Genomic DNA, 57,671 nt, shown 5'->3' with positions numbered 1-57,671 from the left:
CCGGTCCTCCTTCAGCGCGTTGGCCGTAACCGCCACGATCATCGGACAGCTATCCTTCGGCAGGGTCGCCCGAAGCTTGCGGGTCGTCTCCAGACCGTTCATGCCAGGCATCTGGACGTCCATGAAGATAATGTCATATTTCGTATTCTCGGCTTTCCGCAGCACATCGTGGCCGTTGGTGACGACGGTCACCGCATGACCCTGCTTCTCCAGCATTTTGCGGAGCACGATCTGGTTGATCTCATTGTCCTCCGCAATCAGGATGTTGAGCGGATCGGTGTCGGATGTTTCCTTTTGTTCGCAGCGCTTGGCATGCTCAGGCTCCTGCCGGTTCTTGAGAAGGACCGTAAACACAAAGGTCGTTCCGGGCCCTTCCTTTTTCTCTACCCATATATGACCGCCCATAACGTTCACGAGCTTCTTGCTGATGGCCAGCCCCAGCCCGGTGCCTTCATAATTGCGGGTCATGAAATTGTCCACCTGTGAGAACGGTTCGAAGATCGCTTCCAGCTTGTTATCCGGAATGCCGATGCCCGTATCTGATACCTTGAATTCCAGATCAATCAGCTCGTCCTCCTCGAACACCTTCCGGACGCTGACCGTAATCCCTCCATGAAGCGTAAACTTCACCGCGTTGCCCACGAGGTTCATCAGAACCTGCTTGATCCGCTTGGGATCCCCGAAGAGCAACTCCGGAATATCGTCCTCAACGGTAAAGGACATCTCCAGCTGTTTGGCGCTCGCCTTGGCGGACACCATATCGAACGTTTCCTGGATGCACTGTTTCAGATCGAACATATCCTCCTGCAGTTCCGTCATACCGGCTTCCACCTTGGAAAAATCCAGAATATCGTTGATGATGGCCAGCAGCGTTTCACCGCTCTTGCGGATAATTTCGATATATTCCTTCTGCTCATCGTCGAGGTCCGTCGTCGTCTCCAGCAAATCCGTCATTCCGATGACACCATTCATCGGCGTCCGGATCTCATGGCTCATCATCGCCAAAAACTCGCTTTTCGCTTTATTCGTACTTTCCGCCAGCTCCTTGGCCATAATGAGCTGCCGCTGCTCGGTGAAATCCTTGGCAATGATATAGAAGCCCACATTTTTGTTGTTGATGATGATGGGTGCCAGCGTCGTGATGACCTCCACCATGTGGCCGTCCTTATGCCGTAGCGTCTTGATATCCTGCTCTACGGTCGGGTTGTTCAGCGCTTCCTTCAACACCCGCTGCAGGTTCCGCTCCCCGATAAAGCGCGCAATGCTCCTGCCCGCCATCTCGCTGACTTTGCAGCCGGTCATCTGCTCGGCTCGGGTATTGGCGTTCAAAATATTTCCATTTAAATCGAGTGAAATGATCGCGTCGTGGTTATATCTTTTTAGGGAGGTATACCGCTCAACGGTTTCCTGCAGCTTCTGCTCGGCAGCCTTGGTATGGGAAATATCGTTCAAAACGACTATGTAATATTCGGGATTTCCCTCCGCGTCCGGCATAATGGAAATATGCACGGCCGCCCACACGGTTCTCTCATCCTTCCGGATGTAGCGGCCTTCGATTTCGACGGAAGTCTGCTCGGGATAATTTTGAATAAGCGACTTCACCTGGCTCAAATTGGTTTCCAGATCCTCGCGGTAAATCAATCTCTCAAAACGCTGTGTCTGAAGTTCCTCCCAGGAATATCCCAGAATGCGGGTGAGCGCCGGGTTTGCTTGAACCCATTCTCCCCGGACAGTAATCACGGCAACACCAAAAGGAGCATTTTGGTACACATGCTGTAAATAAGAATACTCCTCATCATTCTGTACTCTGTTCATTTTGCGCCTCCTGCCATGGTAGTACAGCCTGGTTTTTATATCTTCTCTCCATCATGTAATATTTTAAAGGATCTGTAGTCCGACTCCTGGCATACCAAAATAAGCATAAGCATGCTTATAAAGAGATATAAACAAAAATGACGATTTTGAAACCTCTTTGACGATCATTATGACAAAATGATGGCGAAATTTATAGACCAACTTTTTTCCTTTTCCAGGTTTTCTTGATATTATTAAGATTCTGTCAATCATAAAGCAAAGAAACCGCTCTTTCTTCAAAGGGCGGTTTCTTTGTTCGCCTAGTTCACGTTTGAATTCGAAATCGGAGAGTCGTGAGGAAAGAATGCAGCCTCTCCTAACCTCCGCGCTCTCATAACCACTTTATGTTCAATTTGCGCCCAGCAGCGCGGTCAGCTCGTCAAGGGTCCGGACGACATGCTCCAGCAGTCCTGGCAGATCCTCCATCTGTTCCTCGTCGATTTTCCGGCCAAACCGGATTTCCGCCGTATTCGACAAGCGTTTCGTCTCATCGCCATAGCGCCAGCTGAGCGTCTGCGACACCGACTGCTCCGGCCACCGCTGTTCCAGCAGGCTCTGGATGACAGCACATTCCTCGCCCTTCGGACCGACTTCCATATAAAAGCGGATTCGGATCGTGCACCCTGGCCGTGCCTCCTTCTGCTCCAGCAGCTCCGCGGCCAAATCGGCCAGCGAGGCGGCAAGACCGATCTCAGCGGTCACCGCTTCGTTCCCGCTTCGCACGAACCGAATGGCAAATTCCCTCGACATGACCGACATTTCCATCCGGTCGTCGCGGCCAGTGACACGAACCGCACCGTCCAGGTTGTCCAGGTCGTAGACCAGGTTCTCCACCGCCACCTTCAGGTTGTCGAAAATGCTCGGATCAAACATCACCATACGTCTGCCGCATACTTGAGACCGATCTGGCGTCTCGCATCCTCCATAATTTCCGCCACGATGAGGGAGCTCTCTAAAGAATTGATCTTGCTGTCGCGTTTGCCGCGTTCGATCAGCCGGATAAACTCGTCCAGCTCGTAGTACATCGATTCATGGGTCTGCAGCTGCGTGAGGTCCTCGACCGTGCCGTCCCTGTATTGGATTTTCACTTCATAAGGCTGGTTGATCCGGTCGATGACCATCGTTCCGTTCTCACCCTGAATCTCAGCGGGCAGGAAGGAGTCGGATATTTTCGAATACATGATAACCGCGTCCATTTCCGGATAGCGCAGCACCATACTGCCTTCCCCATCCACGCCTGATGACAGCATGATACCTGTCGCCTTCACGTATTCAGGCCGGCCAAAGAGCGAAACCATCGGATAGATGCAGTATATGCCCAAATCCATGAGTGAACCGTTGGAAAACTCGGGTTTGAAGGCGTTGAGCACCGTCCCCTCCTTAAAGGCGTCATAGCGCGAGGAATATTGACAGTAGCTGGCAAAATACCGCCGGATCTGGCCGATTTTGTACAGGTTGTCCTTCATGATTCTGAAATTCGGCATCAGCGTGGACTTCATCGCTTCCATGAGCAGCACGTCATTGCTGCGGGCCGCCCCGATCATCCGCTTCAGTTCCAAGCTGTTTGAAGCCATCGGCTTCTCGCACAGCACATGCTTGCCGTGGTTCATGCACCGGATCGCCTGGTCCGCGTGAAAAGAGTTCGGGCTGGCGATGTAGACCGCGTCTACAACCTCGTCCGATAGCATTGCCTCGAGATCCGTGAACACCCGAGGAGATCCGTGCTCCGCGGCAAAAGCCTCTCCCTTTTCCAGGGTCCGTGAATATACTGCGGCAAGCTGAAACTGGTCATTCTCCGCGGCAGCCTGCAGAAACCGCTCCGTAATCCAGTTGGTTCCGATTACCCCGAATCGTATCATCTTCTCGCTTCCTCTCCTAACTTGTCAGTTCTGTCTTTGTGAATACTCACGATACCTATATTGTCTCATTCCCCAAAGAAGCTGTCCACTTCGGAATCCATGTCATGAGCGGCCTCGCCCACCATGGACTGGATATCTTCAGAGCTGATGTTAATATACTCATAGCCCTCTTCCTGCTGCTTCTTCAAGGCTCTCTCCTTATAAAACTTGCCGGTGCCCTCGCCCGCATCCTCGTCATATACGAGCACGATGCCATCCGTCTTCCGGAACAGCAGATCATCCCTGGCCGCAAACTGCCACGGGCCGCTGTAGGGCTGGTTGCTGACGACACCGTAATAGTCGATCTCTCTGAGGATTTGCCGGTAATACTCCTGCTTATCTTCCTTCCACTTCTCTTCCGGGCTGGCAAAGGCCGATATGATCGAGCATTTGAGCTCCGGATACTGCTCTTTCAGCGCAATAGCCGCCTCGATGCCCCACAGGTCCACGCCGTACTGCCCCGGAGTGATGACCCACTCCAGTCCCTCTTCAAGGAGCGGAATCAGCTTGGCCGTGATCGCCTGCTTAATATACGGAATGCCCGGATGCTTCTGGCCGAAGATGTTCAGCTCATGTGCCCGGTATCCGGTGACCAGACAATTTTTCATACCATCAACACCTTAACTTAGTTGGAATGCCTCTTCCTCAACAGATAATCCGCGAGTAATTCATTCCTTCTATCATACCTTGTTTTGCCTTGCGGCTTCCACCGCAAATTCAGATTGTGCTCGGTGCCGCTCTTTCCAGCATGGAGATGATAACCGCGAAATCAAGGCAACAGGGAGTGATCCAGAACGCCGGAAGACGCCAAAAGGGCACCAGCCGCCAATCCATCGTGGCGGGGAGGTACCCCTTTATTGAAATATATTTGGCTTTCGGATTTCAACTTACGTAGGTTCAATAAAATCAAGAAATCCGAAACAAGAGCGATCGTAGGACATTTTACGTAATTGCCCCATCATCCATTTCAATTTTTCAACTTACAAAGAAATTTTCACTTCGGCGTTCATGCCAGGAAGCACTTTATCCGAAGGCTGGTTGATCGAAATTTTGACAGGAACCTTCTGGGTGACCTTGGTGTAGCTGCCGGTTGAGCTTTGCTGCGGAAGCACCGAGAACACCGAGGTCGTTGCATAGCCGATTTCGTCGACCGTTCCGCTGAACGTTTTGCCCGAATCTCCGTCCACGTTAATATCGACGCTTTGGCCAACCTTCAGGTCCTTCAGGTCCTTCTCCTTAATATTGGCGATGATGTACATGTGATCCAAGTCAGCTTCCTGGGCGAGCACCTGTCCCGCCTGAACCAGCTCGTTCTTCCGCGCGTCGCTCTTGATGATTTTACCGTTCATCCGGGTGCTGACCGGTACGGCCTTCGTTCCGTCGGATACGGTGCCGACGACGTCCTTGTCAGTCACGTTTGATCCGGTTTTGACATGCCAGTCGGTCAGTACGCCGCTGTATGTGGATACGACGGGCATCATGTCCGCGGACACGACCGCGTCGCTTGTTTTGATGTAGTTTTCATTTTGGTAATAAACATAGGCGCCGGCTGCGATCAGTATAAACACGACCAGCACGCCCACAACATTTCCGATGATTAAACGAATGTTCATCTTGCCTGTTCTCCTCCATATCGTTCTTTTTCTGAATTTATCTTAAGAATGGGATTCCGCTGTTACTCTTTCCTTGGGACCCGGCAGGGCAAGCGGCTTTTTCGGCTTTTGCACAAGCGAAATGCCTTTGCCTGTCACGATTTTTCCGATCGATGCCAGCAATATAATGACTGCAAGAACCAGCATCATCGTAAACAAGTGATGGTACGCTCCCAGGATGGCCGCCCGCTTCGTATTAGCAATCAGCTCATAGGAAGCTGTGCTCTGCGCCTGGGCTGCCGTCATTCCCGATCCCATCAGCTTCCGGGTCATCTGTGCCAGCTCCAGCTTCGTTTCGGCATCAAACTCGCCCAGATGGGAACGGATCTGCTCGTAATTCATGGTGTTCTGCCGGCTCAAATACCAGCCCAGCAGCGGAGACAGCACCGCGCCGACGATATTCCGCATCGTATGCAGAGTCGTTGAGCGCATCGAGGCTTTGTGAATATCCCCCGCGAGAGCCGTGCCGAGCGCTCCGCTGACCAGAGCCATACTGACGCCGCCGCCAAGGCAGGCGGCCTGGAAGTAAAGCTTAGGCAGCGTTACGGTTGGCACCAGGTTTCGCCAGCTAAGGCAGACATAAATGATGGCCAGCGATCCGATAAAACCTAGGACGCCGGCGCCGAGCCGGTCGTACAGCAGGGTTTTCAAAATAGCCGTGATCAGAATGCCGACGAAGAACCACATGAAAAAATGGGCCAAATAACTTGGCGACAAGCTGACGTTATTTTTCAAAAAGCCGGTGATTCCCGCAATCGCAAAGATGAGCACCGCATGGGACGCGATCGCCATGATCGTGCCCGAAATCGGCTTAGGCGCCTTCAGCGTACGGAAAGGAACGAGCGGCGTCTTGGCCCTGAGGTCGACGATGACGAACAGAACCGCCAATATGACGGCGACGGCCAAAAACGGCCACACCTCATACGATGAAAACCCCTTTTGCATCAAATTACACAGTGGAATCACCAGCGAAATCATGGTCAATATAAACAAAAACACTCCCGTTTTATCCAATGGCTCGTGCTCGCCGTGATGCTCCTCCGATCTCGGCAGGCCGTAATAGCCGACGGCCAGACAGAGGACGGCGGAGGCGACGTTCAGCACGTACAGCCAGCGCCAGGCATCAAGGCTGAGGGAGACGGCTCCGAAATAGGCTCCGACGGCACTTGCCCCAAACAGGCCCGTGATGACCATAAACAGAAATGTATTGCGGATCTTGTTCGGAAATGAACGGAGGCTCACCGGCAAAATCGCCAGAAACAGCGTACCGGCACTGAGGCCCTGAATCACCTTTCCGATCGTCAAAGCGGCCACATCGGTGGACACGGCGTTGATCAACGAGCCGCACAAAAAAATAAACACCATCGTCAGATAGTGCGCCTTGAGGCCGAATCTGCGGGCAAGCACCGGTCCAAACGGTACTCCGAGCGCGAAAGCCAGGTTCGACAGCGTGGACGGCAGCTGCAGATCATTCGAGCTCATATCCAGCCCGTTCTGAATGATCACCTGGTTGATGGTATACGCCAGATTGCTGAAGTATTGGGGCCCGATCGCAAAAATCGTCAGCAGCGATATGATCAAATACTGCGGAACGGCCACCCTTTCTTTCTCCGACATCGAAGTGCTAATGAGTTGACTCATCCGGATTCCTCCTTTCGTCTTGTATATGATTACGTCCGTATGCAGAATAACTCGTAAATAGCAAGTTGTATTATACAACATATACGGATCAGCTGGCAACGGGATTTTCGCAGGCAGCGAGAAAAAGCTATTGGATAAATCCACAGCTTTTTCCTGATCTACTTATGCCGTTGTTTCAAATCCCGGTTAAGCCGGGTCAGGCTGTCTTCCAAGTGCTGCAGCCCATCACCGTTCCATTCCTTGAGGATGTCAGCGTACGCATCATGTCTGGCTTTCTGGACTTTGTGGAGAATATCCAGCCCGCCGGGCGTAATTTCAATGAGGCTGATTCGGCCATTGTTCGTGTCCGGATACCGCTTGACGTAATCTTTGGATTCCAGCACCGCGATTTGCCTGCTGGCCGTGGACAGGTTCAGCAGCAGATGCTCTGCCAGCACATTGATCGCCAGCGGGCCCGCGTGCTCCAGCTCGCTGAGCAGAAGATACTCCGACCGGTCCAGGTTCCCGAATCTGGGGCTGAGCGCCGTCGTCAGCCGGACCAGCAGGGCGATCTGGTACTCGATCATATCCAGTCGATCTTTGTTCAACTTCCTCCCCCTCTTCTCTCGCTAAACCGCTCTCATAAATATATCATACCACTGCGCGAAGGGACTTTGCATCCGGGGGGCCAGGTAAATAGAAAGAACGTCAATCGAGTACATTCATTATGAGTACCGGCAGCGGTTGTATAAGCTGAAAAATGGAAATGGATGATGGGGCAAGTACGTAAAATGTCCCTACGATCACTCTTGTTTTCAGATTTCTTGATTGGATTGAACCATTGCAAGGCAGAAATCCGAAAGCCAAAGCATATGCTTCCGATGTTAGCTTTCCTTTGGAAAGCTTTTAGGACCGCTTCGCTTCTTCGGAATCATTTTACTCCCTTGCAAGCATCGTTTTCGTTAGTTCAACTTAAAAACTTAAAGGAGCCTGCAGCCAAGCTGCAGACTCCTCAAGATCTTGTTTGACGTACAATTACAAACTACCGTTCTCCATCCTTCACCGGGACCCCGAAATTCGGCGTCCCGTCCTCATTCCAGCCGAAGATCTGCATCCGCGTATGCCGGTTCGGATCGTACAGCGGATCGCCGATAATTTCTTTATAATTCCGGGCATGATAAACGATGACGTCCTTCCCGTCCTCGGATACCGTAAAGCTGTTATGCCCCGGCCCATACTGCCCGTTCTCCTCGTTGGTGGCGAATACCGGTTCCGGCGACTTCACCCAGGAGGCCGGATCCAGCAGATCCGCCGATTCGTCGGCATACAGCAGTCCCATGCAGTAATTGTGGTCGGTGGCGCTGGCCGAATAGCTGATGAAGATGCGTCCGTTCCGCTTCAGTACGGCTGCCCCTTCGTTGACTTTAAAGCCGATTACTTCCCACGGATACTCCGGGGTCGAGATCATAGCCTGCTTGCCCTGCAGCGTCCAAGGATTGCTCATTTCCGAAATGTACAGATTTGAATTGCCCTCGATGTCCGGGTCTTTCTGAGCCCATACATAATACAGCACGCCGTTATGCTCAAAGGTGGTCGCGTCCAGCGAAAAAGACTCCCACTGGGTGCGGATCTTCCCCTTCTCCGTCCAGGTTCCTTCCAGCGGATTGGCCGCGTCATTCTCCAGGACATACATCCGGTGGTCGAACAATCCGTCATTGGTCTCGGTTGTCCGCGCCGCCGCAAAGTAGATGTACCATTTTCCCTGAATAAAATGAATCTCCGGCGCCCAGATGTTCGCGCTGAGCGGTCCGGTCTCGTATTTGCGCCATGCCACAACCGGTTCGGCTTCACCCAAACCCTGCAAGGTCTTGGAACGGCGGATTTCGATCCGGTCGTACTCCGGCACAGAAGCCGTGAAATAATAATAACCATCCGTATGCTTGTAAACCCATGGATCGGCGCGCTGCTCCACGACCGGGTTGTTGTAAGTATCGTTTCTCTCCATGTCAGGCTCTCTCCTTTATGTCTATGTCTTCTCCTGTTATACCGCCCCATAAGGCGGCCTATAACATTCATTTCTTTAGTTCATTCTAACTAGCTCCATTTCGGGGCAAAAGGATAAGGACAAGCGGATTCCAGCAGCCGGGTCTTCACCTCAACGAGACAGCCGCAGTATTGGCAGGTCGTTCCGTATTGAAGCCCCGGACACTGTTCGCACTGCCCGATCCGCCGGCGGTATACCTCTTCGGATGCCGTCTCCCTGCCGCGGGTCGCGATCTCTACGAGCCGCTGCAGTTTTTCCGGCGAAACCTGGACGCTCTCGCTGCACCCTTTGCAGCCTTCCTGACGATCCATGACAACTCACCCTCCCTATTTGCTGTTACTGTAATGGCGCTGCACGCAGTCAACCTTCGATTAATAAATGGCCAGCGTAACGACGGACATCGGCGGCAGCTTCACGCTCAAACGACCGCCTTCAACATTGGCGCCGTCAAACGCTTTTGGTGCCACGGCATCCGGCTGCTCGAACGTATTGTGCGCGTTCATCCGGTCGGCCGTCAGAATCGTGCCGGAAGCCTGCACGCTTTCGGCAGCAAGGCCGCGAAGGTCCAGGCTGATTTCGGCTTCGCCGGCATGGTCGATGTTGACCAGGCTGACATGCACCTTGCCTTCGGCATCCCTGGAAGCCGATACGGTTACCTGCGGCAGTGCTTCGCCGCCCATTTCATAGCTTCCGACCGCAGACTCGACCGCCAGCACCTCAGCATCCTGATGGACCTTGAACATATCAAACACATGATACGTCGGCGTCAGGATCATCTTCTCGCCTTCGGTCAAAATCATCGCCTGCAGGACGTTCACCGTCTGCGCGATGTTCGTCATCTGGACACGGTCCGCATGGTTGTGGAAAATGTTGAAATGCACGCCGGCCACCAGCGCGTCGCGGATCGAGTTCTGCTGGTACAAAAATCCCGGATTTGTGCCCGGCTCCACGTCAAACCAGGTGCCCCACTCGTCGATGATCATGCCGACGCGCTTCTCCGGATCGTATTTGTCCATGATCGTGCTGTGCTTCGAAATCAGTTCGTCCATATGCAGCGCCTTCTTCATGGTTATAAACCATTCGCCTTCTTCAAAATCGAGCGCTGAGCCTTTGCCCAGCCAGAAGTCGCCCGGAATCGTATAGTAGTGCAGGCTCAGACCGTCCATCAGCCAGCCGGCGTTTTTCATCAGCACTTCCGTCCAGTTATAATCGTCCACATTGGCGCCGCCGGCGATTTTGTAAATTTTGTTGTCGCCGTAATTGCGGACGTAAGTTTGGTAACGGCGGTACAGATCAGCGTAATACTCGGGACGCATGTTGCCTCCGCAGCCCCAGTTTTCGTTCCCGACGCCAAAATACTTCAGCTTCCACGGCTGCTCTCTGCCGTTCTCTTTACGCCAGTTGGCCATCGGCGATTCGCCGTCAAAGGTCATGTACTCGACCCACTCGGACATCTCCTGAACCGTTCCGCTGCCGACGTTGCCGCAAATGTACGGCTCGCATTCCAGCAGCTCGCAGAGCAGCATAAATTCGTGGGTGCCAAAATGGTTATTTTCGACGACTCCGCCCCAGTGCGTATTGACCATCCGTTTACGGCCTACCCTTGGACCGACGCCGTCCTTCCAGTGGTACTCGTCGGCAAAGCAGCCGCCCGGCCAGCGCAGAACCGGCACCTTGATATTCTTAAGGGCCGCCAGCACGTCGTTACGGATTCCCTTCGTATTCGGAATCGGCGAATCCTCGCCGACCCAAATCCCTTCATAAATGCAGCGGCCCAGATGCTCCGCAAAATGGCCGTATATATTTTTATTGATTTTCCCTTTGGAAATATCCGTATTGACGATCACGTTATGCATAGCTGAATCCTCCCATAAGATGCTAGATAGGTTGAACTAAAGAATACGATGCAAGCAAGGGAGAGTAACATGATTCCGAAGAAGCGAAGCGTTCCTAAAAGCTTTCCAAAGGAAAGCTAACATCGGAAGCATATGCTTTGGCTTTCGGATTTCTGCCTTACGTGGGTTCATATCCAATCAAGAAATCCGAAAACAAGCGATGATCGTAGGAACATTTTACGTACTTGCCCTAAGCATCCATTTTCATATTCAACTTATATAGATCTTCTTTATTTTGATAAAAACTTCCTATTATCCTTTAATGCCAGAGTTCAAATTGATCGACTGAATAAAATATTTCTGGGCGAACGCGAACAGGAGCAGCGTCGGAATGATCGCCAGCATCGCCGAGCCCATCAGCTGCCCGATCATGCGGTAGTTGCCGTAAATATCCTGAAGCAGCAGCAAGCCCGCTGTAATCGGCATTTTATCCACGTCCGTATATACGATAACCGGCCACAGGAAGTCGTTCCACGATCCGACGAAGGAAAACAGGCCGCACACGATCAGCACCGGCTTGATGAGCGGCAGGATGATCGAAAAATAAATCCGGAAATCCCCTGCGCCGTCCACGCGCGCCGATTCGTCCAGCTCGCCCGGAATGCCTTTCATAAACTGCCGGACCAGAAAAATGTTGCCCATACCTGCGAGACCGGGGATGATCATGGCCCAAGAGGTGTTCACCCAGCCGAAGGCGTCGATGATTTTATAGGAAGGGATGATGTTGACGACGCCCGGAAAAAACGAAATGCCCAGCAGCGTGAAGAACAGCGTGTCTCTCCCTTTGAAATTCATGCGGGAATACCCGTAACCCGTAATCGAAATAATGACGATGACGAGCAGGGTGTGCGATACCGCGATAAAGACGGAATTGAACAGCCAGCGCAAAATCGGCGCTGTGGACGTATTTTCCAGAATGGCGACATAGTTCTCAAATATCCATTCCTTCGGAAACAACCGAAAGCCCGAGGAGACGACCTCGGTCTGCGAACGGAAGGAAGTCGTAATTCCGAACACGACCGGAATCACCCAAATGACGCAAAGCACGATCAAGAACAGGTAAGCGATATATTTGGAGATACTTACTTTTTTGGACATTTTGATTAACCCTACCTCTCGTATCCTAAATCCAGCCTCTGCCTAAGCGGCCTACCTCGTATTTCGATTCATGACATAATACTGCAGCGCCGAAATGACCAGAATGACCAAACCGAGCAGTACGGCCATCGCCGATGCCATGCCGGCAATCGATTCCCCTTGGCCGAAGGCCAGCTGGCGGATGTACATCATCAGGACGTGCGTGCTCTGTCTCGGTCCCCCATCGGTCATCATTAACGGCTGGCCGAACACGTTGAACGCGCCTGCCGTCGTCATGACGAACGTATAGATCAGCGGGAAATTGATGGATGGCAGGGTAATGCTGAAAAATCTGCGCACGGATCCGGCTCCGTCGATCTCCGCCGCCTCGTATAATTCCTTGGAGACGCCGGCAATGGACGCGCGGTAAATGATCATGTTGCCTCCGACGCCGCCCCATACCGTGATGACGAAAATAATGATCCACGCATAAGGCTGCGTCGCCGCCCAGGCCACCTGCGAATGGAAGACGTTGCCGGTAATGCCCAGCTGTTTATTGAAAATAAGCAGCCAGATCAGAGCAGCCGCGGAAATGGAGATCAAGCCGGGAATATAGATGATCGACTGAATGACGCCTTTCAGCTTGACCTGCTTGTGCTCGAGCGCGACGGCGACCAGCAAAGGAATAACGATGAGCAGCGGTACGCTGATCACGACGAACAGCAGTGTATTTTTCAGGCCGTTGAAAAATTGGGTGTGGAAGGTCGAGCTGCTGTCGAACAAAATCGTTTTATAGTTGGCCAGGCCGATCCATACCGGATCGTTCATCAGGTTCCACTGCGTAAACGAAGCATAGATCCCGTAAATCGTTGGAATCAGAATGAAGATAAGAAACAGAATCAGATGAGGGCCGACAAAGAAAAACGGTGCAAATGATTTCTTATTCATAGCCTTGTAATTTCTCCTTTTGGAGAAATAATGCGCCAGACGCTTTGGGTCCGGCACACTATTTCCTTCGTTCTGTATAGATTGAACTAAAGTTTTTGCATGGAACCTCCTGTTAAAACGGCCCTCATACGGCCTATAACATTCATTTCTTTAGCTCATTCTATCTGCTTAGCAAAAGGCCTACTTGGTCGCCTGTTTACTGCTGCTCTCTGCGATCTTATCCTCAACGAACTTCTGCATCGTCTGCAGCGTTTCGTCCAAGTCCACATTGCCCCGGACGATATCGGCACAGTACGTATCCACGGCTTCGGCTACGTACGGATAGTATTCGTAAGTGTAGATGTACAGCGATTTGGTCTCCTGCTCATTCGAGGTGAAGAAGGACTGCATGAACTGCTTGTACTCCGGACTTTCGTTCACCTGCTTACTTGCGACGATTTGTCCGGCTTTCGCCCATTCCAGGGAGTGCTCGCGCACGAATTCCAGGAAGGCGCCAATGCCCGCTTCTTTCTCGTCCGAACGCTTGTCGTTCTTGAACATCGTGAACAAGTGGGAGGAAGCGCGGTTCGTAAACTTGTCCGCCGTCGGCGAGTACACGTTGGTTACGCCGAAATTCAGGCCGTCGACCTTGGCGTGGGCCGTCGAGCTCCAGGTTCCGTCCGTCGAGAACAGCACTTTGCCGGACTGGAACATCAAGTAGCCGTCTTCGCCGAACGGTGTCATGAGGCCGGCGTCGGCGATCTTTTTCACATTTTCAAAAGCCTGCTTCATCACCGGCGTATTGACGGCTGGCTTGCCGTTTTCCTGGATGTCTCCGCCCAGGTCCTGAACCTGTGCCAGAATGACCCAGCCCAGCAGCGCATCGTTGACGACATATTCGTCCGAAGCCAGTTTGCCTTTCAGGGACAGCATTTCGTCGATGGTCACGACATTGTCGTCGAGAATGGATTCCGCGTTATACTTCTTCAGCAAATCTTTGTTGTAGTACATGACGTTGCTGTGAATGTCGAGCGGAACCGTATATTGGGTGCCGTCGATGTTGCCTGTGGACCAGGCTTGCGGCAGGTAATTCGCTTCCTTGATTTCCGGCTGTCCCTTGATCGCGCTTTCGATCGGTTCCAGCACGCCCTGCTTCGCGAAGCCGGGAACGCGGTCGGCATGGATAATCGCCAGATCCGGAACGCCCTTGCCCGAGTTCAGCACGGTCGAAAGCTTGGTGTACATATCGGAAGTGATGACGTGCTTCACTTTGATGTCGGGATTCGTCGCGTTGTATTCTTTGACGATCTCATCCATATATGCTCCGTCGTCGCCCGTCAGCGGCGTCCAGAACGTAATCGTCTTCTCGCTGCTGCTTCCGCATGCCGACAACAGCATGCTTGCTGCAAATATCATCAATAATGAAATAACAAAGCTCTTCTTCAAAACTTCCGCCCCCTAAATGGAATACTATATCTCGTATTTTTTATTGTTCAGCGTACTTCTTTTGATTTGAAAAACTGGAAAGCTTGCAATTTCACACGAACCCCTTTCACTTGTACGTACATGTTGATGTACATCAAGGCCATGTTGGATAGATGCCGCCATCTCTCCTGCGGATCGTTTCGTCCCACAAAAAACATCTGCCGTTCCTCTTGGCACGATCTTTCCATTGCCAAACGTCAAAGAGGAATCGGCAGATGCAGTCATGCGAGTCTATGATGTTATGGGTTACGTCCATGCCAATGGGTTATGAAGGCTGGTATGCCGGAACTCGCCTGCCAGCCGGGCAGCAAGGACCTGCCCTAATTAAGCTTTTTTCAGCCGGATCACGTTCCAGGATGCCTTGGACAGGCGGGTGCTCACAAACCCGTCCTTCAATGCCGCACTGCCGCGCGAATGCGGTTTAACGTTCTCTTCGGCCGCGGTATTGACCGCTTTCAAATCGTCGTTCTCCAGAACAATATGCTCAGCAATCTGGTAGCCTTCAAAGCCTCTGACGTCGCATTCCACGTCGAGCGCCTCCTCCAAATGGCGATTCAGCGCAAAAATGGTCAGCTCTTCTTCCTCTTCGTTATATACGACCGCCGTCTCCAAATAAGGCACATCGGTATAATCCTGGGCGTCGTATTTCGGCGAATCCACGATCGGTTGCAGGGATACCCCGCGTCCGTAACGTGAAGCGTGCAGGTATGGATAGAAAATCGTCTGCTTCCAGGAGCGCCCTCCGGTCTCGGTCATGATCGGTGCGATCACGTTGACCAGCTGCGCAAGGCAGGCCATCTTCACCCGGTCGGCATGCTTCAGGAAGGTGATGAGCATCCCGCCGACCAGCAGCGCGTCTTCAAAGTTGTAGACATCCTCCAGCTGCGGCGGACCGACGGTCCAGGGATCGATCTTCGTATCCGCATCGTTTGAATGGTACCAGACGTTCCACTCGTCGAAGCTCAGGTACATCGTCTTCTTGCTCCGCTTCTTCGCCTTCACGTAGTCGCAGGTTGAAATGACGGTGCGGATAAAATGGTCCATGTCCATCGTACGCGCCAGGAAGTTCGCCGAATCGCCGTCCCGGTTGCCGTAGTACTGGTGCAGGGATACGAAGTCGGCTACGTCATATGTATGATCCAGTGTAATGGCTTCCCATTCCGGGAAGGTCGGCATGCCCGTACTGGAGCTGCCGCATGATACCAGCTCGATATCGGGATCCACCAGCTTCATGGCCTTGCCGGTCTCATAAGCCAGGCGTCCGTACTCCTGCGGCGTCTTCTGGCCGATCTGCCAAGGTCCGTCCATTTCGTTGCCCAGGCACCAGGTTTTGACCTTATGGGGCTGATCATAGCCGTGGCTGCGCCGCAGATCGCTCCAGTAGCTTCCGCTTGGATGGTTGCAGTACTCGAGCAGGTTCCTTGCCGCATCCACGCCCCGCGTTCCCAGGTTGACCGCCATCATGACTTCGGAGCCGATCTCCTTGGCCCATGCCATGAACTCGTTCGTCCCGACTTCGTTCGGTTCGACGGTGCGCCAGGCCAGTTCCAGCCTTCTTGGACGCGACTCGCGCGGACCGACGCCATCTTCCCAATTGTAGCCGGACACAAAATTACCCCCGGGATAACGGATAATGGGCACGCCCAGCTCCTGGACCAGCTGCTTTACGTCCTCCCGGAAACCGAGGCTGTCCGTCTCGGGATGGGACGGGTCATATATGCCGCCGTATACGGCGCGGCCTAAATGCTCAATAAACGAGCCGTAGATGCGCTTATCCACTTCGGCGATCCGAAACGCCTTGTCCACGACCACCCTGGCCTTATTTGCTGCTGATGCCACTGATATCACCTTCCATTTTAGAAAATAATAAAATAATTTGAGATAAATTGAATGAATCCGTTTACAAGTATAAAATAACATAGATGAAGTATGCTGTAAATAAATAAATGTAAATCTATTTATATTTTTTTAAACCAAAATGAAATTTCTATGTCCGGCGCGATGTATAAACTCTAAAAAACCTTATAAAATCAAGGAAAATGCCAGTTTGTTTTACTTTAAAAATACCTAAAGATCCCTCTGTGATTTGTAGAATATGCTATGACTATTTCGTATATATCTACAAAAAAGGAATGCATGCTTTCATTAACGATTTAGTTAGTTTATAATTATTTAAAATAAAAGAACACCACCTCTACAATCGGAAGAAGGTATTCAATTCCATGATCTATATTAAAAATCTGATGAGCGGGATCGACATTTTCAAGGCCCTGAGCTCGGAAATCCGGATCCAAATTCTCGAACTGCTCGCGAAAAACCAGGCGCTGAACCTGAACGACCTGGCCACCCGGCTGAACCTCAGCAACGGTGCGATTACGATGCACATCAAAAAGCTGGAGGAAAGCGGTCTGATTGAGATCAATACCAGCGTCGGCAAACACGGCATTCAGAAGATTTGTTACTTGAATAAGGACAAACTGATGGTTGACCTGCGCAGCAGGGATGTCGAAAACCTGTATGAAGTTGAAATTCAAGTCGGCCACTACAGCAACTATCAGGCGGTTCCCACCTGCGGTTTGGCCACCAAGGACAGCATCGTCGGCGACTTTGACGACCCGCGCTATTTTGCGGATCCGCAGCGGATCGACGCCGAGATCATTTGGCTGGCGGAGGGGTTTCTGGAATACCGGATTCCGAATTATTTGAAGCCGAACCAGACGTTCCGCGAAATCCAGTTTTCCATGGAGCTCAGCTCGGAAGCACCGGGATATAACGATAACTACCCGTCAGACATATATTTTCACTTAAACGGGATCGAAATCGGTTCCTGGACCAGCCCGGGGGACTTCGGGGATGCCCGCGGCACGTTTAACCCGGATTGGTGGCCGCCGCATTTGAACCAATACGGCATGCTGAAGCTGATCCGCATCAACAACGATGGCAGTTTCATCGACGGCTGCCGGATTTCCGACGTGACGCTGGACCAAATTCAGCTGGATTACAAGAGCGAGCTTACCTTCCGCCTCTCGGTCACCGAGCAGTCGGTCAACAAGCGCGGCCTGACCATCTATGGCAAAAATTTCGGCAACTACAGCCAGGATCTGCTCGCCCGCGTATTGTATGATGTTAAGGAAGACTAATACTCGACTGAGCTTGCCGTCTCTTCAATTTACGCGCTAACGCCGAATGTTTCGCATGAAATATGGATATCGTGTAAAATGTAATGAAGAGGAGTTGTGAACTATGTCCAATGACGAAATTATTTTGACCCCCGAAGGCCTTGCCCAACTGGAGGCCGAGCTTGAGGAATTGAAGACCGTCAAGCGCAAAGAGCTGGCCGCACGCATCAAGCTGGCGATCAGCTACGGCGACTTGAAGGAGAACAGCGAATATCACTCCGCCAAAGATGACCAAGCTTTTATGGAGACCCGCATTTTGCAGCTGGAGAAAATGCTGACCAAAGCCCGCATTGCCGATAAGGCAGACTCATCTGCTGTCAGTGTCGGCTCGTTCGTAAAGCTGCACGATATCGAGTTTAAGGAAGATCTCGAGTACCGCGTGGTTGGTCCGGCGGAAGCGGACGTCTACCAGAACAAAATCTCGTATGAAAGCCCGCTGGGCAAAGAGCTGATCGGTAAAACGGTCGGGGACGTCGTGACTGTCGATGCACCGATGGGGCTGATCAAATACGAGGTGCTGGAAATCCGTTCTTCCTAAAAGACGGCTGCAGTTACCTAATAGGCCATACGTCTAAACAAGGACCGTTCCTGAAAACAGGACGGTCCTTTGTTAAGAGATCAGAAAGTATAGGTTTCGGAGCCTCCGCTTCCGGATCTCGCAAGAAAAACTTCCGCTAAATGCGGTCTGCCTTCTGTGAAGATACGTCGATAGGCGTTTTTGTTATGAGAGCAGATAGTATAAGTTTCGAGCCTCCGCTTCCGGATTTCGCAAGAAAAACTTGCGCTAAATTATTACCGGACGGGCTTCAGCTCCGCTTCCGTGGACAGCTTGATCTTCTTCAGCCGCTTCATCACATCGTTCTCGCCGCGGCCAAAGTAATCGTGCAGCAGGTTATATTCCTGATACAGCTTCTCGTATACTTCAACGTTCTCCGGAATCGGCTTGAACGTCTCCTCCTTAACGCGCGCCATTTGCTGCGCCGCCGTCACGACATCGTCGTAGCCGCCGGCTTCCTTGCCTGCAGCCACCGCGGCGAAAATCGCCGCCCCGAGCGCCGGCGTCTGCTTGGAATCTGCCACGAAAATCTCGCGTTTGGTCACGTCGGCGTAAATCTGCATCAGCAGGCGATTTTTCTGCGGCAGGCCGCCGCAGGCGTAGAGCGCATCCACATCGACACCGCTCTCCTGGAACGCGTCGACGATTTTCCGGGTGCCGAAGGCGGTCGCTTCAAGCAGGGCACGGTATACTTCCTGCGGCTTTGTCAGCAGCGTCATGCCAAGGATCATCCCCGTCAGGTCGGTATCGACCAGAACGGAGCGGTTGCCGTTCCACCAGTCGAGCGCGAGCAGGCCCGATTGGCCCGGTTTGTAGGCAGAAGCTTCCCTTTCCAGCCATTGGTGAACACTCAGCCCTTCCTTCGCCGCGGCTTCTTTCACATAGGCAGGCAAGGATTCTTCCACGTACCATTCAAAAATATCCCCGACCGCCGACTGACCGGCTTCGTATCCGAAGAGCCCCGGAATGATGCCATCCTCTACGACGCCGCACATGCCTTCGACTTCTTTTTCCTCCGTGCCGAGCACCATATGGCAGATCGACGTGCCCATCGCCATGACGAGCTTGCCCGGCGTCACGACGCCGACCGCCGGTACGGCCGCATGAGCGTCTACGTTGCCGGCCGCCACCGCGATGCCCGGCTTAAGGCCCATCATCTCCGCCATGGCCGGCTGCAGTCCTCCCGCATTGCTTCCGAGCGGAATGACCTCGCCGCGCAGCTTCGTATCGGTCAGATGCTCCAGGCGCGGATCGAGCGCTTTGAAGTATTCCTTGGACGGATAGCCGTCACGCTTATGCCAAATCGCCTTATAGCCCGCCGTACAGCTGTTGCGGACGATGTTGCCGGTCATCTGCGAGATGACCCAGTCCGTCGCTTCCAGAAACATGTTCGTCTTCTCATAGATGTCCGGTGCCTCGTCCAGGATTTGCCAAATTTTGGCGATCATCCACTCGGACGAAATTTTGCCGCCGTACCGGGCCAGAAACGCCTCACCGCGCTCCTCGGCGATGCGGTTGATCTTGTCGGCTTCCGGCTGCGCCGCGTGATGCTTCCACAGCTTCACCCAGCTGTGCGGCTGGTCCGCCAGCTCGGCCTGGAAGCACAGAGGCTCGCCGGCCTCGTCGACAGGCAGCATCGTACAGGCGGTAAAATCGATGCCGATGCCGATGATATCCTCGGGATTGACTCCCGATTCACGAACGACGGCCGGCACGGAAGTTCTCAGCACCTCCAGGTAATCGTCCGGATGCTGCAGCGCCCAATCATACTCCAGCTTGATGCCCGATCCGGGCAGCCGCTCGTCGATGACATGGTGCGGATACGGCGTCACATGGTCGGCGATTTCATGGCCGTTCGACAAATCCACCAGTACAGCACGTCCGGACTGGGTCCCATAATCCACTCCGATGGTATACTTTTTCCCCATTTTGGATTCCTCCGCGTTTTCAAAATTTATAAGTGCTGTGCGATATCACTTCTGCCCGTAGTAGGCGTTAACGCCATGCTTCCGCAAAAAGTGGCGGTCCAGCAGGCTCTGGTCCATCGGCGGCGTCTCCGGGTTCAGCTGAAGCATCCGGGCCGTAATCTTGGCCACTTCCTCGAGCACAACCGCATTGTGCACCGCATTATGCGCATCCTTGCCCCAGACGAACGGGGCATGCGCATGCACGAGAATCCCCGGCACCTCCAGCGGGTCCAATCCCAGCTCGTGAAAACGTTCCACGATGACGTTGCCGGTCTCCAGCTCGTAAGCGCCTTCAATCTCCACCTTCGTCATCGGTCGGGTAACCGGAATCTCACCGTAGAAATAGTCGGCATGCGTCGTCCCGCAAGCAGGCAGCGCCCGCCCGGCCTGGGCCCAGCTTGTGCCCCACGGGGAGTGGGTATGCACCACGCCGCCGATTTCCGGGAAGGAGCGGTACAGCACCATATGCGTCGGCGTATCGGACGACGGGCGCAAATTCCCTTCAACCACCCGGCCTTCCAGGTCAACGACGACCATGTCCTCCGCCTTCAATTCTTCGTAAGGCACCCCGCTCGGCTTAATGACGAACAGCCCGCTCTCGCGGTCGATGCCGCTGACATTTCCCCAGGTAAACGTGACGAGCCCGTGTTTGGGCAGGTCCAAATTCGCTTCCAGCACCTGCTGTTTCAGTGCTTCCAGCATTGCAGACACTTCCTCTCCCACTATAGTTGTACGTACAAGTTGTATGATGAAAGTCCGCATAACCGGACTTTCATCTGCCTTTTTACACGTTAACGTTCAGGTTTACAACCGAGTCCCGCTCCACCAGCTCGGGTTCGTACAGGGTATCTCCGGGAGCCAATCCCTCTTCGATCATCGCGATCAGCTGGCTGGCCGCATCCCGGCCCATGGCCGTCTTGGGATGGGTCAGCGTCGTCAGCTTCGTTCCGGAAGCCGAGGCCAGCATCGAGTCGTCGAAGCCGACGAACGACACGTCCTCCGGCACTCGGAGTCCGAGCTGCAGCGCGGCCCCCATCAGGCTGACCGCCAGCTCGTCGTTGTAGCAGACGAATGCGGTCGGCCGTTCCTCCGCCGCTCCGCTCAGCAGCTGCAGCGCCTGCCGGAACGGCAGGTCGTTCTTCTGCTCGGTCGTATACGTGACGACCCGCTTCGGAGCGACGGCGACGCCGCGCGCTTTGTGGGCGGCCAGAAAGCCCTTCAACCGGTTGACGCCCTGCAGGTCGTCCCGCTTGAAGAATCCGGCGATCCGGGTATGCCCGTTCGCCAGCAGATGGTCGGCTGCCTTGTAGCCGCCCAGCTCATCGTCGACCCGAAGCAGCGGGCACTCGAGCTCCCGGTACTTCTCGTTGATCATCAGGTAAGGAATGCCCTTCTCCTGCAGCTCCAAATAGTAGCCAAGGTTCGGGTTGCCCTCCGCGCTCTTCGTCGGTTCGATGATCAGTCCGCTGAGCGGCTGGCTGGTCATCAGCTTCAGGCTCTCCATTTCCTTGTCCTTGTTATTGTCGGTGCTGGACAGCAGCAGCCGGTAGCCTCTGCTCCGCAGCTCGGCTTCCGCACCCCGTACGATGTGCGGGAAGATGTAATCCGATATATAAGTCGTCATAATGCCGATTGTCTTGACCAGCTCGCTCTCGCGGCGTCCCGGAAAGCGGGCGAAGGTGCCTTTGCCCTGGATCCGTTCAAGCCAGCCTTCCTTCTCCAGCTCGCTGAACGTCTGGCGCACCGTCTGGCGGCTCAGGCCGAACTGTTCGGCAATTTCATTTTCAGAAGGAACCTGCTGCCCGGGCTTCAGCTTGCCCGATTCAAACCAGGACAGCAGCTCGTTCTTCAGTAGAATATATTTGGGAATCCGTCTGTTATTCATCATTCACCTCAGCGGCATGCTCTGTATTTCGGCCTTGCGGGCTGGATCTGCCGATTCATCCCGGAAGGCTTCGTTCTCTTTGAGTATTGTAACACAAGGCCGGGTGAACACAGACATCGGTCCGGTTATCTCAAGCGGTAAGCCGCCTCGCTCCAGCGGAGCTCGTTCTTCAGGCGCTGCACGGACGTATCTTTATCGATGACCACGGCTTCGATGCCGGCCATTTCGGCGAAGTCCGTCAGGTTCTCGGCCGTCATGGCATAGGACAGCACCGTGTGATGCGCGCCGCCGGCAAGGATCCAGGCTTCAGCCGATTCGCGGAGCGACGGCTGCGGCTTCCACAGCACGCGGGCCACCGGAAGCTTCGGCATCGGCTTGTCGACCTTCACGCCGTCCACGACGTTCACCAGAAGGCGGAAGCGGTGTCCAAGGTCGACGAGGGAAGCGTTGACCGCCGGACCGTCCTGGCCGTCGAACACGATGCGGGCCGGATCCTCTTTGCCGCCGATGCCGAGCGGATGCACTTCAATCGTCGGCTTCGTGGCCGCGATCGTCGGACATACCTCGAGCATGTGCGCTCCGAGAATCATGTGGTTGCCCGGCTCGAAATGGTACGTGTAATCCTCCATGAACGAGGTGCTCTTGTTGTTTGCAAGAACCTTAAGGACGCGGGTCAGTGCAGCCGTCTTCCAGTCGCCTTCGCCGCCGAAGCCGTATCCGGATTCCATCAGCCGCTGCACGGCAAGACCCGGAAGCTGCCGGAGTCCGTGAAGATCTTCGAACGTCGTCGTGAAGGCCCCGAATCCGCCTTCCTCCAGGAAGCGGCGCATGGCGATTTCGATCCGCGCCTGATAGGCGATGGCGTCGCGCACCGGACCGGCGGACAAGCCCGCCTGCGTAATGCTGTACTGTTCTGCATACTCTTTCAGGAGCGTCTCTACTTCGCTGTCCTGCACTTCGTTCAGCACCTGGACCAAATCACCGACGCCGTAGCCGTTGACCGACCAGCCGAACTGAATTTGTGCTTCAACCTTGTCGCCTTCCGTAACGGCTACTTCGCGCATGTTGTCGCCAAAGCGCGCTACCTTCAGGCTGCGGCTCTCCGCATAGGCTGCCGCCGTACGCATCCACCCGCCGATACTGCGGCGCACGTCTCCGTCTTCCCAGTGGCCGACGACCACCTTACGGGCGATGCCCAGTCTGGCTCCGATATGACCGTACTCGCGGTCGCCATGGGCAGCCTGGTTAAGGTTCATAAAGTCCATGTCGATCGTTTCCCACGGGATGTCGCGGTTAAACTGCGTATGCAGGTGAAGCAGCGGCTTCTGGAGCTGCGTCAGGCCGCGGATCCACATTTTCGCCGGGGAGAACGTATGCATCCACGTAATAATGCCGGCACAGGATTCGTCACTGTTCGCCTCAACGATTAGCTGGTAAATCTCGTCGGACGTCTTCACGATCGGTTTAAAAACGACCGGATACGGAATCGCAGCTGTATCCTGTCCGAGCTGCTCTGCGATGATCCGGGAATGATCGGCTACCTGTTCCAGCGTTTCGGGTCCGTATAAGTGCTGGCTGCCGGTTACAAACCAAAATGAATGCGGTTTCAATTTCATGATTATAGCCTCCCATGTTTCGGTTTCGTCCACTTGCTGTGCGTAAACTGATATTTTTACTTGTACATACTTATATATAGTAATACACAATTTATCAGAACATGTACGTACAAGTTGTATGGGTACATTGTATCCCCGCCATGTGAAAAAGGCAAGAACAATTTTGCCTGATTTGTGCTGTTGACTTGGTAGGAAAAAAGGAGCATAATCGGTTTGAAAATAAGTTAGTGAGTACTTACTTTTAAAATTTTGTTTGCTGCTGGGATATCTTATATCGGCTGGCGGGCGATCTTGGCGGCAATCCACGCGGGCCTTCTCCACCTTGGGCTTTGCGTATGAATGGATAACCCGAAGACGACAATAATCACATCTAAGAAAAGGAGCAATGCATCATGAATTTCAAACATATTACGGTCGCCGGCAGCGGCGTGCTGGGCAGCCAAATTGCTTTTCAGACCGCCTTCAAGGGCTTTGAAGTCACCGTATACGACATTAACGATGAGGCACTGGACCGGGCCAAAAGCCGGATCCACGATCTGATGCCTCATTATCAGAGCGATCTTGGCGCCTCGGAGGAAGAACTTACCGCGGCTCTTAGCCGCCTCTCCTTCAACAACGACCTGGCCCAAGCGGTTGCACAGGCCGATCTGGTGATCGAAGCGATCCCCGAAGTGGTGCAGATCAAAACCGATTTTTACCAGGAGCTGGGCAAGGTTGCACCGGAACGGACCGTATTTGCCACGAACTCTTCCACCCTGCTGCCGAGCCAGTTCGCCGACGCAACCGGGCGGCCGGAGAAGTTTTTGGCGCTCCATTTTGCCAATGAAATCTGGAAAAACAACACCGGCGAAATCATGAAGCATCCCGGCACGGACACGACGGTGTTCAACGACGTCATCGAATTCGCCAAAGCGATCGGCATGGTGGCCCTGCCGCTGCATAAGGAGCAGCCCGGCTACATCCTGAACTCCCTGCTGGTCCCGCTGCTGGAAGCCGCTCAGCTGCTGCTGGTCAAAGAAGTGGCCGACCCGGAAACGATCGACAAAACATGGATGGTGGCAACCGGCGCTCCGATGGGGCCGTTCGCCATCCTGGACGTGGTGGGCATCAACACCGCCTACAATATCGGCCTGGCCAAAGCCAAGGCGACCGGCGACCCGGAATTCGAAAAGATCGCGAATCTCCTGAAATCCGAATACCTCGATAAAGGCAAGATTGGCCGCGCCGCCGGCGAGGGCTTCTACAAATATCCGAATCCGAGCTTTGCGGAGCCTGGATTTTTAAAAAGTTAACCTGATATAATCGTCTAAACAGGCATACAAAAAGACCAGCTTACATGCTGGTCTTCTTTGTCACTTCTATTATAATTTTAAATACACGGACACCCTTTTCACGAAACTGAAGGAGATCGATATGAACAAAGGCGAACAGACCAAGCAGCGGATCATCCAGCAGGCAAGAACGCTTTTCTCTACATCCGGCTATGACGCCACGAAGACGAGTGAAATCGCCAAAGCCTGCGGCATTTCCGAAGCGGCCATGTATAAATATTTCAACAGTAAAATGGAACTGCTCAAAGCGTGCGTTGTTACAGCCGAGCCCGATGAAGAAACTACGGCGCACACAGATTTGAGCCAGAGCACAAACGAAGAGCTGATCGACCGTTACGTGAATAAACGGATCACGATGATCGAACGCAACCATGAGCAGTACAGCATTCTTTTTGCCGAATCCTCGCGTTACCCCGAGCTTTCCCAGTACTTTGACCAATCCTTGTACCGGCAAAGCGCCGAAATCAAGGAGATCAAGCGGCGGATCGAGGAAGGAAGCATGAACGGGATCCAAGAAATTTTCACATTGGAGCTGGGCCTGACGGCCGGCATTTGCTCCATTCTCCAGCATGACCAAATGAATCAGGGCGCACTGCTGCAGAACCTTTCCGAGTTCCGGAGCGAAATGACCCGGTTTATGAAATACGGTTTGATCGGCAGGCCATGACTTTTTATTAAAAAGCGGTTACTTAAAATGTGCTCAGCCGCGACCGGCCGAAGTCAACCGCACCCCTATATTCCACGGATCCCTGACGAGAAAGGCGCCTTCTTCCTGCTCTTCCGCAGCCATTCCCGCTTCACGGACCTGCTGGACGAGCTCCTCCACCTCACGCGCCCCCGGCAGCACGATCGTCATATAATCGATGCCGGTGCCATTGGCCGGTACCGGCGGCGCCCCGGCGCCTGCCCAAATATTCAGGCCGACATGGTGATGGTAACCTCCGGCCGAGATGAACAGTGCGCGCATCCGCGCATAATCGCCGACTACGTCAAACCCCAGTATATCGCAGTAGAAACGCTTCGCTTCGGGCAGGCTTCCGACATGGAAGTGAACATGCCCGATCACCGTTCCCGCAGGCAGCCCCTGCCATTCCAGCCCGGCCGACTGCTCCAGCAGGCCGCGAAGGTCCACCGCTTCGGTGACCATAACGTAATTCCCGTTCGGCTCCTTGCGCCACGTATCTCTTGGACGGTCTGCATAGACCTCGATCCCGTTCTGATCCGGATCGCTCAAATAGATCGCTTCACTGACCGCGTGGTCCCCTTGGCCAAACGGCGTGTCGGTCTGGATGAAATGGCGGACGACCGTTCCGAGATGTTCCCGGCTCGGCAGCAGGATCGCAAAATGGTACAGTCCCGCATGCGAACGCTCCGGCACGATGACGGCGTCTTCCAGCTCCTCGAGGATCAGAATCGGGCTTGCGGATCCTCTGGGTCCCAGCTCTGCCGTACTCCCCTCTCTTTTCAACACTTCCAGTCCGATAATTTCTGTATAAAAGGCGATGGAACGGTCCATCCGGCTGATCTTGATTTTAACCGGTCCAAGCTTCATTTCAGGATGCATGTCGGCACTCCCCTAACTTTTATTTAATTACTTTTTGTAAGTAAGTATATTTTTATAATGAGTTCTTGTCAAGCAGAAGGTTTGCAGCGAGGATCGGATGAGCGGTTGAAAAATTTTAGAAGAAACCATCCAGCTCCCTATCCGTATACATTAGAAATATGGCATGACAAGGAGGAATCGAGATGAAGTGTCCGATATGTGAAGACTCCCGCATGAAGGAAGTGGAGAAAGACGGGATTCTGATCGACATTTGCCCGACATGCAAAGGCGTGTGGCTGGACCGCGGAGAGCTGGACAAGCTGATGTCCGACGTGCGTGAAGTCCGCGGAGACTATAATGAATGGTATTACGGAGATGCTGACCGAAACCAGAGGCCAAGGGACAGCTACCCTTCAGGCCAGCCCTATCCACCGCAGCAGCAGTCCTATGACAAATATGACAAGCATGGCCATTCCTCTTACCCGCATCATAAGAAAAAGAAAAAAAGCGTGCTTGACGTGTTCGGGGACTTGTTCGATTAACGCCCGTCCATGCAAAAACCCCTGGCTCCGTGCGGAGCCGGGGGTTTCGTTATGTTCTGCCTCTTATTCGTCTTCTTTGAAAACCGGACGAAGCCGGATGGAAAACTCGAATTCCCGCTCATCGAGCCGGTACTTCTCCAGCAGCTCTGGACCGCAGGAATTGGAACCGACACCGCTCATTTTGTAGTCAAGATGAACGATTGTCTCCTTCCGCTTGACCAGCTGGTGCAGGTGGGCGGCTTCCTCCAGGTCTTCCGGTGAGTAATGAGAGGCGTTAAACGAAAACGGCGCATTTCCGTGGAAAGCAAGCCCCATGCCCCGTTCGCTTGTCACCGTCGCCCACTCCGTCCCGTAGCGGGAGCCGTTCTCCTGCGGCATAATGTACGGCTCGAACATGTCGTCGACGCGAAGAAGGTATTTGCCGACCCGTACGCTTTGGCGCTTGTCAACATAGCTCGCATGCGGACCCAGACCGAAATACTCAACCTCCTCGGTGCCGGCCGGCATGACGGCCTTCAGCCCGAAGCGGGGCAGAAACGGCAGCCCCTCCCGAAGCTTGACACTCGTGGCCAGCGCGATTTCTCCGGAACCGTCCACCCGCCAAACGGCCTGTCCATGAAGGACAGGATGCTTCATGTAGCCGCCGAGCGAAAAATCAACGGTCATCTCGATCGCATCGTCTTGCGGCTCACTGACCCGGACCTGGTATAATTTCGTGCCTGCCCGGTGATAACCCGCATCCTTCCATTGACGCTGGACGTTGCGGTCATTGTCCGTCGGCGCCCGCCAGATGCTAAAGGATAGCGGCGCTGCGAGCATATCCACCCCCTGCTTGGAGATGCGGACGAAGGTTCCCAGGTTCCGGTCGAACACATGGCGGAAATCCATCCCCGTCACGATCAGCTGCGCCCCGTCCTCCGCGACGTGCACGGGACGTGCGCGCAGAGCCGTCAGCCACCCTTGCTCCGGCTGGACTGCAGAATCCTCCGCCGCCATCTCAAACTGGGCGAACGCGATTTCCTCCCCACGGTCGGCCCAATCCGTGGATTCACAGAGCGAGGCGGTGAGCGTCAGGAAGCAGCGGCCGTCGGGAAAAGCCTTTTGGAACGGAATGATGACCGTCACGCTCTCCTGCGGGCCCGCCTGGATCGTCCCGAGGCTTCCCTGTTCCACAATTTCTCCGCAGCGCTCCAGCGTCCAGTCGAAGGTCAGATGCGACAGGTCAGAAAAATCATAAAGATTCGTAATGATCAGCGTGCCGCGGGATAAATCCTCAGCTTCCATGCGAACCGGTGCAATGACCTGCTTGAGCTCCAGCAGTCCGGCATGCGGAACCCGGTCCGGCGACACGAGGCCGTCGATACAGAAGTTGCCGTCGTTCGGATGGTCCCCGAAGTCCCCGCCGTATCCAAAATATTTGCGCCCGTCCGGCGTCTTGGTGCGTATACCGTGGTCATTCCATTCCCACACGCAGCCGCCCATCAAATTCGGGTACGCGTAGAACAAATCCCAATACTCTTTCAGATCGCCGGGCCCGTTGCCCATGGCATGGCTGTATTCGCACAGGAACAGCGGCTTCGCGTGATCCGGATTTTGTCCGTAGCTCTCCACGTATTCCAGCGTCGGATACATCTCGCTTTCGATGTCGAGCGCCTCGGTATCGGCATCGCCGTGGTAACGCCGGGAGGCGCCTTCATAATGGACCAGCCTGCTGTCGTCGCGCTTGCGGGTCCATTCGGCCATGGCGATATGATTGCGGCCGTATCCCGATTCGTTGCCCATGGACCAGATGATGACGCAAGGATGGTTTTTGTCGCGCTCCACCAGCCGGATGGCCCGGTCCACAAATGCCTTTTCCCAATCAGGATCGCGGGTCAGCTGATGGAAATCGCCGGATACGGCCAGCCCGTGGCACTCCAGATCAGCCTCGTCGACCACGTAGAAGCCCATCCGGTCGCACAGCTCCAAAAACCGCGGATCGTTCGGATAGTGGGAGGTCCGGACCGTATTGACGTTATGCCTTTTCATCAGCTTCAAGTCCCGGATCATGTGGTTCAGCGGCACCGTCTGTCCCAAATCCGGGTGGGAGTCGTGACGGTTCACGCCCTTCAGCTTGACAGCTTGGCCGTTGATCCGGAATACGCTGTCAACGATGTCAATCCGGCGGAATCCGACCGGAAAACGGAGTACTTCCCTTCCGTCCTGCACAAACAGCTCATACAGATATGGCTGTTCCGCGTTCCACAGCACCGGATTTTCGATATCCAGCGTGATGACGCTCCGCCCGTCTGCCCGCACCGCCCCTTTGGCGACGGTCGTCCCTTCCGCATCCTGCAGCAGCGCCAGCGCATCCAGGGGGCCGGTCGTCTCCAGCTCACACAGCAGCTTCGCTGAGGAGTGATCCGGCGAAATGTCCTGTTTGATAAATATGTCGCGGACATGGGCCTCATCCCGGGCTAGCAGATATACATCCCGGAAAATCCCGGAGAAACGCCATAGGTCCTGGTCTTCCAAATAAGTGCCGTCGCACCATTTCAGTACCATGACGGCGATGCGGTTCGTACCCGGCCGGATCAGTCCGGAAACGTTAAACTCGGCCGGAATCCGGCTGCCTTGGCTGTATCCGGCGAACTGCCCGTTGATCCACAGGTAGAAGCAGGAATTGACCCCTTCGAACATGGTATAGACCTGCTTGCCCGTCCAGTCTTCGCGCACCGTAAACTCTCTGACGTAGAGCCCCGCCGGATTCGCATCCGGGACATATGGCGGATCTACCGGGATCGGATAATTGACATTCGTATAATGGAGCTGGTCGTAGCCTTCGGTCTGCCAGCATGACGGGACGACAAGCTCATCCCATGACGAGGCATCGTAAGCGTCTTCATAAAACGGATCCGTCACGTCCTGGACGCTTTCGTGGTACCTGAATTTCCAGGCCCCATTCAAGGTTTGGAACAAAGGGGATCTCGAGCGCTTGCCGGAACGCGCCGAAGCGGCATCGCCATAAGGAATGTAATAGGATCTCGGCTCCTCGCGGTGAATATGAAGGACACTTGTGTCTTCCCAAACCCGGTCAAGCTTTATCATTCGGATCATCTCCTTAATTTACGGTTATATATCGATAATGCAATATCGTTAGTTCAATAGAATCCGCTGATGCGCATCAAGTGCGGATATGGGACAGTACGGCCGCCTGCTTCCGGCCGGCGATAAGCCGCTCCCCGTCCGTAAAGCCTTCCTCCCGCCCTTCCAGCTCACGGATGAGAATGGAACGCCAATGATCGATCCGTTCCCGGCAGGCTTCGTCGGAAATGGCGTTGTGCAGCTCCATGGGGTCTTCCGCCAGGTTAAAAAACTGCTCTTCGCCGGTTTGCGGATACCAGATGAACTTCTCGGTCCCGTCCGTGACCCATTGGGTAGACTGATGACCGTAGGCATGCTCCCCATGCAGATGGCTCCGCCATACCGACGATGCTGTATCCGATTCGTTCCTGGCCGCTGCCAGCCTCCAGATGCTGTTCCCTTCCACGCTTTCCGGGATCTGAACCCCGGCTGCATCAAGCAGCGACGGCATGATGTCACGCAGCTCGACGACCTCATCGGCCACGGTGCCCTGCTTGAGATGGAGCCGGCCGCCAGGGTCGTTCACGATCAACGGCACGTGGGCACTTCCTTCATAGGGCAGCGCCTTCCGGAACAAGTGATGGTCGCCAAGCAGCTCCCCATGATCCGAGGTAAACATGATCACCGTGTTATGGAGCTCTCCGTACTCGTTCAGCGCCTGCAGGAACCGGCCGATTTGGTGGTCCAGATGGGTGATCAGCGCATAATAGGCGGCCATCGCCCGGCGCAGCCTCCGTTTGGGGACGAGCCCCTTGCCCGTAGTCGGCGCCAAACCTTCCAGGGCAGGGTCATCCCCATTCGCCCAGTCACCGACCGGCGGATCCGGAATATCCGCATCTTCGTACAGGTCCAGATACGCCTGCGGCGGATCGAACGGCGGATGCGGACGGACGAAGGACATCCATAGAAAGAACGGCTTGCCCGGGTCTCTGCGGCGCAGAAAGTCGATCGACTGGGTCACAACCCAGTTCGTCGGATGCTTCATTTCGTCCAAATGCCATGGACGTGCGACGGTCGATGCGTTGCAGTCCAGGCCCGTGTCGATCAAATCGGCGCCGGGCACCCTTTCCCGGAGCCACTGCAGGTAATCGTCCACCTGATCGTAATGCTCCTGCATCGCGATGCCGTGAAAATTGCGGTTGTGATGCAGGTAACCGTCATGCAGCACCACGTTGTGAAAGCCCATCAGGTTTCGGGCGGGATACACATGCATTTTACCGATGCACTGTGTATGGTATCCCGCTTTGGCCAGCTCCCCCGGCAGTGTGACCGGATAATTCCACGGTACCCGGTCCTGATATCCAACGCGTCCGTGCGTCCGCTGAGACTGGCCCGTAAAGATGGCCGCCCGCGCCGGCACGCAGGTCGGGGTTGCCGAATAGGCGCGGCTGAACCTCACGCCGGTCCGGGCAAGCTCGTCCAGATTCGGCGTTTCCACGACGGGGTGCCCGGCGATGCTGAGGCAGTCGAATCGCATCTGGTCCACGGTAATCAGCAGCACGTTGGGCCTGCCTTGCTCTTCGTTCCTATTCATCGGCTCTCCTCCTTGAATCCAGCGGATATGGTCGTTAACCCTGAGAGAATCCTTGAAAATGCCTGTTCCCCCTTATTAAACCCTTCACGTGATGAAAAGTAAATGAAATTATTCGTTTTTTCGTGCAGATTACCCCGATGGGAAAACGATGAAAACGGATTACTCTGATTACTTTATTTCAAAAAGAAATTAAGATCGGTATAATGGGGGGGATAACACCTCACAGATGAAGGTGCAGTCCGGTTGCCACTTGCTGGGGCCATGTGTATGATAATCTTGAAGCAGCCTGTACGTATCATTGTAGAAAAACCATTGCCAGCAGAGCCCCTTCCGGCGTTTGCCGCCGGATCATATAGTGGGGCAACAGCCGCTGGCCTTAACGGTTCAGAATAGTGAGGATAACGACGATATGCAAGATTTTAAGGAAGAGAAATGGAATGTAAAAGAACGCATTCCCTCACCGAAAGCCAAGGAACTGTTCTATGATATCCGGCGCAAGCAGGAGATTTCCAAGAGCGACCTGCTGGCGTCAAGCGGGCTGACGATCAGTACGCTGACCCGCGTCCTCGACGAGCTTGTCTCCATCGGTGTCATTAGCGAGAGCGGCCTCGGCGCATCGACCGGGGGACGGCGTCCGATTCTGTACCAGGTCCGGGGCGAGTACGGCTATGCGTTTGGCCTGGATGTCTCCCGCGTCGTCTCCCGCCTCATTTTGCTCGATTTAGCCGGGCAGACGCTGGAAACCGCCGAGTGGGACATGACAGGCGACATGACGCCGGAGCGGCTCATCGGCGAGGTTGTCGGCCGAGCCCGGGAATGGATTGCCGCACACGGCATCCCGCTGGATCAAGTCATCGGCATGGGTATCGGCGCCGTCGGCCCGCTCGACCGCGAGGCGGGCATCATCGAGGAGCCGGAGTGGTTTGCCGCGCCGGGCTGGCAGCATGTCGAGATCGTGCGCCTGATCGAGGAGGCGCTGCACGTCCCGGTGCTGCTCGACAACGGCGCCAATGCCGCCATCGTCGCCGAAGCATGGGCGAACCGCGGCAAGGATTTCCGCCACATGCTGTACGTGCATGGCGGCACGGGCCTGCGGCTGTCCATGATGTCGGACAGCAAGCTGATCTATGGGGCAGCCGATATGGAAGGCTCGTTCGGGCAGATGATCATCCAGGCGGATGGCATCCCTTACCGAACCGCCAAAGGCAATCACGGCTGCCTCGATTCCTACGCGTCGGTCCATGCGATCGAGCGCGAGGTAAATTCCCGGCTGCGGATCGGCCGGAGCAGCCGGCTGCAGCAGATGCTGGAGCCGGGCGAGCCGGCCCGCTTCAGCCACATCATGCAGGCGCTGAAGCAGATGGATCCGATGGTCACGGAAGTCGTGACCCAGGCGGCAACGTACTTCGGCATCGGCCTGGCCAATCTGCTGAACATTTTGTATCCCGAGAAGGTCGTTCTCGGCGGACCGCTGATGACGGATTCGAACCTGTTCTTCTATACGGCGACCCAGACCGCCATCCGCAAAACGTACCATTACCCGAAATACCAGGTCATTTTCAGCAAAGGCAGCTATGGCGAAGAAGCGATCGCCGTCGGGGCGGCGCTCCTGATGCTGGAGCAACTGACCTGCTGAACTATGCGGCCGTGAAGCCTTCAGGGCCCGTCGCGTGCTCATAGCTTTTTTTTGGGGGCCGCTTTGCCCTCAAAGCCTGTTGATACTCTCAGAGCCCGCTGCTGCCGCCGCCCTCCCCGAGGGCACACGGATGCCTGCTCAGCTATGAAGCCAGCCGGGCTTGAGCTGTTGCCAGCATGCGGGCGGACACGGATTAAATCCGAACGGACACAAAACACGAAAGAAAGAACATCCTCCTACCAGGAAAGGAGCAAGGACCGAAAATGACCCAAGAGACCTCCTCCACCGTTCCAACGTCGGGAAATGCCGGAAAGGCCGAAACCTCCTCCTGCTGCTGTTCTGCCGGGCGTGAAGCCGCTTTGCAGGCTCCTGCCTGCGGAACGCCTGCTGCCGGACACTTAAACGCGCCTGAAGCAGAGGATTTTCACGAAGGGGAAACAGGGGCCGCAAGCAGCCTTCCACAGCTTCAAGGTTCCGGCAGGGCAGAGACCGGCACGGAATCGGACACACCGGCGGCAGCATCGGCTGATCCCAAAGAAGATTCGCCGGCTCATACCGGCTCTGCAACCGAACGTTTCCACAGCTCAGCCGCCCAGCAAGAGCCAAGCCTGGCGGAACATTCGGCTCGGCCCGATCCTTCCCAATGGCCGATCATCCCCGAGGGTACCTATATCCTCGGCACCGATGACGGGGAAGGATTCGCCTCGGACGCCGAGGGGCCTGCACGGCCGGTGTACATTCCGGCGTTCCGCATATCGCCTTATGCCGTCACGAATGCCGAGTTCGCCGCTTTCGTCCAGGCGACCGGCTACGTCACCGAAGCCGAGAAATTCGGCTGGTCGTACGTTTTCCAGCTGCTGATCCCGGATCCCCAGCAGGTGAAGATCGTCGGCTCTCCGGAGCGGACGCCATGGTGGCTCGGCGTCGAAGGCGCCACCTGGCGGGAGCCGGAAGGCCCCGGCAGCGGCATCGGTGACCGGATGGACCATCCCGTGGTCCACGTCTCCTGGAATGACGCTGCCGCTTACTGCGCCTGGGCCGGCGTTCGGCTGCCCAATGAAGTGGAGTGGGAAGCCGCGGCCCGCGGCGGCCTGGAGCGCAAGCGTTACCCATGGGGCGACGTGCTGCGCCCCGGCGGCGAACACCGCTGCAACATTTGGCAGGGCGTATTCCCTACCAAAAACCATGCCAGCGACGGTTACCTCGGCACCGCCCCCGTTGACGCCTATCTTCCGAACGGATACGGGCTGTACAACATGTCGGGCAACGTATGGGAATGGTGCGGCGACTGGTTTACGTCCGACCCGGCACAGCGCGGCTCTTCGGACCGGCCGGAAGGGCCTGCCCAGGGAAACGCCCGCCTCATGAAGGGCGGATCGTACTTATGCCATCAATCCTACTGCAACCGGTACCGCGTCGCTGCGCGCAGCGGCAACACGCCGGACAGTTCTACAGGCAACATCGGTTTCCGCGTGGCCGCGGATCTGTAAGGACAAGCCCAAAAAAGCACCGCTCCTCATACGAGCGGTGCTTTTTTGGCGCTAGCTTATTTGGCTTCCTACGATCTGACGCCAGGCTGCGTTCCCAGACACGCTTCGCAATCACCGCTCGGCATTATGTGTTTCGAAACAGAGTGAAACGGACTAGCGTTTATTATGCTAGTCCGTTTCTGTTTGTTCTTGATTATTCATTTTGAGCTGTTTTCGCTTAACATGGGCTACTCCCCATTGATGCAGCGATTCCAAAATCGGCGACAGGCTCTTGCCGTATTCCGTGATGGAGTATTCCACTTTCGGCGGGACTTGCGGATATACGACTCGTTTAACGATCTCCTCTTCCTCCAATTCGCGCAGATGGAGCGTAAGCATTCTTTGCGTGATATCGGGCAGCAATCTTCTGAGCTCATTGAACCGCAAAGGCTTGCCTTGAAGCAAATGATAAAGGATAATCGGCTTCCATTTGCCGACGATCGATTCCAGCGCAACGACGAATTGACATTGGGGAGGGTTCTTTTGCATAGGCCCACCTCCGTTTACGGTACCTTTTTTGTTACTATACCACATTATTGTGCCTACTTACCATAAGTAAGCTAGTATTATATGATCAGCATTGTAAGTGTTCTTAATATCATTACAGAAGGGAAGTTTGAAGCATGGCAACTGTACTGTACATCACTGCACATCCCCTTAATCCGGAGGAATCTTATAGCCTTGCGGTGGGCAAACAATTTATTGAAGCGTACCGGGAAGCAAATCCAACTGACGAAGTTGCTCATTTGGATCTGTATAAAGAAAACATTCCGCACATCGATGCTGATGTTTTAAGGGGGTGGGGAAAGCTTCGGTCGGGTTCGTCTTTGGATCAGCTGTCCGAAGCTGAAAAATCAAAAGTGGCTCGTCTTGAGGAAATTCTTAATCAATTTATGGCAGCCGATAAGTACGTTTTTGTGTCCCCGATGTGGAATTTTATGGTCCCGCCGGTTTTGAAAGCATACACGGATGCGACCTCCATTCCGGGCAAAACTTTCAAGTATACCGAAAAGGGTCCTATAGGTCTGCTGCCCGGCAAGAAAGCCTTGCACATTCAAGCCAGTGGTTCCGTTTATTCTGAGGGACCTTTAGCTCCAATAGAAATGGGATACAGCTATATGAAAACGATTTTGCAGTTCTATGGGATTGAAACTGAAGCTATTTTTGTTGAAGGAACGGCCGTATCAGAGAGGGCTCCTTTTATAAAAGAAAAAGCGATTGCACAGGCTAAGGAAGCTGCCAAACGTTTCTAACTTGAGAGGCGCCATCGTTCTCGAACTGAAATCCGCAAAAATGAATCCCCCGGAAGTGAAACCCATCTTCACTTTTGGATAAGGGTAAGCTCCAATCTCCCTAGGAAATCAAGCCGCATCATTTCCTGAATGATAAGAAAAACGTCTATCGACGTACTTTCAAAAAAGACAGACCGCGTCCAGAGGAAGTTTTTCTTGCGAGATCAGGAAGCAGAAGCTCCGAAACTTATACTTTCTTATCTCTAAAAAAGCCCGTTGAAGTTTCTCAACAGGCAGAAGGCACCGCTTCTTATGCGAAGCGGTGCTTTTTTAACCATGAAGCCGCATAATCCACGGCCGCCCTGACGGGCAGCAGCCGGCATTCCGCCATGCCTACCTTACCGACATCGGCATGTCCCTGCTCTTCAAAATCCTGCCCGAGCCGGTCAAAGTCATCGGAATCATAGGCATAGTCTTCGAACCATTTCCACGTTCTCATGCCGTCCTCCAGAATGGCAGCCCCCATTTTTTTCCGCGGCATTTCCTCGATCTGCGTCTCTGCCATATGAAAGGTCGTGCATGAGTCGTATCCGACCCCAAGCAGCAGCACCTTGGCATCCAGCCGGTACAGGGCCCCCAGCGGCGAATCCTGGCCGAACTGCGGCGTCAGCGTATGTACACCTGTAATTTCCGCCGCATGCGGCCCCCTGGCTGCAAACGATACCTGCGGATGGTACGAGCGTAGGGTTCCCGGCAGCGAGCGGAACTGCTCCGCGATTCTCCCCATCGCCCGGGTCGCCGTGTAATCCGGGTCAAACGCCGGCATATGCGCGTAAATTTCCTCCAGCCATGCGGATGGTACGGGCGGATTGGCCCATTCCGCCGGATCGGAATTCTGGCCGCTGTGGGCTGGCATCACCAGCGTCCCGGCACTGCCGAGCGCCTGCTGCAGCGCCAGAATGACGGCTTCCGCATCGCCGCACACCCAGCCGATTTTCGATAGCGAGGAATGCACCAGCAAAGTGTCACCCTCCCGGACGCCGAGACGGCCGAGATCCGCCCGGATCGACTCCACCGTGTTCAGCTTGGCCGAAGCGTCAATGATTTTTCTTTCTCCCATGTCAATCCACCTCCATTGTTCCATTGTGGCAAATTGGGGCGGCTTCGATCAAGTATGAGTTGAACATCGGGACCAAGCCATGCAAGCGGCCGTGCCATGAAGTAAACGGGTACGAAACGAGCCCTATGGAAAGCATGCCTGTACGAAACCGACAATGGATAAAGAAAAATGCACCCTTCCCCTGGATCAAGGAAAGGATGCATGAAATTCGATGCGTTAGACAAACCGGTGGTTTTGTAGCATCTACGTTCAAATTGAGGTTCTTTCATTAGGTTAGTTCCGGTTAGGCCGGCTCGTTTCGGCTAAGCCATTCCCTTTACTTGGAACCCAGCCCTTCGTGCATCGCACCCAGCAGGCGGTGCGTCCGGTCGCAGCCGTATTCCCAGAACATGATGCCGGCCAGTCCCTGCTCCTTCACATACTCGCATTTATGCCGGATGGATTCCTCGTCATCGTAGGAGATCAGGCTCGACCCGTTAAACAGGAACGGCGCACGGGCTTCCTCATCCCAGTAGCGCGTATAACCGTTTTTATCGATATAATCGGCAGCCAGCTCCGTAAAGGATGGGCCGTATCCGCCCGTCGTGCCTGCCATTTGGTACAGTCCGCGGTTGCGGTCCGGGACCTCGTTCCAGATGCGGGAGTAGAACGCCGCTCCGATCACGATTTTTTCCCGCGGCACGCCTGCCCGGACAAAGATGTTCACGGAAGCGTCCGTGCTGATGCGGAACAAATCGCCCGTTCCGGTGTACAGGTTCGTATGATGGCCCGTCAGCACCTGAAAGCCGCCCCGCATATCATAAGTCATCAGCTGCACGAAATCGAGGTACTTCTGCACCTGATCCATCTCCGTGCCGTCCACGTAATATTGGTCCGCCCCCGCCGCGATCGTCAGCAGGTAGTGACGGCCATCTGCGGCGCCTTTGGCGTCGAGCGCTTCCCGAATCGCCGCCAGCAGCAGCGTAAAGTTGTGCTTGTCATCCGGACTGGCGGCGATACCCGCCTCGCCGTAGCACGGATACTCCCAGTCCAGGTCGATCCCGTCAAACGGGTACTCATTCAGCACCCGCACGGCAGATGCCGCCATCCGTGCTCTTCCTTCTTCGGTTGCGGCCGCTTCAGAGAAGCCGCCCGCACTCCAGCCGCCGACCGACAGCAGCAGCGTCAGCTCGGGATGCTCCCGCTTGATGGACCGGATGGCCTCGCCGTTCTTCAAATGCTCCGTCGTAATTTCGTCATCCCGGACATGGCCGAACGCCACGTTCAGATGGGTCAGCCTGCACAGGTCCTCCGGCGTCATCTCCGGCAGCACGGCGTCCACGGCGTACCCAGCCACAATATATTTTTTCGACATACTTAAGACACTCCGTTTCTTATTGGGTTGTACCAGAATCTCGATCCCGGTTGAGTTGTTATGTTAGGTCGTTCTGTTGGATCGGCTTGCTCTGCCGGCTTACCCATGCTTTGTTACCGCCGATAAAATCTGCAGCGCCTCTTTTCCCGTGCCGATCTTATAGCCGGATGCCGTGTACCGGATCTGGTTCTGGCCGTCCAGCACGAACAGATGCGGGTAGCCCGCTTCGCTTGCGGCCGAAGACGAAATCAGGTCAGGCAGGGAAGCATAGCTGGAATCCCGTACAAACGCCGTCTGCGCCGGCAGATTCGGATAAGCGGCCGGATCGAAGGACGCCGTCCACTCCCGATCTCCAATGATCAGGACAATCGGCAGCGCAAGCTTGTCAAATGACTCCGCCAGCTCCCCGAGCTCGCGCAGCAGGTGCTTGGTCGGCTCGCGCTCGGGCTCGATCCAGGCCGTGATGGCACCCTGGGAACCAATCAAGCTGCCCAACGCGGCGGCCGTCCCGTCGAAGCGCGCAACTTCCCCGCCGCCATCCAGCGTGCCCAGCACCGGCACCTCCTCGGCAGCTTCGCGGAACGTCAGCGGAACCTCTGTCGTGTCCCCTTCGCTCACCGTAAAGTAGCTGAGGCGCACCCGCACGGTTCCGTCCTTCAGGCGGATGCCCGTTGTCAGGCGGTAGGCACCCGGCTCCACTTCAAATGGCGCGTCGTACACGTCGGTTTGGCCGAACGGGTAAACCAGCGTTTTGTATACGCCGTTTTCAAGCCGGGCGAACGTAAAGTTCTCGCTGTAGGATGCGGCAGACGCATCCGGACCGGCCGCCTCATCCCGCAGCAGGCGCAGCATGCCCCAGCCTGCGCTTCCGGTCTCCTCGGCGGAGGCGTACAGGGTGAACGGCGCGTCTTTCCATCCGCCGTCCTGCCAATACTGCGGCTTCTGCTCGCTCGGGTGCAGCCGGGCCGGGATGCCAAGGCTGCGGCCGGCGGCTACGAACAAGATGCCGAGCGACACCGGGTCGCCCTTGCCCAGCCGGTAGGTACCGACCGGATTGCCTTTGCCAAGCAGGTTCGGCAGGTCCTGCCATAGACCGAAGCGCTGCTCCAGGCGGTGGGCCAGCTGCGCCGGATCGGCCTGATACGCGGCCGTCTCCTCCGGCGTAAAGGCTTCCTGGAAGAACTTCCGGTACGGCACGATCATTTCGAACAGCACGCGCGGGCACAGAATGTACCGGACGAAGAGCTCCTCATCCCAATCGCCGCGGCGCTCCAGCGCTCCGGTCAGATGGTCGTCCAGCGCCGGCCGGAACGTATCGGCCAAGTCCTTGTCGTTCAGCGATTCCAGGAGCCGCAGCGGCCATTCTCCGAATTCGCCGGAACGCTCTTCCAGGAAAGCCGCGATTTCACGGCCGTTGCCCCGGGCCTTGCCCAGCACCGCCTCGACACGCGCGGCCGGAAGCCCCGCCGCCTTCGCCAATCGGGCGGCATCGTCCCCGCCGAGGAAAGTTTCTTCGAATGCGGTCCGGATGCGCGTACCTTCCTCGATCCGGGCGTTGTGGCGCTGCTGCTTCTCTTCGGTAACGGCATCCGCAGCTTCCCCTTCCCGTTCGGGCGGCGGCACCATGTCAAAGTCTGCCGTTCCTTCCGGCTGAACGGAGCAGTCCAGGGTCAGCTCAAAGCGATCGCTGTCCCGGACCGAAATCTTGGTCTCACCCCAGCGTCCGTCCTTGACGGCGCGGATGACCAGATCGCCGAAGCCCGTCTTGAAGGTGGCTTCGCCCCGCTCGTCCGTCGGAAGCGTGGCGATCGGGTACAGCTCCGCCATGTTGTACAGCTCGAAGCGCACCTCGGCCCCCTCTACCGGAACGCCGGCCTCATCTTTTACCGTCACGCGGATGGTCTGCGTCGGCGCGTAATTTTCCAGCAAGTTGATCTCCGTAAACCATTCGTCGGCCAGCGTAATATCTTCAGGCCCCGGATAATCGGCGTAGATTCTCGTGTTGATCAGCATCGCACGCCGTGCCGGCGGAGTGAACCAGCCCTGGTTCAGGCGGGCTTCCGGCTCGCAGGCGCCGATGTAGTACCACTGGCCGTCGGCCCACGCTTCCACCCAGGCGTGGTTGTCGTCGCAGTGCGCCCAGCGCGGGGTATAGACCTGGCGCGCAGGAATGCCGATGCTGCGCAGCGCGGCCACGGCGAGCGTCGACTCTTCCCCGCAGCGGCCACGGGCCGTGCGGATCATCGTCAGGGGCGAAATCGTCCGCAGATCGCTGCCGACGTAGGTCGCCTTTTCGTGGCACCAATAGTTCGTTTCCAGGATCGCGTCCGCCATGGACAGTCCCGCCGTCCGCTCCGCCAGTTCGTTATACAATATGCCGCGCGAATCCTCGATATTTTCAGTATTCACCCGGTATGGGAGGACGAAGTGCAGGAAGAGGTGATCCGGTACCCGCTCTCCCCAAGGCACCTGCTTGCGGATCGCCAGCGTGCGGCGCACATGGCTCAGAAACAGCGCACCGTCGTAATCCGCCAGGTCGTTGACCGGCATGTACGCGTACAAATATTTCAAAGCCCATGTTTCCTCGGCGGTCAAAGCCTCCTCAAACACGCCGAACAGCTCCTGTTTCCGGGATTCGGCCAGTGCCATCTTCTCCTGAAATTTCTCCTCGATCCGCTGCAGCATCTCTTGATCCAGCGAGAATGCGGTCGTATGCGTCGTCATTTCGCTTCCTCCTTCCACAGCTTTCCGTCTTCGCGGATGCAGTACACCGCTCGTCCGTCCGCGGACGGCGCCGTCAGCTGAAACAGACTGCGGGTTACTTCGATCCCCGGTTGAATCGTCCAGGTATCTTCACCCTTCAGCTGCTCCCAATCGGCCGTAAACCGCCCATGGGCCTCATAGTGGTTGCGCTCGCGGTAATAGAGCTTGCGAAGCTCCCACTTGATCCGCTCATCCTCCGGCAGCTCAAAATCCTGGGGCACTTCTCCGTCCGAGAATACGACGTACCCCCAGAGCTCCGGGTAATGCATGTTGATGATGCCCATCGGCGACCATACCCAGTTGTCCTCAGGATATGGCTTGCCGGTCTCGGGGTTCAGCACCTTGCGATATTCGCCGTCCTGCACCTCCGTCCGCCACTCTACCCGCGAGAAGTTGACGCGCCAGAACTCACCGGTAGCCGGGCGGCGCCCCTCGGGCGCACATTCCTTCAGGCTCGCCCACGGGATCGCCACTTCCACGCTCCATTTGCGGTTGTCTGCATCCGGGCGGTTCAGCTCGCCGTCAATATGCACCGCGGTCTGCAGGCCGGCGATATCCCAGCCGTTGACCGGAGGCCCGCCGTCACGGTAAGGCTGTACCAGCAGCAGGTCCCAGACCGTATTCAGCGCATTGATTTCAAACTCGTAATATTGATGCGTATCCCCGTCGGGATCGATAAAGATTTCAAAATCGTTGTCGTAGAAAATGACCGAATCCCGCTCGGTCAGCGTGGCCCAGATCTGATCCTCGATCAGCTCTGCGCCGAAGTAGAAATATTCGTCGTCCCACAGCATTTTGACCCGGGTCTGCTTGGCCGGCTTAGGGCGCAAATCGCCCTCGATATCGACGAAATCCTCCGTCCACTGCGCTTCGGACCAGAATGGCTTGTCCAGGCGTCCGTCCAGGACGAGCGGCCCTTGCGCCCGCCGGCAAATATAATGTTTGGGAGCATATTCAATCCTAGGCTCCGGCACTCCGCTTAGATTCATCGCGATTCCCTCCGTTATTCGTTCTGCATCGATCGTTAACCTGTATCGATCGTTAACCTGTATCGATCGTTAATCTATACTGCCGGTATCCGCAATCTCCAAGGCCAGCGTCACAATCTCGGCCGGCCCGGCCGCTACGCGGAGCGCCTCTCCGGGCTGCACCGCTTCCACCGCATCCTGCCGCTCTTCCAGAATATTGCTTCGATATGCCTGGCGATACGCAAATGTTGGCGTTACGGCAAGCTCGCTGCCGCTCGAGGTCAAATTGTACCAGCGGAGGATGAGGTCTCCTGTCTCTTCACTTCTTTTCACCGCAGACTGTGCTATTCCTTCTCCCTGCCAGCCGAACCATTGATAAACCGGCGGGAGGCTGCCCGCATGCAGGCCGACCTGTACGCCCGTCCACGGTACCTGGAACTGATAGGCTTCGTTATACGAAGCCTCAGGTTTCGCAAGACCGTGCGGGATGATCATCAGCTCGGCATAGGCTTCGCCCAGGCACTGCGCCTCCGGCGTCGGGAATACGCCCCAGTCGCCCAGCTCGCCGACGGAACGCAGCAGCGTCACCGCAATCGTGTTCTGTCCGTCCTGCAGCACCTCGTATTCGTTCAAGCCCCGGTTCGCAACCGTGAGTCCCGTCCGCCCGTCCCGGATGCTGGCAAAAGCCTGCTGGTGGTGGCAGTAGCTCGGGTTGGTCCATTCGGCGGACGGCTCGTTGCCGCGGGTCGCCACCTCGAACATGGAATCCGCCTGGTGAACACTGCTGGCAAGGCCGGTAGGGAACAGCATCCGCAGCCGGTGATCCTTGGCTTGGTTATTGAAGCGGGAAGTTACCTTCAATCCGCGTGATCCCTTCTCCAGCGTCAAGGTCGTCTCGATGACGATCCGGACGGTCTCCTTGGAGCGGCCGGACGATCGGCCGGTGAACCATACCAGCTCCTGCTGCTCCTGCGCAAGCTTCTCCTCCGCTCCCTTCGGGATGTCCCAGGCATGAACGACCCGGAAGGACGCCTCGTAGGGCTTGTCGGCCAGAATCGTAATCTCGGCTGCTGTATTCCGGGTCGTCAGCGGGGTTTCCCCGTCCGGCTGGCGGTACATGTATTCATTGCCGATGTCCCCGCTGTCCTCGTAAACGCACAAACCAGAGTAGATCTGGCCGCTAACCTTGTCCGTCAGCGTCACCGACCCGTCGTTTTCAATGCGAACCGACACGTATTCGTTTTCCATGGTTCGGTCCCCGGTGACAAGCGTGGCCCGTTCCGCCGATGCAGCGGCTCGGGAAGCCGAGCGGACGACCGCGTAGGTGCTGAAGCCGTTCGCGGGAACGTCCGCCGCCTCCAGCTCCACCCGGACCTTTCGGGCAAAATAAGGCTGCCGGAACTTGTCGTCAGGCAAATCGTATCCGAACTGCAGCCCCAGGTCGGTGATCGTGCAGTCCACCTCCCGTCCCTCGCTGTCCACCACGATCCGGTCCGCCAGCTCGAGCTGCTTCACCCGCGATTTCATTTCGCCGAACGGAATGCCTTCCCGGAAATAATGGCGCAGCACGTCGACTTCGACGCTGACCGTGCCGCTCCGCGTGCCGCCGGTCGTATTGAAGACGGTGAACGGAACAGCATCCGGCCCGAACGCCGCAAAGCCGTTAGTGTCGATGTGTTCCGCAATAGACTGCAGGCTGTCGTCCGCAACCGCTTCGGCGACGTGCCGGCTTTTCTCGAAGCGGGTGACCATCTCGCGGTGCACTTCGTCCACGCTGCAGCCGCAGATGCTGTCATGCGGATGGTTCTGCATCAGCGTCTTCCAGGCGTACTGCAGGAGATCATGCGGATACGCCGCACCGAGCAGGCTGGCATAGGCTGCAAGCGGCTCGGCCACCTTTTCGAGCATCGCCTGGCCCCGCTGATTCAACTGCTTCAGGTAGACGCGGGAGGAAGCCGTATTGACGAGCGTCCCCCAGCCGTCCGTCCGCTGGCTGCGCAGCTCGCCCCGGACGGAGGACAATTCACGGTCCAGCGAGGATTCGAGGGCCGCCAAATAATCGGTGAAATTGGAATGGACGAAGTCCGTATCCGGGAACAGTTCGCGCGCCGTACGGATCGCCTCCGGCAGATCGAGCTGGATCGGCTGGTGGTCACAGCCGTTCATGAACAGCAGCTCCCCGGTGGAGGCGTACTTGGCGGCGTCCGCCAGCTTGCGCTGCCAGTATTCCTTCGCCTCGCCCGGATCCGCAGGCACCTCATTCCCGTTCGAATACCAGTTGGCGAACAGGATGCCGAGCACCTTGGAGCCGTCCGGCCCCTCCCACTCCAGCTCGGAGAAGGAGGATTCGTAGTCACCGTCGGCGACCGTGTTGTTGAAGCCCGTAGGCTTCACGCCCCGTCCGAAGAAGGCGTTGTGGATGCCGGACTGCCGCATCAGCTGAGGCGTTTGTCCGGCAAGCCCGAAGGTGTCGGGAAAGTAGCCGATTTTGGCCGGCTGGCCGTAGCGCTTGGCGTCCTTGTGCCCGATCAGCATGTTGCGCACATTGGCCTCGCTGCTCGTCAGGAACGCGTCCTGCAGGATGTACCAGGGGCCGATCAGGATGCGGCCGTCCCGGATATGCTTCTCAAGCCGTGCCTGCTGCTGCGGCCGGACCTGCAGGTAATCCTCCAGGATGATCGTCTGGCCGTCCAGGAAAAAGCTGCGGTATTCCGGATCCTCATCCAGCTTGTCCAGCAGCGCATCCATCAGTTTTATCAGACGGACATGATGCTTCTCATAGGGCAGATACCATTCCCGGTCCCAATGGGTGTGGGATACAATATGAGCCGTTTTGCTGTTTGGCATGTGTTCTTCCTCCTAGCTTTCCTTGACTTGAATCTGAACCTCGTGCGGGCGGTACACCGCCTGTATTCTTCCTTCCGCATCGGCCGCAAACAGCACCGACCGCTCCTGCTCCAGCTCGAACGCATAGACGGTTCCGGTATCGTCGTCCTGCACTTCAATCTGGGCATTCCACGCATATTCCGATACGAAAATGTATAAAAAGCCTTCGGAAAACCGTAGTCTGCGCCCGTAAATCCCCGGGTTGTCCCCGCCCTGCAGCCAGGTCAGGCCGCTGGCGCAGCCGGCCGCCTCTACCGCATAGCGGTACAGCTCGGCCGTGGTGTCAATCCGTTCGTTCAGCTCAACCGGCAGCGGGCTCCAGATCAATCTTCCCGCGCCCAGCGGGATGTCGGTCACCGCGTCGGCGGCAGGCGTTCCCGATCCGGCATGGCTGTCGCCCGACGCCAGCACCTCTTTGTTCACCTCAGCGATGCGCCGCTTCCCGAAGGAAACCGGCAGCCGCTTGCCCTGAAGACTCAGCGTCTCCTCGCGTCGTACGTTGCGGATCACCGTGTCGCCGAGCAGACCGGCAGCCCGCTTCGTCGTCCGCCAATACGCGTCGATCGAGAGCGGCCCGGTCACGAGCAGCACCGCTCCCGTGCTCCGGACGATCTCAAGCAGCCTCGCCCAAGCCGCGTCCTCGATATTGTGCGCGCTTGGCAGCAAAATCAGCTTGGCCGGATGCTCCGCCAGCGGCTCCAGGTCGTATTCGGACACGGCCCGCAGCGGCAGCTTCAGCTGATAGGACAGCACGCGCGTCATCAGACGCGTCGCCTCATTCGCAAACTTCCGGTTCGAGAAGTCGTTCGAGTACGGGAACACCGCGGCGATATCCTCCAATTCACGGTCCCGGAACAGGTCGCGGATTCCGGCCATAAACCGGCCGAACTCGTACGAGACGTCCGCCTCCGGCTTCTCCGTGCCGTCGGCCCGCAGGGCACCGATATGCGATTCGTTCGCGTTATCCATATAGAAGTTCGTGTTCCAGATCCAGTGGATCGCTCCCGCACCGCCCGTTGAGAACGCATAAGCGTACTTTCGCTCCAGCATGCTGCGCAGCTCCCGCTCGCTCCGCTTGGCCAGCCCTTCGGCCGTCTCGACGTACATGATCCCCGTCTCCTGAACGACATTCGGCTTGTCGGCCGTCTTGGCAAAAATCCCGTCCCAGACCAGATCGTCGTTCTGCCACCACGAATGCACCGTCGTATAGTCTGCCGCCTCGCGGTAAAAGAACGGTGACGGCCGCTGCGAGCCGAGCGCCTCGTCCTGGCCGACAGTGACCAGCTGATCCGGGCACAGCTCCTTGATCGTGTCATACAGCTGCTGGGCCCAGCGGTTATGCATGTCCATCGAGAACAAGCAGTAATCCAGCCAGCGCGTCCCCTTCTTGCCTGAATGCATATCCTGCACGTCAAAGTTGATCTCCTGCGGCTCAGGAATCGCGGCGGCCGCAAAGCTCGGCAGCTGCTCCGGCGTCATATTCCACCGCTCCTGCAGCTGCTCGATTTGGCCGTGGCGCCGCTCCAGCCATTCCGCAAAGGCTGCCCGTTCATAGCGGTCATGCGAGGAGCGCGGTCCAGCCGAGAATATCCGCGCCGGATCAAACATCGACGGTTCGTTGATCAGGTCCCAGTCCACGTTCGTCGTGTGACGGTGGCGGGAGACGATGGAGCGGATATACCGCTTCTGGGCCTCCACGCTCTGCGGGTCCAGATAAGGGTTCACCCCTTCCCACGCCTCCGGCGTGAAGGAAAAGAAGGTGAAGGTGACGTGAAGTCCATGCTTCTTCGCCGTCAGGATAAAGGCATCAATCGCCCGCAGCACCTCCTCCGAGGCGTGGCCGTCGACCTGCATGATGTTGCGGTAGGCGGTCCACACCCCGGTACGGATCCAGTTGATGCCGGCAGCCGCCATTTGGGCCATGTCCCGGTCCCACACGTCGCTGTTCGGCAGGAACAGGAACTTCCGGGCCACATCGGACGCCATATACGTCATGCCGACGATCGGCAGCGGCCGGCCGTCCTTGACGAAATAGTCCCGCCCGCAGCTCAGCAGGCTTCCTTCCTGAAGCAGCTGTGCGTCATGCCCCCAGAAGCCTTGACGCAGCACCCGTACTTCGCCGTCTTCCGACGTAGCGGTGCATTCCACCCGGTACAGCCCGGCGCGAAGCGCAAGCGGCACGGATATCCGGACGAAGTCCAGCTCGCCCGTAACGCCCGTCGTAAACTGGTGCTCCCACTTCTGGTCCCCTTCGTCCTCCTCTACCGTAAGGGCGAACGTCCAATGCTCGGCATCCCGAACCGCGGCCCGCATCGGAAAGATCCGCTGCGTTTGCAGCGTCAAGACCGCGTGATCGCCCGGCTCATAGGCAGCGTAATTGGTCTTTAGCGACAGCTCGGTGACCGGACGCGACGCAAACTCTGCCCAGGTACCCAGCGCCTCTCCTCCACCCTGACTCCAGAACGCAGAGGTGAGCGGCACGTTCACGAACAGCCAGCGTGAACCGGCAAAATCACCGCGCGAGTTCTCCCACAGCACCACCGGAGCGGCCACCTCGCGGCCGTCGGCGGATACGCCGGTCAGCAGCGCGTGCACCTGCGTGCTCATCGTGCCCGCGGAGCCCATCTGGTGCGGCAGATCGGCGTTCCGGGTCGTGTGCGGCACCAGGTTCAGCGTGTCGCTGATGCCAAACAGCTGCTCCTGTCCGGCCAGAAGCGGGACCTGCTCCGAAGCCCGCAGACTCGCGACCGGAGCGGCGTCCACCTGCAGCATTTCATGAATGTACAGCTCCCGGTGGTAAGCGGTCTGCTCCGCCTCCGCCTTCCATGCCCCGTCCTCAAGCCGGACCGGCCGGCGGAACGGCGCCCCGCCGGCGCTAACGAGCCCGCCGCCGCGTCTTAGAAACGCGGCAATGTCCGCCCATGCGTCTTTCGGAAAATACGGCGCATGCAGGTTTACGAAGCATCCTTCCTCAGCAGTCCGCAGCGCTTCGGCAAGACCTTTGGCATCGACCACTTTACCGATCCGCCGCAGCTCATCAAGCTGCGCAGCCGGAGGAAGCGATATCCCCGGAAACGCCGAATCATAGAAAATGATGACCGGCCGGCTCATAGAATCCCTTCTTTCATCGCTTGATAGACCAGCTGCGAGAAGAGGCTGTTCGACCAGGCAAACCACGATCTCGTATATACGGCGGGATCGTCGGCAAGGAATCCCTCATGCATATAGCCCGTTCCCGCGTCCGTCGCCTCCAGCGTTGCGATCATCTCCAGCTTTTCTTCCTTCGTGACCGCTGTCAGTCCCTGCATGGACAAAGCCATATGCCACACATAGCCTTCCGGCGTATGCGGGCTGCCGATGCCCTTTGCCGCCCGGCCTTCGAAGTAGAACGGATTGGCTTTGGAGAGCGCAAAGCGTCTCGTGTTTTGATAGATCGGATCATCGGCTGTGACATAGCCCAGATAAGGAATAGACAGCAGACCAGGAGTACCCGCGTCGTCCATCAGGCAGTAGTTGCCGAACCCGTCGGTCTCGTACGCGTAAATCGGTCCGAATTCCGGATGGCGGTAGATGCCGTAGAGCTGGATGCCGTGGTGGATATCTTCCTCAAGCGCCTTCAACTCCTGCAGGAAGCCCGTATCGCGGAACACCCATTCGGCGAACTCCTGCATGTGACGCAACGCAACCACGGCGAACATGTTGCCCGGAATGTTGTAATGAAAGTCGCACGCGTCGTCGCTGGAGCGGAAGCCGGACCAGACCATGCCCGTATAGTTGACCGGCATGCCGAGCCCTCCGTTTGCCAGCGTATCCTGCCGGATGCCGTTATTGCGCATAAAACGGTACGGCGACTGTTCCATATGACGCTGTTCGGTCCGGAACAGCTCGTAAATGATCCGCATCGCCGATTTGAAACCGGCGTCGAAAATGTCCGTCAGCCCGGTTTCCTTCCAGTACGCATAGGCGAGGCGCATGGAGAAGCACAGAGAGTCGATCTCGAACTTGCGCTCCCATACCCAAGGGCCCATATCGGTCACGTCTGCCTTGTTCCAGTGCCAGTCGTTCGCCGACTCGTTAAACGCGTTCGCGTACGGATCGATATGTATGTACTGAATATGCCGCTTGATCAGCCCGCCGATCATCCGCTGCAGCGCGGCATCCTCTTTGGCGAAGGGCACGTAATGCATGACCTGCTCCACGGAATCGCGGAGCCAGGACGCGGGAATATCCCCGGTAATGACAAAGGTTGTTCCGTCATCCATCAGCTTCGTGGTCGTTTCCAGCGTGTTGGGAAAACAGTTCTTGAACAGCTGCAGCAGCTTGGGCCGGTGCGCCAGCTTCTCTTCCGCTTCGGCCAGCACGTTCTGAATGGAAGCCGGAAGTTCCATCCGCGGCATGTTGATTTGAGGCAATCTGAATTGTTCCATTCTTGATCTCCTTTTGTATACATGGTCATAAGCTCCGGGCTGATCCTAAGACGATGCGGCTAAGCCATTATTACCTTTGGCCCCCGAATCCTGTCCGTTTACCCGAAAGAGGGGAGGCCCCGCCGTGTAAAGTGCAAGGCGTTCCTCCCCGTGATTCGTCCGCTTAGTCCGCTTATAGCGTCCGGTCCATCCGTCAGTTATGGGTCACGACGGCGCCGGATCCGCCGTACATTTCCAGCTCTTCGTCGAACTCCAGCTTCAGCACCGTTACCTGCTCATGGGTGTCCTCCGGGGTCATGTGAATCCATGTCGTTCCTGGAATGTTGAACCACGGCACCCCGCCGTGAATTTCATGCGAGAGCTCTTTGCCCGAGTGGAGCACGGTGATCTTTTTGATCGGGTTGCACAGCCCTTTGAGGCAGACGTTTTCCTTCGGATCGTCATAAACAAACAGGTACAGCGTCTTGCGGTCCTTGGACACCGTGCTGCCTCCGAGGTAATAACGGGTCATGATGCCTTCCTCTGTGCCGAACACCGCCTCTTCGTGAGTGCGGATCCAATCGCCCAACCCGAGCAAAATATCTTCCTGCCGCTTGTCGATCGTGCCGTCTTCCCGCGGCCCGATATCGAGCAGCATGTTGCCGCCCATCGATATGCAGTCACAGAACATGCGAATGATCTGGTTCAGCGACTTGTATTTGTTGTCCGTGGGAACGTAGCCCCAGGATGTGTTGATCGTCGTGCAGAACTCCCACGGCCCCTCCGGTCTCGTGATCGGAATGCCCTGCTCCGGCGTTTTATAATCGCCGTGGCCCTGCAGACGGGAATTGATGATAATGTCCGGATTCAGCGTGTGCAAATATTCCTTAAAGGCCGGCAGGTTCCACTGCTCGGCGCTGCGCTCCCAGTCCCCGTCGAACCAGAGCAGATCGACCTTGCCGTAGTTCGTCAAAATTTCCCGCAGCTGGTTGTTGTTAAACTCGAGGAACTTCTGCCAGCGCTCTTCGTCCTGAACGCCGTCCTGAGGGCTCGAGAAGCGGTTGGCCGTGCTCAAATCCTCCGGCACCTTGCCCCCTTCATAGACGCTCGGATAGTCGGGATGGGACCAGTCGATCAAGGAATAGTACATGCCCAGATGGATCCCGCGCTTCTGGATGGCCTCCGCGTACTCCTTAACGATATCCCGCTTGGCCGGCGTTTTCTGAATGACGTTCAGATCGCTGTACTTCGTATCCCAGAGTGCTACCCCGTCATGGTGCTTCGTCGTCAGCACCGCATATTTGGCGCCGGACTTTTCGATCAAGTCGGCCCACGCTTCGGCATCGAATTTCGACGCCGTAAATCCGTCCAGCTGCTTCATGTATTGTTCATAGGGAATGTGTCCGTTGTAAAAGGACCAGGACTCAGCCACTCCGTCGACGGCATAAATGCCGTAGTGGATAAAAATCCCCAGCTTTGCGTTTTCAAACCATGGTTGCATATCGGTCGCACCTTTCGCGTTGTATTCGGTTGATTATAGGCGGTGTTTGGATCTATACCCTTATGCCGTGCCTGCCCGCTGTCTTAGCGGATACGGAACACGTGCGCGATCGGCGCCAGCCCTTCGCGTTCCTTCTCCGGAAGGCGGATGGCAACGCCGTCATCCTTGCGCCGGAATTCCAGGTTGTCCGCTCCGCCGACGAGATCGATCCGGCTGAACGGCTGCTGCAACGGCAGATGCAGTTCCGCTGGAACCTCTTCGTGCTCGTCCCGGTACAGGTAAAAGGCATAGGTCGTGTCGCCTTTTTGGGTGAACTGGGCCCGGCCGACCGAATACGGCTCGCAAATGCGCGTGCCATAAATAGCTTCGCCGTGTACCTTCAGCCATGCGCCCATGCCCTTGATGCGGGAGATGGCCGTTTTGGAAATCCGTCCGTCCGGCTGCGGTCCCACATTGAGCGCCAAATTGCCGCCCTTAGCAACAATTTCAACCAGCAGATGGATCAGCTGGCGGACCGTCTTGTAGTCGTCCTCATAACGGAAGGAGAAGGCCGATCCCATCGTGATGCAGCTCTCCCAAGGTACGCTCAGCGCGCGTTCGGGCAGCGTCTGTTCCGGAGTGATCAGGTTTTCGTAAGGTCCACCCACCGTGCGGTCTGCCGACAACAGCCATGGCTGAATTTTCCGCGCCCGCTCAACCACTTCGCCAAGCCGGATGTTCTGATCCCGATAATCGTTGACCCAGCCGGCATCCAGCCACAGCACGTCGATCCGGCCGTAATTCGTCATGAGCTCCATGATCTGTTCATGCGTGAACTGGACGAACTGCTCCCACAGCCACGGATATTCCTTCGGATCGTAGGTCGGCCCGCGGGATGTCGTTGTTCCCGGCTTCATCCCGGGAGCCCAGTAATACGGAGTGTGCCAGTCCGCTTTGGAGAAGTAGGCGGAGATGCCGAGCCCTTTTTCCCGGAAAGCGTTAAACAGCTGCTTGGTGATATCCGCGTATTTGTGCGTATGGAACGGGCAGTCCGGCCCGGTAATACGGTAATCGGTCGTCTTCGTATCCCACATGCAGAACCCGTCATGGTGCTTGGTCGTAAAGTTTAAATATTTAAAGCCGTTCTCGGCGGCGAGATCCGCCCACAGCTCCGGCTGAAAACGGAGCGGGTTGAACGTTTTGTTCAAGGCAAAATACTCGCGTTTCAGCTCCTCCGCATCGATGTCCCAGTCGATTTCGTTTCTGGACCATTCCTCATCCACGTCGCTCAGCGCCCAGGATTCCACCAATCCGAGCTGGGAATAAGGCCCCCAGTGCATCATCAGGCCCAGTTTCTGGTCTTTGAACCACTCCAGGCGCTCCAGCAGCAGCGGGTCCTCAGGTTTCACCCAATGCTCTTCACTGCTGTAATTGTGGACGCCTTCCACGACGACGGACTCCTGTTCTTCCTGGACCTGCTTGATTTCGCTCATCTTACACCCTCCATTGATTCGGATTTTTATCATAGATTGAGCTGCCCGCCGCTAAACCGCGCCTTCTTATCAACAAAATTCTCCATATTTCGACTTCGTTCGTTTTTCTCTCTATGTCCAAAAGCCCGAAATATTGGTATCATGGAACTTGATCAGACGCATTACGGTTAACGGGAGGCAGAATTGTTGAAGAAAAATTACTTCAAGTCCAAGCTGTTTTTGAAATATATCTGGTCCTATTTGTTTATCTTGTTGATTCCCTTGATCCTCATGACAATCTTTATTTATGAAAACGCTGTGACGAACCTCCGGTCCGAGATCGAGCACTCCCGGCTGGATCAACTGACCCAGACCAAAGTGATCATTGACGGGCGGATGAAGGAGCTCAGCGAAATTGCTTCCCGTGTCTCCTACGACGAGAGGCTGACGAAATACCGGGTCCATGACCCGCTGACGAGCGGAGACGCCATTCAGGCATTGGATCAGTACAAGGCAACCAGCTCGATCATCGGCGAAATTTTCCTCTATTTTCATAAGGATGAGAAAATCTATTCCAGCAACGGCCTGTACAATCTTGATGTATTCGCCAAAAAGTTCAGCTTTCAGAGCTGGGACAAGAGCCGGATGCTCAAAGATCTCGATGAGGGCCAGTATCCGGAGATGCGTCCCGCCGATACGGTCAGCAACGCTTCCGGTTTAAAAGAAACGATGCTCGCGTACCTGATTCCGATTACACCCAACAGTCCGACGCCGCACGGAACGGTCATGTATTTGATCCGCGAATCCGAGCTTACCAGCCTGATCGATTCCATTCTCGGCAGCTATCAAGGGTTGACGTATATTCTCGACAACGAAGGCCGCATTCTGGTGGACAACCGTCAAGGCGAAGCGCTCACCGGAAGCGAGGCCAAGTCGCTGATCAATCTGTCCCCTGGCATTCACGAACGGACCATTAACGGCAAGGCGCATTCCATCGTTTCGGTCAAATCCGACAATAACGGCTGGACCTACGTTACCGCCATGCCGAGCTCGCAATTTTTCAGCAGCGTTCTGCACGTGCGGAGCTTTATCATCATGCTGTTCATCATTGTCGTCCTAGTCGGCGCGGCCATCGCGCTGCTCCTTGCCCGCATGCAGTACCAGCCGATCTCGATGCTCGTGGAGTTTGCCTCCACCAACTCCCCGGCCAAGCGGCCGCAGAGCGGCAAGACGCCGTCCGGCAACGAGCTGGACCGGATCCGCACCGCGCTTCAGGAATACAGCTCGCGGATCGATTTGCAGGAGCCATTCGCCCGCAACCACTTCCTGTCGATGCTGCTGAAGTACGGCAGCGCCCAGAGCCTGTCGCCGGAGCTGCGGGAGGCGTTCGACCTTCATTTTGACCGGTCACGGTACTTTGTGATGGTCATCGGGTCGGAGCCGGCAGAGCAGGAGAAAAGCGACCGTCAGGACCGCACCGAAATGATCCGGCTGCTGACCCAGATCGAATTCCCTGAGCTGGCTGCTCTCGGCTATGGCGTGGAGCTTCCGCAGCTGGACCAGCTGGGGCTCATCATCTGCTTCGATCCGGAAGAAGGTGCCGAGGAGTTCAACCGGATGCACCAGATCGTCGAGGCGGTCCGCGGCTGTCTGCTCGAATCCTTCGACGTCTTTCCGATGATCGGCGTCGGCACCAGCTATCCGAGCCCGGACCAGCTGAACCAGTCCTTCATCGAAGCCTGCTCGGCTTTCGAGCTGCGGGCGACCACCGGCCAAGGCAGCGTCACGTATTTCGAGAAGCTGTCCTACACGCCGGACCATACGGCCTGGGTGCCAAACAACACGCTGATGAAGCTGTCCCAGAGCTTGAAGCAGGGCAGCTACGACGTTGCCGCCCAAATTGTCTCCTCGTCGGTGCAGGACCTGCAGGTGGCCGAGGTATCGGCGATGTTGATGCGCTGCGTCTGCTTCGACCTGCTCAACACGATCCTCAAGACCGCATCCGAGCTCGGCATTCACAGCGTGCTGCAGGACGTGCCTCCGGGCATGGTGTACAGCAGCTCGCTCGAAGAAGTCGAACGCGGTCTGCTCAGCCTGGCTTCCCGGATCTGCAGCCAGGTCGAGCGGAATAACCAAAAGGAAGAGCAGTCGATGATCGACCGGATCGTCGCTTACATCGACGGGCATTACACCGACCATACGCTGAGTCTGGAGAGCGTCGCTTTTGAATTCGACATCTCGCCGTCCCACGTCAGCCGGTCGTTCAAGGAAAAGATGGGTCTGAACTTCATCCAGTACGTCTGGCAGAAGCGCCTCGAAGAGGTGATTCATCAGCTGCGGACGACCAGCGATCCGCTCAAGGACATCATTCTGCGGGTCGGCTACCAGGACACCCCGAACTTCACGCGGAAGTTCAAGAAGGAGACCGGCTACACGCCGGGGCAGTACCGGAAGCTGTTCTCCGAAACCGGCCAGCCTCCCGCTTCTTCCGATCCGGACGAGGAATGAGGCAGCGCCTCTTCCCGCTTCTTCTTAAAGCAATAGCCAACTCCCCTGCCGCTTGCGCAGCAGGGCGATGTTGGCTATTTGCTTTTGCATGGTGCGGATGATCCGGTTACTTGCCCGAGTTCCAGCGGTCGTAAGCGCCCTGGTACAGCTCGGCGATCCGGTCGCCTCCCATTTTTTTGATTTGCGCGACGTATTTGTCCCAGTTCGAGAGCGGCTCCTGGCCGGTCACGAACTTCGCTTCCATCTGCTGAACATAGGTGTTCAGGTCGGACAACAGTGCCGTTGCTTCCGTCTGCTCTTCATTGGTCAAATAGACGTTCGGGAACGGCGTTTTGCCGATCGGCGTCAGCTTCTCTGCGTTTTCTTTGTCAATGAAGCGGTCAAAGTCGCTCTTCAGTCCTTTGGTCAATTCCGCAGAGTTCATGCCCGGCGAAAGAATGCCGTAGTTCGGCGTCAGTGTGCCGCGATATTCCTCACGGTCGCCGCCGCCCGGTACCGGCAGCCATTCTTTCTCATGGGTTTCTTTGTTTTTGTATTTCCACAGCGTATTCTCCGGTCCCTGACTGAACAGCGTAGCTCCGTCATAACCGTATTGGTAGTCGATCCAGCGCATCGTCGCTTCCGGGTTCGGGTCTTTGCTCGTAATCGCAAACGTGCCGTTGGCCGAAATGCCCGGATGCTTGCCGTAGACCGGCGTTCCTGGAATTTCGCTGGCGACCGGCGTCATGAGCGGGTTGTCCGAGCTTGGCTCGCCGCCCAGCGTGAAGTAAGGGTAATAGTCGTTAAACACGCCGATCTGGTTGTTTTGCCCCTTGGCCTTCTTCTGATCCGGCGTCTGCGAGAACGTCTCGTGATCCAGAAGATCTTCCTTCCACAGTTTATTCATGAAGGTCAGGTAGCCCTTGTAACCCTCTTCTTGCGGCGTATAGTGCACTTTTCCGTCCTTGTCGGCGTAGATCACTTCGTCATAGATGCCCCAGAAGCCGAGGAAATACATGCGCAGGTCGTCCAGCTTGACCGAGGTCAGCGGAATTTCGTCCTTTTTGCCGTTGCCGTTCGGATCTTCGTCCTTGAAGCGTTTCAGCAGCGTGTACAGCTCGTCGGTCGTCTTCGGCAGCTCGGTCACGTTCAGCGCCTTCAGGAACTTTCCGTTATACCACATCGGGCTGCGGTACCATACCGCCGACAGATCGATGTTCGGGAGCGCGTAGATATGCCCGTCAGGCGTCGTAAACGACTTGCGGATATCCGGATGCTCGTCGAAAATTTTCTTGATGTTCGGCGCATAGCCTTCGTCGATATATTTCTCGAGCGGGATCAGAACGCCCTGACTGCCGTAGGTCACCTGCTCCGCCGGTTTCAGATCCGCCGCATAGAATATATCCGGCAAGTCGCCGCTCGCGAATACGAGGTTCTTTTTCGTCTCAAAGCTGTCGATCGGCGAAAGCTGGTATTCCAGGTGGATGCCCGTCAATTTCTCCATCTCTTGCAGCACGGGCATTTTGTTCCAATCGGCCACGCCCGCATCCTGGGACATCACTTTTAGCGTGAGCGGCTTGTCCACGATCGGGAAGCCTTCTTTTTTAACTCCTTCGGCCGCAGATCCGGCAGCTGAGGAGGAACCCCCGTCGCCGTTGGAACCGCAGGCTGCCAGCAGGCTGGCGGATACGGTGAGGCAGAGCAGAATAGATGACGCCTTGCGAAGCTTTTTCATGTTTTACAAACTCCCCTTTTTGACTTGATGTCGATTCTAAGCAGGCAGGATCAGCCCTTTACGGAACCAATCATAACACCTTGCACAAAGTAACGCTGGAGAAATGGATAAATGACGATGACCGGGATGGTGGCAACGATAATTACCGCGTATTTGACCAGGGCGGCGATTTCCGCCTTGTTGTTCATCGCGGCCGCCGTGGAGGCGTCGATCGCCCCTCCGCCCTGCGCGGCCATTTCCTGCAGCACCAGAATCTGGCGCAGCACCAGCTGCAGCGGGTATTTCGCCGAGTCGTTCAGGTAAATAAGCGCCGAGAAGTAGCTGTTCCAGTTGCCCACCCCGTAGAACAGGGCCATGACCGCGATGATCGGCATCGACAGCGGCAGGATGATCTTCACGAACAGCCGCATGTTTGTACACCCGTCGATCTGCGCCGCTTCCTGCAGCTCCTTCGGAATCGAGCTCTGGAAAAACGTCCGCGAGACGATGATGTTCCAGATCGACGCGGCCGACGGAATGACGATCGCCCACATCGTGTTGACCATGCCCAGCTGCTTCACCAGGAGATACGTCGGCACCAGGCCGCCCCCGAAAAACATCGTGACCATGAACATACCCATAAAGAAGTTGCGGCCGACAAAGTCCTTGCGGCTCAGCGCATACGCCGCCGGCAGCGTCACGAGCAGGTTGATCGCGGTTCCGACCACGGTGTACAGAATCGTGTTGCCGTACCCCGTCCAGATGCTTGTGTTCTCGAACACCCGCTTGTAGCCGTCAAACGTAATGCCTTTCGGCCACAGCCACATCTCCCCGGACCCGACCGCTTTCGGGTCGCTGATGGAGGCGCTGACCATGTACACCAGCGGGTAGAACAC

The 57,671-nt window shown here is 56.1% G+C and carries 42 protein-coding genes (1 of these 42 running past the window's edge); 9 read left to right on the top strand and 33 right to left on the bottom strand.

Annotated features, from left to right (window positions below; all coding sequences use genetic code 11):
• The 14 genes from C7820_RS28940 to arfA form a co-directional block, all read right to left on the bottom strand.
• A protein-coding gene (locus C7820_RS28940) for a PAS domain S-box protein (protein ID WP_116234004.1) crosses the window boundary here: on the bottom strand, nucleotides 1-1,815 show its 5' portion. Its footprint begins 111 nt before the window's first position; the window shows 1,815 of its 1,926 coding nt (coding positions 1-1,815); the start codon lies at nucleotides 1,813-1,815; its stop codon lies off the left edge, out of view.
• Nucleotides 1,816-2,202: 387 nt separating this feature from the next.
• The gene (locus C7820_RS28935) at nucleotides 2,203-2,733 is read right to left on the bottom strand and encodes a hypothetical protein (protein WP_258875562.1); all 531 of its coding nucleotides are present in this window, start codon (nucleotides 2,731-2,733) and stop codon (nucleotides 2,203-2,205) included.
• Complete coding sequence (locus tag C7820_RS28930; protein ID WP_116234003.1) at nucleotides 2,727-3,713, bottom strand: Gfo/Idh/MocA family protein; 987 nt, start codon at nucleotides 3,711-3,713, stop codon at nucleotides 2,727-2,729. Before C7820_RS28930 ends, C7820_RS28935 begins: the two co-directional genes overlap by 7 nt.
• 65 nt (nucleotides 3,714-3,778) lie before the next feature.
• Nucleotides 3,779-4,360 carry an SLOG family protein gene (locus C7820_RS28925; RefSeq protein WP_076173566.1) on the bottom strand — a complete coding sequence of 194 codons (582 nt, stop codon included), beginning with the start codon at nucleotides 4,358-4,360 and terminating at the stop codon, nucleotides 3,779-3,781.
• A 372-nt stretch (nucleotides 4,361-4,732) separates the two neighbouring features.
• Entirely contained in the window at nucleotides 4,733-5,365 is a 633-nt protein-coding gene (locus C7820_RS28920) for an HlyD family secretion protein (protein ID WP_076173565.1), read from the bottom strand.
• A gap of 42 nt (nucleotides 5,366-5,407) precedes the next feature.
• On the bottom strand, nucleotides 5,408-7,045 hold the full coding sequence (locus C7820_RS28915) for an MFS transporter (protein ID WP_258875559.1): 1,638 nt from the start codon (nucleotides 7,043-7,045) through the stop codon (nucleotides 5,408-5,410).
• A gap of 158 nt (nucleotides 7,046-7,203) precedes the next feature.
• The gene (locus C7820_RS28910; RefSeq protein WP_240913402.1) at nucleotides 7,204-7,632 is read right to left on the bottom strand and encodes a MarR family winged helix-turn-helix transcriptional regulator; all 429 of its coding nucleotides are present in this window, start codon (nucleotides 7,630-7,632) and stop codon (nucleotides 7,204-7,206) included.
• Between the two features lie 434 nt (nucleotides 7,633-8,066).
• Nucleotides 8,067-9,029 (bottom strand): glycoside hydrolase family 43 protein, encoded by a 963-nt coding sequence (locus tag C7820_RS28900; protein WP_116234001.1) that lies wholly within the window; start codon nucleotides 9,027-9,029, stop codon nucleotides 8,067-8,069.
• 89 nt (nucleotides 9,030-9,118) lie between these two features.
• Complete coding sequence (locus C7820_RS28895) at nucleotides 9,119-9,379, bottom strand: DUF6171 family protein (protein ID WP_105444976.1); 261 nt, start codon at nucleotides 9,377-9,379, stop codon at nucleotides 9,119-9,121.
• A 60-nt stretch (nucleotides 9,380-9,439) separates the two neighbouring features.
• Entirely contained in the window at nucleotides 9,440-10,924 is a 1,485-nt protein-coding gene (locus C7820_RS28890) for an alpha-N-arabinofuranosidase (protein WP_116234000.1), read from the bottom strand.
• A 291-nt stretch (nucleotides 10,925-11,215) separates the two neighbouring features.
• Complete coding sequence (locus C7820_RS28885; protein ID WP_116233999.1) at nucleotides 11,216-12,061, bottom strand: carbohydrate ABC transporter permease; 846 nt, start codon at nucleotides 12,059-12,061, stop codon at nucleotides 11,216-11,218.
• 51 nt (nucleotides 12,062-12,112) lie between these two features.
• Nucleotides 12,113-12,988 (bottom strand): carbohydrate ABC transporter permease, encoded by an 876-nt coding sequence (locus tag C7820_RS28880; protein WP_116233998.1) that lies wholly within the window; start codon nucleotides 12,986-12,988, stop codon nucleotides 12,113-12,115.
• A 180-nt stretch (nucleotides 12,989-13,168) separates the two neighbouring features.
• Complete coding sequence (locus C7820_RS28875; RefSeq protein ID WP_116234241.1) at nucleotides 13,169-14,383, bottom strand: extracellular solute-binding protein; 1,215 nt, start codon at nucleotides 14,381-14,383, stop codon at nucleotides 13,169-13,171.
• A 393-nt stretch (nucleotides 14,384-14,776) separates the two neighbouring features.
• Nucleotides 14,777-16,372: an arabinosylfuranosidase ArfA gene (gene arfA, locus C7820_RS28870; RefSeq protein WP_116233997.1), complete on the bottom strand. Its 1,596-nt coding sequence runs from the start codon at nucleotides 16,370-16,372 to the stop codon at nucleotides 14,777-14,779.
• 302 nt (nucleotides 16,373-16,674) lie between these two features.
• Between arfA and C7820_RS28865 the strand changes: the two genes are divergently transcribed.
• Entirely contained in the window at nucleotides 16,675-17,592 is a 918-nt protein-coding gene (locus C7820_RS28865; RefSeq protein ID WP_076173556.1) for an ArsR/SmtB family transcription factor, read from the top strand.
• Nucleotides 17,593-17,695: 103 nt separating this feature from the next.
• Nucleotides 17,696-18,169 (top strand): transcription elongation factor GreA, encoded by a 474-nt coding sequence (gene greA, locus C7820_RS28860; protein WP_076173555.1) that lies wholly within the window; start codon nucleotides 17,696-17,698, stop codon nucleotides 18,167-18,169.
• Between the two features lie 254 nt (nucleotides 18,170-18,423).
• On the opposite strand, the gene C7820_RS28855 is transcribed toward greA, so the two are convergent.
• The 4 genes from C7820_RS28855 to araA form a co-directional block, all read right to left on the bottom strand.
• On the bottom strand, nucleotides 18,424-20,115 hold the full coding sequence (locus tag C7820_RS28855; RefSeq protein WP_116233996.1) for a ribulokinase: 1,692 nt from the start codon (nucleotides 20,113-20,115) through the stop codon (nucleotides 18,424-18,426).
• Nucleotides 20,116-20,160: 45 nt separating this feature from the next.
• Entirely contained in the window at nucleotides 20,161-20,856 is a 696-nt protein-coding gene (gene araD / locus C7820_RS28850) for an L-ribulose-5-phosphate 4-epimerase (protein WP_105444971.1), read from the bottom strand.
• An 82-nt stretch (nucleotides 20,857-20,938) separates the two neighbouring features.
• Nucleotides 20,939-22,039 (bottom strand): GntR family transcriptional regulator, encoded by a 1,101-nt coding sequence (locus tag C7820_RS28845; RefSeq protein ID WP_181909246.1) that lies wholly within the window; start codon nucleotides 22,037-22,039, stop codon nucleotides 20,939-20,941.
• A gap of 125 nt (nucleotides 22,040-22,164) precedes the next feature.
• Nucleotides 22,165-23,655, bottom strand: coding sequence for an L-arabinose isomerase (araA, locus tag C7820_RS28840; RefSeq protein ID WP_116233994.1), 1,491 nt, complete (start codon nucleotides 23,653-23,655; stop codon nucleotides 22,165-22,167).
• Nucleotides 23,656-24,047: 392 nt separating this feature from the next.
• Between araA and C7820_RS28835 the strand changes: the two genes are divergently transcribed.
• Together C7820_RS28835 and C7820_RS28830 are read left to right on the top strand one after the other, a co-directional pair.
• The gene (locus C7820_RS28835; RefSeq protein WP_116233993.1) at nucleotides 24,048-24,947 is read left to right on the top strand and encodes a 3-hydroxyacyl-CoA dehydrogenase; all 900 of its coding nucleotides are present in this window, start codon (nucleotides 24,048-24,050) and stop codon (nucleotides 24,945-24,947) included.
• Between the two features lie 121 nt (nucleotides 24,948-25,068).
• Complete coding sequence (locus tag C7820_RS28830; protein ID WP_116233992.1) at nucleotides 25,069-25,653, top strand: TetR/AcrR family transcriptional regulator; 585 nt, start codon at nucleotides 25,069-25,071, stop codon at nucleotides 25,651-25,653.
• A 33-nt stretch (nucleotides 25,654-25,686) separates the two neighbouring features.
• On the opposite strand, the gene C7820_RS28825 is transcribed toward C7820_RS28830, so the two are convergent.
• The gene (locus C7820_RS28825) at nucleotides 25,687-26,550 is read right to left on the bottom strand and encodes a VOC family protein (protein ID WP_116233991.1); all 864 of its coding nucleotides are present in this window, start codon (nucleotides 26,548-26,550) and stop codon (nucleotides 25,687-25,689) included.
• Between the two features lie 182 nt (nucleotides 26,551-26,732).
• Between C7820_RS28825 and C7820_RS28820 the strand changes: the two genes are divergently transcribed.
• Complete coding sequence (locus C7820_RS28820; RefSeq protein ID WP_076173548.1) at nucleotides 26,733-27,071, top strand: TFIIB-type zinc ribbon-containing protein; 339 nt, start codon at nucleotides 26,733-26,735, stop codon at nucleotides 27,069-27,071.
• 63 nt (nucleotides 27,072-27,134) lie between these two features.
• On the opposite strand, the gene C7820_RS28815 is transcribed toward C7820_RS28820, so the two are convergent.
• Both C7820_RS28815 and C7820_RS28810 read right to left on the bottom strand, forming a co-directional pair.
• Complete coding sequence (locus tag C7820_RS28815; RefSeq protein ID WP_116233990.1) at nucleotides 27,135-30,158, bottom strand: glycoside hydrolase family 2 TIM barrel-domain containing protein; 3,024 nt, start codon at nucleotides 30,156-30,158, stop codon at nucleotides 27,135-27,137.
• 76 nt (nucleotides 30,159-30,234) lie between these two features.
• Nucleotides 30,235-31,728: an arylsulfatase gene (locus tag C7820_RS28810; RefSeq protein ID WP_116233989.1), complete on the bottom strand. Its 1,494-nt coding sequence runs from the start codon at nucleotides 31,726-31,728 to the stop codon at nucleotides 30,235-30,237.
• A 409-nt stretch (nucleotides 31,729-32,137) separates the two neighbouring features.
• On the opposite strand from C7820_RS28810, the gene C7820_RS28805 reads away from it, so the two are divergent.
• Both C7820_RS28805 and C7820_RS28800 read left to right on the top strand, forming a co-directional pair.
• A complete protein-coding gene (locus C7820_RS28805) occupies nucleotides 32,138-33,364 on the top strand; it encodes an ROK family protein (protein ID WP_116233988.1) in 1,227 nt (408 codons plus the stop codon).
• Nucleotides 33,365-33,627: 263 nt separating this feature from the next.
• Nucleotides 33,628-34,854, top strand: a complete 1,227-nt coding sequence (locus C7820_RS28800) for a formylglycine-generating enzyme family protein (protein ID WP_116233987.1) — start codon at nucleotides 33,628-33,630, stop codon at nucleotides 34,852-34,854.
• A gap of 168 nt (nucleotides 34,855-35,022) precedes the next feature.
• Here C7820_RS28800 and C7820_RS28795 read toward each other — a convergent pair whose 3' ends face one another.
• The gene (locus C7820_RS28795; RefSeq protein ID WP_116233986.1) at nucleotides 35,023-35,382 is read right to left on the bottom strand and encodes a winged helix-turn-helix transcriptional regulator; all 360 of its coding nucleotides are present in this window, start codon (nucleotides 35,380-35,382) and stop codon (nucleotides 35,023-35,025) included.
• A 134-nt stretch (nucleotides 35,383-35,516) separates the two neighbouring features.
• Between C7820_RS28795 and C7820_RS28790 the strand changes: the two genes are divergently transcribed.
• Entirely contained in the window at nucleotides 35,517-36,146 is a 630-nt protein-coding gene (locus tag C7820_RS28790) for an FMN-dependent NADH-azoreductase (protein ID WP_116233985.1), read from the top strand.
• 289 nt (nucleotides 36,147-36,435) lie between these two features.
• Here C7820_RS28790 and C7820_RS28785 read toward each other — a convergent pair whose 3' ends face one another.
• The 9 genes from C7820_RS28785 to C7820_RS28745 all read right to left on the bottom strand — a co-directional run bounded on the left by C7820_RS28785 (nucleotide 36,436) and on the right by C7820_RS28745 (nucleotide 52,595).
• On the bottom strand, nucleotides 36,436-37,245 hold the full coding sequence (locus tag C7820_RS28785) for an AAC(3) family N-acetyltransferase (protein ID WP_116233984.1): 810 nt from the start codon (nucleotides 37,243-37,245) through the stop codon (nucleotides 36,436-36,438).
• A 316-nt stretch (nucleotides 37,246-37,561) separates the two neighbouring features.
• Nucleotides 37,562-38,599, bottom strand: a complete 1,038-nt coding sequence (locus C7820_RS28780; protein ID WP_116233983.1) for a glycoside hydrolase family 18 protein — start codon at nucleotides 38,597-38,599, stop codon at nucleotides 37,562-37,564.
• Nucleotides 38,600-38,698: 99 nt separating this feature from the next.
• The gene (locus tag C7820_RS28775; protein ID WP_116233982.1) at nucleotides 38,699-41,323 is read right to left on the bottom strand and encodes a transglutaminase domain-containing protein; all 2,625 of its coding nucleotides are present in this window, start codon (nucleotides 41,321-41,323) and stop codon (nucleotides 38,699-38,701) included.
• Complete coding sequence (locus C7820_RS28770) at nucleotides 41,320-42,351, bottom strand: carbohydrate-binding family 9-like protein (protein ID WP_116233981.1); 1,032 nt, start codon at nucleotides 42,349-42,351, stop codon at nucleotides 41,320-41,322. Before C7820_RS28770 ends, C7820_RS28775 begins: the two co-directional genes overlap by 4 nt.
• 69 nt (nucleotides 42,352-42,420) lie before the next feature.
• A complete protein-coding gene (locus tag C7820_RS28765) occupies nucleotides 42,421-45,177 on the bottom strand; it encodes an alpha-mannosidase (RefSeq protein ID WP_116233980.1) in 2,757 nt (918 codons plus the stop codon).
• A gap of 12 nt (nucleotides 45,178-45,189) precedes the next feature.
• The gene (locus tag C7820_RS28760) at nucleotides 45,190-48,327 is read right to left on the bottom strand and encodes a beta-galactosidase (RefSeq protein ID WP_116233979.1); all 3,138 of its coding nucleotides are present in this window, start codon (nucleotides 48,325-48,327) and stop codon (nucleotides 45,190-45,192) included.
• A complete protein-coding gene (locus C7820_RS28755) occupies nucleotides 48,324-49,643 on the bottom strand; it encodes a glycoside hydrolase family 125 protein (protein WP_116233978.1) in 1,320 nt (439 codons plus the stop codon). The genes C7820_RS28760 and C7820_RS28755 overlap by 4 nt, the downstream gene beginning before the upstream one ends.
• A 193-nt stretch (nucleotides 49,644-49,836) precedes the next feature.
• Nucleotides 49,837-51,123, bottom strand: coding sequence for an alpha-L-fucosidase (locus tag C7820_RS28750; RefSeq protein ID WP_116233977.1), 1,287 nt, complete (start codon nucleotides 51,121-51,123; stop codon nucleotides 49,837-49,839).
• 83 nt (nucleotides 51,124-51,206) lie between these two features.
• The gene (locus C7820_RS28745) at nucleotides 51,207-52,595 is read right to left on the bottom strand and encodes an alpha-L-fucosidase (protein ID WP_116233976.1); all 1,389 of its coding nucleotides are present in this window, start codon (nucleotides 52,593-52,595) and stop codon (nucleotides 51,207-51,209) included.
• A gap of 186 nt (nucleotides 52,596-52,781) precedes the next feature.
• On the opposite strand from C7820_RS28745, the gene C7820_RS28740 reads away from it, so the two are divergent.
• Nucleotides 52,782-55,082 (top strand): helix-turn-helix domain-containing protein, encoded by a 2,301-nt coding sequence (locus tag C7820_RS28740; RefSeq protein WP_116233975.1) that lies wholly within the window; start codon nucleotides 52,782-52,784, stop codon nucleotides 55,080-55,082.
• Between the two features lie 106 nt (nucleotides 55,083-55,188).
• On the opposite strand, the gene C7820_RS28735 is transcribed toward C7820_RS28740, so the two are convergent.
• Both C7820_RS28735 and C7820_RS28730 read right to left on the bottom strand, forming a co-directional pair.
• A complete protein-coding gene (locus tag C7820_RS28735) occupies nucleotides 55,189-56,796 on the bottom strand; it encodes a type 2 periplasmic-binding domain-containing protein (protein WP_116233974.1) in 1,608 nt (535 codons plus the stop codon).
• Between the two features lie 50 nt (nucleotides 56,797-56,846).
• A partial coding sequence (locus C7820_RS28730; protein WP_147306313.1) for a carbohydrate ABC transporter permease occupies nucleotides 56,847-57,671 on the bottom strand: 825 nt, incomplete at its 5' end.

It is taken from the genome of Paenibacillus sp. VMFN-D1 (genome assembly GCF_003386155.1).
GTDB lineage: Bacteria > Bacillota > Bacilli > Paenibacillales > Paenibacillaceae > Paenibacillus_AQ > Paenibacillus_AQ favisporus.
The sequence above is the reverse complement of the archived record's forward strand: the minus strand, read 5'-3'. Positions and strand labels throughout refer to the sequence as shown.

Excerpts from the sequence above, each read along its gene's own strand:
- C7820_RS28935 (WP_258875562.1), bottom strand. The coding sequence starts at position 2,733 with ATGGTGATGTTTGATCCGAGCATTTTCGACAACCTGAAGGTGGCGGTG.
- C7820_RS28930 (WP_116234003.1), bottom strand. The coding sequence starts at position 3,713 with ATGATACGATTCGGGGTAATCGGAACCAACTGGATTACGGAGCGGTTT.
- C7820_RS28925 (WP_076173566.1), bottom strand. The coding sequence starts at position 4,360 with ATGAAAAATTGTCTGGTCACCGGATACCGGGCACATGAGCTGAACATC.
- C7820_RS28920 (WP_076173565.1), bottom strand. The coding sequence starts at position 5,365 with ATGAACATTCGTTTAATCATCGGAAATGTTGTGGGCGTGCTGGTCGTG.
- C7820_RS28915 (WP_258875559.1), bottom strand. The coding sequence starts at position 7,045 with ATGAGTCAACTCATTAGCACTTCGATGTCGGAGAAAGAAAGGGTGGCC.
- C7820_RS28900 (WP_116234001.1), bottom strand. The coding sequence starts at position 9,029 with ATGGAGAGAAACGATACTTACAACAACCCGGTCGTGGAGCAGCGCGCC.
- C7820_RS28895 (WP_105444976.1), bottom strand. The coding sequence starts at position 9,379 with ATGGATCGTCAGGAAGGCTGCAAAGGGTGCAGCGAGAGCGTCCAGGTT.
- C7820_RS28890 (WP_116234000.1), bottom strand. The coding sequence starts at position 10,924 with ATGCATAACGTGATCGTCAATACGGATATTTCCAAAGGGAAAATCAAT.
- C7820_RS28885 (WP_116233999.1), bottom strand. The coding sequence starts at position 12,061 with ATGTCCAAAAAAGTAAGTATCTCCAAATATATCGCTTACCTGTTCTTG.
- C7820_RS28880 (WP_116233998.1), bottom strand. The coding sequence starts at position 12,988 with ATGAATAAGAAATCATTTGCACCGTTTTTCTTTGTCGGCCCTCATCTG.
- C7820_RS28875 (WP_116234241.1), bottom strand. The coding sequence starts at position 14,383 with ATGATATTTGCAGCAAGCATGCTGTTGTCGGCATGCGGAAGCAGCAGC.
- arfA (WP_116233997.1), bottom strand. The coding sequence starts at position 16,372 with ATGTTATTTTATACTTGTAAACGGATTCATTCAATTTATCTCAAATTA.
- C7820_RS28865 (WP_076173556.1), top strand. The coding sequence starts at position 16,675 with ATGATCTATATTAAAAATCTGATGAGCGGGATCGACATTTTCAAGGCC.
- greA (WP_076173555.1), top strand. The coding sequence starts at position 17,696 with ATGTCCAATGACGAAATTATTTTGACCCCCGAAGGCCTTGCCCAACTG.
- C7820_RS28855 (WP_116233996.1), bottom strand. The coding sequence starts at position 20,115 with ATGGGGAAAAAGTATACCATCGGAGTGGATTATGGGACCCAGTCCGGA.
- araD (WP_105444971.1), bottom strand. The coding sequence starts at position 20,856 with ATGCTGGAAGCACTGAAACAGCAGGTGCTGGAAGCGAATTTGGACCTG.
- C7820_RS28845 (WP_181909246.1), bottom strand. The coding sequence starts at position 22,039 with ATGAATAACAGACGGATTCCCAAATATATTCTACTGAAGAACGAGCTG.
- araA (WP_116233994.1), bottom strand. The coding sequence starts at position 23,655 with ATGAAATTGAAACCGCATTCATTTTGGTTTGTAACCGGCAGCCAGCAC.
- C7820_RS28835 (WP_116233993.1), top strand. The coding sequence starts at position 24,048 with ATGAATTTCAAACATATTACGGTCGCCGGCAGCGGCGTGCTGGGCAGC.
- C7820_RS28830 (WP_116233992.1), top strand. The coding sequence starts at position 25,069 with ATGAACAAAGGCGAACAGACCAAGCAGCGGATCATCCAGCAGGCAAGA.
- C7820_RS28825 (WP_116233991.1), bottom strand. The coding sequence starts at position 26,550 with ATGCATCCTGAAATGAAGCTTGGACCGGTTAAAATCAAGATCAGCCGG.
- C7820_RS28820 (WP_076173548.1), top strand. The coding sequence starts at position 26,733 with ATGAAGTGTCCGATATGTGAAGACTCCCGCATGAAGGAAGTGGAGAAA.
- C7820_RS28815 (WP_116233990.1), bottom strand. The coding sequence starts at position 30,158 with ATGATAAAGCTTGACCGGGTTTGGGAAGACACAAGTGTCCTTCATATT.
- C7820_RS28810 (WP_116233989.1), bottom strand. The coding sequence starts at position 31,728 with ATGAATAGGAACGAAGAGCAAGGCAGGCCCAACGTGCTGCTGATTACC.
- C7820_RS28805 (WP_116233988.1), top strand. The coding sequence starts at position 32,138 with ATGCAAGATTTTAAGGAAGAGAAATGGAATGTAAAAGAACGCATTCCC.
- C7820_RS28800 (WP_116233987.1), top strand. The coding sequence starts at position 33,628 with ATGACCCAAGAGACCTCCTCCACCGTTCCAACGTCGGGAAATGCCGGA.
- C7820_RS28795 (WP_116233986.1), bottom strand. The coding sequence starts at position 35,382 with ATGCAAAAGAACCCTCCCCAATGTCAATTCGTCGTTGCGCTGGAATCG.
- C7820_RS28790 (WP_116233985.1), top strand. The coding sequence starts at position 35,517 with ATGGCAACTGTACTGTACATCACTGCACATCCCCTTAATCCGGAGGAA.
- C7820_RS28785 (WP_116233984.1), bottom strand. The coding sequence starts at position 37,245 with ATGGGAGAAAGAAAAATCATTGACGCTTCGGCCAAGCTGAACACGGTG.
- C7820_RS28780 (WP_116233983.1), bottom strand. The coding sequence starts at position 38,599 with ATGTCGAAAAAATATATTGTGGCTGGGTACGCCGTGGACGCCGTGCTG.
- C7820_RS28775 (WP_116233982.1), bottom strand. The coding sequence starts at position 41,323 with ATGACGACGCATACGACCGCATTCTCGCTGGATCAAGAGATGCTGCAG.
- C7820_RS28770 (WP_116233981.1), bottom strand. The coding sequence starts at position 42,351 with ATGAATCTAAGCGGAGTGCCGGAGCCTAGGATTGAATATGCTCCCAAA.
- C7820_RS28765 (WP_116233980.1), bottom strand. The coding sequence starts at position 45,177 with ATGCCAAACAGCAAAACGGCTCATATTGTATCCCACACCCATTGGGAC.
- C7820_RS28760 (WP_116233979.1), bottom strand. The coding sequence starts at position 48,327 with ATGAGCCGGCCGGTCATCATTTTCTATGATTCGGCGTTTCCGGGGATA.
- C7820_RS28755 (WP_116233978.1), bottom strand. The coding sequence starts at position 49,643 with ATGGAACAATTCAGATTGCCTCAAATCAACATGCCGCGGATGGAACTT.
- C7820_RS28750 (WP_116233977.1), bottom strand. The coding sequence starts at position 51,123 with ATGCAACCATGGTTTGAAAACGCAAAGCTGGGGATTTTTATCCACTAC.
- C7820_RS28745 (WP_116233976.1), bottom strand. The coding sequence starts at position 52,595 with ATGAGCGAAATCAAGCAGGTCCAGGAAGAACAGGAGTCCGTCGTCGTG.
- C7820_RS28735 (WP_116233974.1), bottom strand. The coding sequence starts at position 56,796 with ATGAAAAAGCTTCGCAAGGCGTCATCTATTCTGCTCTGCCTCACCGTA.